The 47,815-nt window shown below is 42.3% G+C and carries 39 protein-coding genes and 2 pseudogenes; 1 reads left to right on the top strand and 40 read right to left on the bottom strand.

All coding sequences use genetic code 11. The annotated features are described in order from the left end of the window. Positions 1 to 1,251: 1,251 nt before the first annotated feature. The 23 genes and pseudogenes from ABEW73_RS33065 to ABEW73_RS32955 form a co-directional block, all read right to left on the bottom strand. Entirely contained in the window at positions 1,252 to 1,521 is a 270-nt protein-coding gene (locus tag ABEW73_RS33065) for a type II toxin-antitoxin system RelE family toxin (RefSeq protein WP_430171338.1), read from the bottom strand. Continuing rightward, complete coding sequence (locus ABEW73_RS33060; RefSeq protein ID WP_430171340.1) at positions 1,505 to 1,729, bottom strand: hypothetical protein; 225 nt, start codon at positions 1,727 to 1,729, stop codon at positions 1,505 to 1,507. Before ABEW73_RS33060 ends, ABEW73_RS33065 begins: the two co-directional genes overlap by 17 nt. A 311-nt stretch (positions 1,730 to 2,040) precedes the next feature. Beyond that, positions 2,041 to 2,709 carry a cysteine hydrolase family protein gene (locus ABEW73_RS33055; protein ID WP_244878904.1) on the bottom strand — a complete coding sequence of 223 codons (669 nt, stop codon included), beginning with the start codon at positions 2,707 to 2,709 and terminating at the stop codon, positions 2,041 to 2,043. 222 nt (positions 2,710 to 2,931) lie between these two features. Then, positions 2,932 to 3,960 (bottom strand): CHAT domain-containing protein, encoded by a 1,029-nt coding sequence (locus tag ABEW73_RS33050; RefSeq protein WP_430171342.1) that lies wholly within the window; start codon positions 3,958 to 3,960, stop codon positions 2,932 to 2,934. A gap of 242 nt (positions 3,961 to 4,202) precedes the next feature. After that, a complete protein-coding gene (locus tag ABEW73_RS33045) occupies positions 4,203 to 4,817 on the bottom strand; it encodes a hypothetical protein (RefSeq protein WP_430171344.1) in 615 nt (204 codons plus the stop codon). A gap of 87 nt (positions 4,818 to 4,904) precedes the next feature. Continuing rightward, positions 4,905 to 5,666 carry a hypothetical protein gene (locus ABEW73_RS33040; protein ID WP_430171346.1) on the bottom strand — a complete coding sequence of 254 codons (762 nt, stop codon included), beginning with the start codon at positions 5,664 to 5,666 and terminating at the stop codon, positions 4,905 to 4,907. A 216-nt stretch (positions 5,667 to 5,882) separates the two neighbouring features. After that, a complete protein-coding gene (locus ABEW73_RS33035; RefSeq protein WP_430171409.1) occupies positions 5,883 to 6,053 on the bottom strand; it encodes a tyrosine-type recombinase/integrase in 171 nt (56 codons plus the stop codon). Between the two features lie 328 nt (positions 6,054 to 6,381). Further along, positions 6,382 to 6,770: pseudogene (locus tag ABEW73_RS33030) on the bottom strand (NUDIX domain-containing protein). Positions 6,771 to 7,190: 420 nt separating this feature from the next. Next, positions 7,191 to 7,709 carry a hypothetical protein gene (locus tag ABEW73_RS33025; RefSeq protein WP_430171348.1) on the bottom strand — a complete coding sequence of 173 codons (519 nt, stop codon included), beginning with the start codon at positions 7,707 to 7,709 and terminating at the stop codon, positions 7,191 to 7,193. Between the two features lie 325 nt (positions 7,710 to 8,034). Further along, positions 8,035 to 9,585, bottom strand: a complete 1,551-nt coding sequence (locus ABEW73_RS33020; RefSeq protein ID WP_430171350.1) for a hydantoinase/oxoprolinase family protein — start codon at positions 9,583 to 9,585, stop codon at positions 8,035 to 8,037. Beyond that, positions 9,578 to 10,681, bottom strand: coding sequence for a DUF917 domain-containing protein (locus tag ABEW73_RS33015; RefSeq protein WP_430171352.1), 1,104 nt, complete (start codon positions 10,679 to 10,681; stop codon positions 9,578 to 9,580). Before ABEW73_RS33015 ends, ABEW73_RS33020 begins: the two co-directional genes overlap by 8 nt. Before the next feature lie 3 nt (positions 10,682 to 10,684). Further along, the gene (locus ABEW73_RS33010) at positions 10,685 to 11,947 is read right to left on the bottom strand and encodes a cytosine permease (RefSeq protein ID WP_430171353.1); all 1,263 of its coding nucleotides are present in this window, start codon (positions 11,945 to 11,947) and stop codon (positions 10,685 to 10,687) included. A gap of 130 nt (positions 11,948 to 12,077) precedes the next feature. Further along, the gene (locus ABEW73_RS33005; protein WP_430171355.1) at positions 12,078 to 13,607 is read right to left on the bottom strand and encodes a PucR family transcriptional regulator; all 1,530 of its coding nucleotides are present in this window, start codon (positions 13,605 to 13,607) and stop codon (positions 12,078 to 12,080) included. A gap of 442 nt (positions 13,608 to 14,049) precedes the next feature. Beyond that, complete coding sequence (locus ABEW73_RS33000; protein ID WP_430171357.1) at positions 14,050 to 14,475, bottom strand: NUDIX hydrolase; 426 nt, start codon at positions 14,473 to 14,475, stop codon at positions 14,050 to 14,052. A 969-nt stretch (positions 14,476 to 15,444) separates the two neighbouring features. Continuing rightward, positions 15,445 to 15,606 (bottom strand): hypothetical protein, encoded by a 162-nt coding sequence (locus ABEW73_RS32995; protein WP_430171359.1) that lies wholly within the window; start codon positions 15,604 to 15,606, stop codon positions 15,445 to 15,447. Between the two features lie 117 nt (positions 15,607 to 15,723). Next, the gene (locus ABEW73_RS32990) at positions 15,724 to 16,560 is read right to left on the bottom strand and encodes a carbohydrate ABC transporter permease (protein ID WP_430171361.1); all 837 of its coding nucleotides are present in this window, start codon (positions 16,558 to 16,560) and stop codon (positions 15,724 to 15,726) included. 17 nt (positions 16,561 to 16,577) lie between these two features. After that, positions 16,578 to 17,513, bottom strand: a complete 936-nt coding sequence (locus ABEW73_RS32985; RefSeq protein WP_430171363.1) for a carbohydrate ABC transporter permease — start codon at positions 17,511 to 17,513, stop codon at positions 16,578 to 16,580. Between the two features lie 73 nt (positions 17,514 to 17,586). Further along, a complete protein-coding gene (locus ABEW73_RS32980; RefSeq protein WP_430171365.1) occupies positions 17,587 to 18,759 on the bottom strand; it encodes an ABC transporter substrate-binding protein in 1,173 nt (390 codons plus the stop codon). A gap of 564 nt (positions 18,760 to 19,323) precedes the next feature. Continuing rightward, on the bottom strand, positions 19,324 to 19,767 hold the full coding sequence (locus ABEW73_RS32975; protein ID WP_430206427.1) for a tyrosine-type recombinase/integrase: 444 nt from the start codon (positions 19,765 to 19,767) through the stop codon (positions 19,324 to 19,326). Positions 19,768 to 19,954: 187 nt separating this feature from the next. Further along, positions 19,955 to 20,056, bottom strand: coding sequence for an IS66 family insertion sequence element accessory protein TnpB (tnpB, locus tag ABEW73_RS32970; protein WP_430171369.1), 102 nt, complete (start codon positions 20,054 to 20,056; stop codon positions 19,955 to 19,957). Further along, complete coding sequence (gene tnpA / locus ABEW73_RS32965) at positions 20,050 to 20,361, bottom strand: IS66 family insertion sequence element accessory protein TnpA (RefSeq protein ID WP_430171371.1); 312 nt, start codon at positions 20,359 to 20,361, stop codon at positions 20,050 to 20,052. Before tnpA ends, tnpB begins: the two co-directional genes overlap by 7 nt. Before the next feature lie 118 nt (positions 20,362 to 20,479). Beyond that, on the bottom strand, positions 20,480 to 20,710 hold the full coding sequence (locus ABEW73_RS32960) for a hypothetical protein (RefSeq protein WP_430171373.1): 231 nt from the start codon (positions 20,708 to 20,710) through the stop codon (positions 20,480 to 20,482). A gap of 169 nt (positions 20,711 to 20,879) precedes the next feature. Then, positions 20,880 to 22,004 (bottom strand): GntR family transcriptional regulator, encoded by a 1,125-nt coding sequence (locus ABEW73_RS32955; protein WP_430171375.1) that lies wholly within the window; start codon positions 22,002 to 22,004, stop codon positions 20,880 to 20,882. Positions 22,005 to 22,112: 108 nt separating this feature from the next. Here ABEW73_RS32955 and ABEW73_RS32950 point away from each other — a divergent pair. Further along, positions 22,113 to 22,226 (top strand): annotated as a pseudogene (locus ABEW73_RS32950) (transposase); the annotation flags it as partial. A 258-nt stretch (positions 22,227 to 22,484) separates the two neighbouring features. Here the strand turns inward: ABEW73_RS32950 and ABEW73_RS32945 are convergent. From ABEW73_RS32945 to ABEW73_RS32865, 17 genes are all read right to left on the bottom strand, one after another. Next, positions 22,485 to 23,066: an O-methyltransferase gene (locus ABEW73_RS32945; RefSeq protein ID WP_430171377.1), complete on the bottom strand. Its 582-nt coding sequence runs from the start codon at positions 23,064 to 23,066 to the stop codon at positions 22,485 to 22,487. 317 nt (positions 23,067 to 23,383) lie between these two features. Then, a complete protein-coding gene (locus tag ABEW73_RS32940) occupies positions 23,384 to 23,941 on the bottom strand; it encodes a class I SAM-dependent methyltransferase (RefSeq protein WP_430171379.1) in 558 nt (185 codons plus the stop codon). A gap of 400 nt (positions 23,942 to 24,341) precedes the next feature. Continuing rightward, on the bottom strand, positions 24,342 to 24,965 hold the full coding sequence (locus ABEW73_RS32935; RefSeq protein WP_430171381.1) for a DUF3885 domain-containing protein: 624 nt from the start codon (positions 24,963 to 24,965) through the stop codon (positions 24,342 to 24,344). Positions 24,966 to 25,127: 162 nt separating this feature from the next. Beyond that, complete coding sequence (locus tag ABEW73_RS32930) at positions 25,128 to 26,021, bottom strand: phosphotransferase (protein WP_430171383.1); 894 nt, start codon at positions 26,019 to 26,021, stop codon at positions 25,128 to 25,130. A gap of 607 nt (positions 26,022 to 26,628) precedes the next feature. Next, positions 26,629 to 27,336: a metallophosphoesterase family protein gene (locus ABEW73_RS32925; protein WP_430171385.1), complete on the bottom strand. Its 708-nt coding sequence runs from the start codon at positions 27,334 to 27,336 to the stop codon at positions 26,629 to 26,631. Positions 27,337 to 27,580: 244 nt separating this feature from the next. Next, positions 27,581 to 28,177: a chloramphenicol phosphotransferase CPT family protein gene (locus tag ABEW73_RS32920; RefSeq protein ID WP_430171411.1), complete on the bottom strand. Its 597-nt coding sequence runs from the start codon at positions 28,175 to 28,177 to the stop codon at positions 27,581 to 27,583. Between the two features lie 620 nt (positions 28,178 to 28,797). Continuing rightward, complete coding sequence (locus ABEW73_RS32915; RefSeq protein WP_430171387.1) at positions 28,798 to 29,373, bottom strand: dihydrofolate reductase family protein; 576 nt, start codon at positions 29,371 to 29,373, stop codon at positions 28,798 to 28,800. 495 nt (positions 29,374 to 29,868) lie between these two features. Further along, a complete protein-coding gene (locus tag ABEW73_RS32910; protein WP_430171389.1) occupies positions 29,869 to 34,458 on the bottom strand; it encodes a hypothetical protein in 4,590 nt (1,529 codons plus the stop codon). 261 nt (positions 34,459 to 34,719) lie between these two features. Next, on the bottom strand, positions 34,720 to 35,928 hold the full coding sequence (locus tag ABEW73_RS32905) for a GDSL-type esterase/lipase family protein (protein WP_430171391.1): 1,209 nt from the start codon (positions 35,926 to 35,928) through the stop codon (positions 34,720 to 34,722). 17 nt (positions 35,929 to 35,945) lie between these two features. Continuing rightward, positions 35,946 to 38,162, bottom strand: a complete 2,217-nt coding sequence (locus ABEW73_RS32900; protein WP_430171393.1) for an FAD-dependent oxidoreductase — start codon at positions 38,160 to 38,162, stop codon at positions 35,946 to 35,948. Between the two features lie 99 nt (positions 38,163 to 38,261). Continuing rightward, the gene (locus ABEW73_RS32895; RefSeq protein ID WP_430171395.1) at positions 38,262 to 39,884 is read right to left on the bottom strand and encodes a response regulator; all 1,623 of its coding nucleotides are present in this window, start codon (positions 39,882 to 39,884) and stop codon (positions 38,262 to 38,264) included. Beyond that, entirely contained in the window at positions 39,884 to 41,623 is a 1,740-nt protein-coding gene (locus ABEW73_RS32890; protein ID WP_430171397.1) for a sensor histidine kinase, read from the bottom strand. Before ABEW73_RS32890 ends, ABEW73_RS32895 begins: the two co-directional genes overlap by 1 nt. Positions 41,624 to 41,713: 90 nt before the next feature. Next, positions 41,714 to 43,300, bottom strand: coding sequence for an extracellular solute-binding protein (locus ABEW73_RS32885; RefSeq protein WP_430171399.1), 1,587 nt, complete (start codon positions 43,298 to 43,300; stop codon positions 41,714 to 41,716). 66 nt (positions 43,301 to 43,366) lie between these two features. Then, entirely contained in the window at positions 43,367 to 44,236 is an 870-nt protein-coding gene (locus tag ABEW73_RS32880; protein WP_430171401.1) for a carbohydrate ABC transporter permease, read from the bottom strand. A 13-nt stretch (positions 44,237 to 44,249) separates the two neighbouring features. Beyond that, on the bottom strand, positions 44,250 to 45,197 hold the full coding sequence (locus ABEW73_RS32875; RefSeq protein ID WP_430171403.1) for an ABC transporter permease: 948 nt from the start codon (positions 45,195 to 45,197) through the stop codon (positions 44,250 to 44,252). A gap of 860 nt (positions 45,198 to 46,057) precedes the next feature. Then, positions 46,058 to 46,660 (bottom strand): phosphotransferase, encoded by a 603-nt coding sequence (locus tag ABEW73_RS32870; protein ID WP_430171405.1) that lies wholly within the window; start codon positions 46,658 to 46,660, stop codon positions 46,058 to 46,060. A 200-nt stretch (positions 46,661 to 46,860) separates the two neighbouring features. Next, positions 46,861 to 47,451, bottom strand: a complete 591-nt coding sequence (locus ABEW73_RS32865; protein ID WP_430171407.1) for a GNAT family N-acetyltransferase — start codon at positions 47,449 to 47,451, stop codon at positions 46,861 to 46,863. Positions 47,452 to 47,815 lie beyond the last annotated feature (364 nt).

Below are 47,815 nucleotides of genomic sequence, written 5' to 3'. Positions count from 1 at the left end.
AGATAGAAAAGTAAAAAGCAGCTCATTCCTCGTCAGAGGATAGGCTGCTTTTGCTCATTTCCACTAAGCATAACTGCCCTTTAGGTTAATTATCAATTAATTTCTTGCGCTGATTTCCTATAACGTTCTTGCATTCACGAAGCCGAGAGGCTTAAGTTGCCAAGTAGGTCAAGCGGAAGCGACCGATCTGCCCGGTCCGTCAGGACTTAGCCTCGCAGGTTTGTCTGCTCTGGTTTACTTCTTCGAAATCCTTCGGGCAGACCAAGGGCTCACTTCTCGGATTTACTCCACTGCTTGCCCACCGCGTTGAATGCTCTGTTATAGGATGTCAGCGCCTTCTTCGAGATGCTGTCACAATACTCTAATCTTAATCCTTAATATAGCTGTAAAAATCACTTCTACTTAATCCAATATCTTTTGATATTGTTGGTATGTGGTTTTCCAAAATGTCCAGAATTTCTTTGAACGTAGTATCTACGTCATCGCTTGTGTTTAATATTCTATACTCATTCGGAAGCTTTTTTCTTGATCTTATTAATGCATTTGTCTTGATAGACGTATCCCAATCACAATGTAGATTTCCATTATCTCTATTAAGTATTCTCTGTTTAATAACTTCATCGTTATCACAATACAGAGTCAGAATAACATAACAAGACCCTTGAAAAACTTTCGGAATATCCAACAATCTTACGTCATCCAAATCTGTAATGATTATATTCTTAAATCCATGCCGATTATAATTCTTTGTTACCAGAATGAGATTCTCGAGAGATAGTTGCTCTTCTTGTCGTTGAGAAATATTAACTGATGGTGCAAGCTTACGAAACTCTGGGATCCAACCAAATTCAAAATATGGCGACTGAAAATGTTCATGTAGCTTCTTTGATAGGGTAGTTTTTCCATTCCCAGGTGACCCGTGCAGAATGATATAATCAATATTAATTTCTCTTCCCTTCTTTCAATGTTAATTGAGAGTATATGATAGTCTTAATTTCCATTGCGCTGATTTCCTATAACGTTCCCGCATTTCTGACGTCCAAGCGGCTTAAGGCACAAAGTGCCGGGTCGTCAGACTTAGCCGATTGGATGTGTCGCCAGATTCTACTTCTCTGGCTTACTTCTGGGCGACCAAGGAGCATCAGCGACGAAGCAGAAATGTTATGTTATAAGATGTTGGCGGCTTCTTGAACATCTCACATAATCTTTTCAAATAAAAAGAGCCCCAACTTTATTGCTAGGGCTCTGATGTCATTTATATATGTCTCCTCGAGGTCCTATACGAACTACAAAAATGATCAATTCATGATTAAGAACCTCATAGATTATTCGATAATTTCCGACCCGTAATCTATAGATTATCCCTTCTTTACCTTTCATTTTCCTTGTATTCGGATTGTTAAATGGGTCATTAGATAACTCTTCAAGGGATATAAAGATTCTTCTTGCGGTAACTCGATCTATTTTCCTCAGGTTCTTTTCAGCTTCACTTGAAAATGTGACTTTATATTTCAAGTTCACGTTTTAGGTCCTCCAAGGATTTAGTCTGACCATTTTGAAATTCAATGCGTCCTTGTTCTATGGCCTGAATATCTTCAGGTGTCAAACTGTCATCGTCTTCATCAATCTGTTTTTCAAGTAACCATGATAAAAAGCTCTTTGCGACAACCTTATTTTTCTCGTTTAAATTACCTAATATGTTTTCCAATTCATCATTCGGGACACTCATCAACTGTACCCCCTTTTATTTAATCATTCTTTATTATACCCCAATATACAAGGATGCTCCAGCATAGCTTTTTCACTACATCGATGTATTAAGCCTTCATATATTTCGCTCTTACGCCAATTTCTTATAACGTTCTTGTGTTCACGACGTCCCACCGACTTAAGGCGACGATGTCGCCGGGCGCGATGCGCTTAGTCGGTGCGGATGTGTCCGGCTGATTATACTTCCTCGCTACTGAAATGCCTCTTCGTATTCTCTTCTTACTTCGTGCCGGACCGAGGCAACTTGTCTGCCGAAGCGTGAATATGTTGTTATATGCTGTTGGGGCCTTCCTCGAATTTGCTTGCTAGTTGTGTTATGAGTTCCTCTGTTCTAAATACTTTAACCCCAATACTCTGGATCTCATGAATTCCCTTATCATAAACTCCTGATATTGCATCCTCGACCATGACCACCTTGAAGTCTCTTTCACTTGCTTGATATATACTTGTTCTTGGGCAATTCGGAAAATTACATCCGATAAAAATCAGAGTGTCGATATTCTTATTCCTCAAAAACTCTTCTAACTGGGTTTGATAGAATGCACCCCATCTTGGTTTATACATGACCCATTCATTATCTCCAATAATTTGTATAGAGCCTTCAATCAGTCCTTCATAGTTAAGCTTTTCTGCATTCTTCGGCTTAATTGTTTCGACTAAGTCTGCTCCAACCGATCCTGGTGTTACAATCTGAACACCTGTTTCTATCAGTTCTCTTCGGCAGACATCTACATTCGATCCATCTTCCTTATATATCCGAATCACATGCAAAATTGGGATTTGTCGATTTCTACAAGCATCCAGTATTAGCTTCATTTGAGGTATTACGTTTAATGTTCCGGTTATTTCAGCAACAGCTCCTGGTAGGCTAAAATCATTCTGAGTATCAATTGTAATAACCGCACATTTATTGAAGTTTGGTTGTGTGTACTTACTCATCATCGATCACCCTTCAAAATAGTATTTGCCCCAATTGCAAATAACGTTCCCGTATTCACGACGCCTGGCGAATGCCAGGTGTGTCCGGCTGCTTCTGCTTCCCTGAAATCCTTCCATGCCGGACCCAGGGGTATGCCCGATGCGTGAATATATTGTTATAGGATGTCAGCGCTTTTAAATGTTTGTACTCTAATTCTTGTATAGAATCTAATTTTCAAAATACTACGGCTTTACAATAATTATTTCATTCGGATTCAATCCTTCTCTGACATAAAGCTCAGGAGTATCTTTTTCATCAATTCCCTCTAACATGAGCATGGCTTTTGCTTGTTGAAATGCCACTTTCAATGACTTCCCAAAGCCAATTGCAGAGTAAAACTGTGCGGCAAAAATTCTTGCTGCATCGTCACCGATTGAAGTATTCATACCTATAGCTGCATCAACATGTTCTACTACTGCTTTAGCTTGCCCGAATGAAAAACAAGTATTAAAAAATACTAGTCGTATAGTATCAGATAAACTCATCATTACTTGAACAATCGCTTCTTTCGAAACAAGTTTAGCTCGACCTTGCGGATCTTGAAAAACAATCTCATCATTATCTGAACCATGCCCACTGAAGTGTATGACTGTAGGTCGTTCTTCATTTATAGATTGTAAAACGTCTTGTGTCCTGACTGCCCATTTGGTCACAAAAGATACAGAATCTCTATAATCTGATTTCCTTATCATTTCATTAATTTCTCTAGCCTCCTCACCTAATCTTAATTGCCCTTCATCAATTGGATTTGAAGCCATGAAAAGCACGGTTATTCTCTCTGGGATATCTTGCAATTGTGTGATAGCTTCCTGAGTCTGGATATGCAAATCATTATGTGTTACCAAGGTTTGATCTATACGTTTCATTTGCTTTTCTGCCTCCTTCATTTTCGATTTTTCCTCACGTTCTCTTGTTTTGCTGAGCTTGCTTTCCTCATCCGCGATTTCCTTAGACTTTTTTGCAATCTTACTATCCAGTTCTACTATCTTCTTTTCAAATCCAGCTAATGCTTTCTCTGCACGCCCTAATTCTGCTGCCTTGGATTTTAATGTTAATGAAGATTTTGTACGTGTCATAATTTGTTTTAAAGAAATTGTTTTTTTAGATTGATTGTTCATTTTCTTTAATTCATTCACTCTATCCGACTGTAATTTTGCTAATTCTCTTTTCTTACGTGAGATATTGTTCACATGCAAAGTAATATTTGTCATATTTAATTTCTCCGTTCCCTTTACTTAAAAGTGTTCTGGCTGATTTCCTATAACGTTCCCGTATTCACGACGCCGAGAGGCTTAAGGTCGCACAGCGACCGGGTCCGACAGGACTTAGCCTCGCAGGTGTGTCCGCCTGATCCCGCTTCCCCGAGCTCCATCTGGCGGACCGAGGGGCCGCAGGCCCAGAAGCGTGAATGCATTGTTATACGAATCCCCTTCTTCCTTGAATAAACTACATTTCATTCCTTAATCACTTGTGTATCTATTATTTGCTTCATTAATTTAAATGAGAATTTGACACCTTCCATTTCGGTTAAAATATCTTTCAAATAAATCTTTGAATTCTCTGTATACTGATCCGGGAACCTAATGCTTAAATATGTCATCTTCTTTTTTTCTGCTTCCCAGAATCTATACTTCACTTCAGTACGACCAGAATATCTCTTAAGAAAACGATCAATTGATTGTCCTTCTTTAACCCAATTACATAGTGTCTTACTTACCCATACTTCATCCCAATTTTTGTAGAAAGGAAAATGAGCAAAAAGATTTCTTACAAACTTAAATAGCTCACTACCAATCTCAGCTTCCATAGGAGGTCTTCGTTTTTTTATCTCTCCAATTACCCATTTAATTGGTTCATAATTTAATAATTCAGCGTAGATTGTAAATCCATCTTTGACTTTTGAAAAACGATAATAAGCATCTTTCTCCCAAAATGCATCTTCAAATATTTCATCAAAGATATCATAAAAACTGTTGTACGCTAGATTTAAGAATTCAAGTTCTGCCCTATTAGGTTTTAATTGTTCTTCAATATTTTCATGTCCTTTTTTGGGTTTAAGGGGTTTCATATAACGTACCTGTATTCACGACTCAGCATATGCTGAGTGTCCTGCGATACAGGACCAAGGGTGTATGCCCGCAGCGTGAATATTATGTTATACGAAGGCCGAGTTTTGTTGTATTAGATCAATCTTCTTCTCACTGGTAATTAGTTCTTGTTTTGAAATATTGTTTATTATTGTTTTTTCTAATCTCCCCTCCTTTTTCAGGACAGTAAATGTAATGGATTGAGTATATAAGTTATCTAAAATATCGTAATATTCTAATATGACTTGCTGATTGTTACTCAAAAATGATTGACTATGCATATAGCTAATGGTTATTACCATTATTCCATCTTTTTCTAAAGACTTAGTTTCTTCATGGAATGGCGTCAACAATTCAGCTTGAAAACTTTTCAAACCTATAACTTTTAAGGATATGATTGGTCCTAGACCAATATTTTTAATGTTTAATATTATATCATCTTGATAAGTGTGCTCTTCTAATCGATGGTCATCAAACATAACAGCTAAGTACCTAATTGCCCCCTTAGAATCCCCAGAAATTTCATTTATGTAAGGCCTAACGCTCAATCTTCGCTCTTCTTCTATCTTAATTTTCTCATTATTAAGTTGATACCTTGTAAGGTCATTAGCTTCCTTTTGGGCCGTTAATTGGCCTCTAACACCTTTCATACTCATGTAAATACTAAAATAGGTTATTAATCCACCAATAATGGTGCCGTAGAATCCGATCCAATCATTTGATATAGTAATATCCACTACGTTTATAGACACAATCAATCCAACGATAAAAGGAGATAAAAGAATACCAATCCAGATCTTTCGAAGAAGCTTTTCTTGTTTCTCGTCCATTAATCTCATCCCTCAATTTTCAAATGTGTTGTATCGTTTTGTTTTGTTTTTTTAGGGGTTTCGTATAACGTCTTATCTACGAACTCCATGAATACTACCATATTACGTGTATTCCCGTACTTCGTAAACACTCCTTTCGTCAGGATATTAACGAACTCTCCTTCCATAATACCCCGATTTCAATACTCCAGCGGGCTATAATCCGCCTAGCGTCCTTCATAGACCATAAGTATAACACCCTGTTGTTCGGCTGCGTTGGTACCCGAGTAACTTTTGTATATACCTTAGATCCGTACCTCCTTCCAGCAAATGCATCGTTAAAGAATATCTCACCACGTGAATGCTCACCTTTTTCGCCACATTGGACCGGTTTACCGCATGTCCGATAAGATCGTAAAGGCGATCTTACGGTCGTTGCAGGTTAACTATCCATATCTCTTATATAAATTTCGGCGTACTGTTGCATTAATTGATATAATCATGTGAGTAAGTAAGCCAATTAAAACAACATACCCGCCCCTCAAGCAACTCATTCCTACAAAAAAGACCCGCAGATCACATTTGTGACACCTGCAGGTCTCCGGTCTCCGAAGCTTTTTATTGTAGCCGTTTATCTCAAAACATTTATCTTTTGATATTACGGATGTTGAGACAGATCTCCCGTGAATATAGAACTTTTCGCATTGGACTATTTAAAAGCATATAATTCCTTTTATCATTTCAACTGTTCAAGAGCGTACTCCGTTGTAATTGTAATATTATCTGGTATGTCATCAATAGGAAACCATTGCACTTCCTGTAAAGCATGAGGCTCTCTATTCTGTACGCTACCATTAATAATGTGAGCTACGAAAGTAGGAGCGACCCAATGAACATTTTCCGAATGAACAATATGATTTGTAACACATAATAGTCGTTCAATCTCAATGTCAATCCCAAGTTCTTCTTTAATCTCACGGATCACAGCATATTCTACTGTTTCCATATATTCAACTTTTCCCCAGGCAAACTCCAGTATCCAGCTGCAGGTGATTTTTTACGCAACACAAGTATAATACGGCTATTCTCGTCTAGTATAACTGCCCCTACTCCGACTTTTGGCATTTTTTCTATTTCCATTTTTGATCCTCCTAGTTATTCTTACAGCAATCCAGTGCTATTCCTTCCAGTTCTTTAACAAACGCATCTTTACCGACCATATAAGCTTCATAGTCCTTCCGTAATTGTTTTCTGCCTTACAAACTTTTTAGGTAAGCGGTCTTAGCAATATAAAAATCAAAAAATTCTTCACATAATGCTGACTTGTTTAAAACTGTTCTATTGCATCCAACCTCATATTTTACAGTCGCCATCCGTCATCCGTATCCGATCTCACTCTCATCCCACCCATAAAGGGGATGCTGACGCACTATAGTAGGCTTTCATGTTCGGAATATCCTGAAATTTGGATTGTACTAGTTATTGTTTCTTAATCGATACGGAAAACAGGACCTTTTGGATAAAACGGTAGTTCATTTAGAGTAGTTACGGTATGTCCAGAATTACTTTCGTGTGAGGTAGATAATTCACAGTAATTGTTAGATCCTCAAAAGAATCAAGCGGTATTAGAGAATAATAGAATTCTCCATCAATATAAGCATAGTATGGGTAACCCCATGACTTACCTGTCATTTCAACAGTGACATTGTTCGTTAAATGACCTGTCACTTCGGCATAGTTACCTGTAAGCACAGCGGGTAGGTCTAACCAAGTGGGAACTGCAACATAGAAACAGAAAATAGGTATGCCAATAAATAAAACTAACATGAAAACATAAGAACATCCAATTCCGAGACCATGTTTCACATTGCCGAAAAACGTCCGTTTGATAACCTTTTTCATACTCTTTTTTCGTTGATTTATTTTTCGAGTTTTCCAAGTTCTCCATACAATTTTATAGAGGAAAATCCACAAAATAAAACTTCCGAGTGAGGTGAATAACAATAAACTTAGCCAGTACACGACCACTTCATTTCCATCCCTTCTAAGGTTAAGCTCAACCATCAGTAGCCGCTTTCTGGAAATCCCTGCACTGGATTACCGTCTCATTTAGGGTTCTTACGGTTAACTTAATACACATTTATCATAACTATATTATCTTCCAAGTTAATATTGTTCAATTAAAAGTGAAATCTCTTTTCCACTCATCACATTGCACCTTATAGATAAGAAAAACGTCTATCGACGTACCTTCAAAGAAGACAGACCGCGTTTAGCGGAAGTTTTTCTTGCGAGATCAGGAAGCAGAAGCTCTGAAACTTATACTTTCTGATCTCTTAACAAAAAAAAGCCTCACACAAGTTGTATAAACTCATGTGAAGCCTCTCTTCTACTTCATGTTTCCTACGACTTTCACTCTCAGTCTCGTTGCATTTCCCGGATGATAAGCCAGCGGGGTTTCTTCCACTTCCACGAGCTCCACCGTAGCCGGGTCAGCGCCAGCCAGCACCGCCTGCTTCACCGCTTTTTCTTGTGCATCTCTTAATGAATCCTCACGGGGCTCTGTAGAATAGATATAAATTTGTTCATATTGTCCGCTGATTTGAGCTATACATGCGCCAATGGCGTTGGCTACGCCCCCGTTCTCAGGCTTAATCATATGGGATACCCCGCGAATCGTGTCCGGTATAACGACACTGCCGCCGCCTACCAAAACAAGCTCAACGTCTCCCGACGATGTCTTCATTTTATCAATGGCCTGCTCAATGATGGTTGCAATTTCAGCTTGGACATTTTTAGCGAAGTCTTCATCCAGATGCGCTACCAAGCTCTTATCCCCGAGATCCGCGAGACCCAGCCGAACGGCAATGTCTGTTGTAGTCAGCGTATGACCGCCAAAGACCAGCGCTTCCTGTCCGATCTTGTATCCTACGCTGTCAGGGCCAACCGTAATCTTGCCGTTCTCCGAGCGCACGATGCTTCCGCCGCCCAACCCGACAGAGATAATATCCGGCATGCGGAAATTCGTGCGGATATCGCCAACCTCGACCGCAACCGAGGATTCTCTCGGAAAGCCGTCCTGCAAAACCCCGATGTCCGATGTCGTCCCTCCCACGTCGAGAACCATCGTATCTTTGATCTTCGCCAAATAAGAGGCACCGCGTATGCTGTTCGTCGGCCCACATGCAATGGTTAGGATCGGAAATTGCTTAGCGTAATCTATCGACATTAGGGTACCGTCATTCTGGCATAAAAACACCGCTGCGTCTGTGATGCCTTCTTCTTCTAGCGCCTGCACAAATCCTTGGGTTGTCGTTTCAATCACCTTGCATAAAGCTGCGTTGAGTATGGTCGCATTTTCCCTCTCGATCAAACCGACCGAACCAATCAGGGAAGAGCAGGAAACAGGGAATCCCGGTCCATATACTTGATGGATGAGATCGCGAACCTGGAGCTCCTGATCATTTTTAATGGATGAAAACACACCAATGACTGCGATGGACTCGACACTGCTCCCCCATTCCTCTAAAAGGGCTGTAATTTCAGCTTCATCGACTTCTCCAAGCACTTGGCCGTCATATTCATATCCGCCATGAACGAGAGCATATTTACCCGACAGCTTCTGAACCATATCCTGAGGCCAGGACGTGTACGGAGCAACGGAAGCCGTTGCCGGGTAACCCAGACGAATGACGCCGACTTGGGCCAGCTTTTTACGCTCAACAATCGCATTTGTGCACTGTGTTGTACCTAACATGGCATGCGTGATTTGGGTTTTATCCATATTCGATCCCTGCAGCAAATTCCGGAGCGAGGTTTCAATCCCCGTTTTAATATCCAGACTTGTTGGGGATTTAACCGCATGAATCAAATGATGATTCTCATCCAATATGATGGCATCTGTATTGGTGCCGCCTACATCGATCCCGATTCTATACATTCTCAGCCACCGCCTTTTTCACCAGTTCCTCAATAGCAACATAATCGTAATCATATCCGAAGTATCTTGGTCCTACAGTCTGGACTCCCTTTTCCGTTCTCCACTTTTCATGAGCGGGGAGTCCAACAACCCGTACGCGTTTACCATATTTCAGGCTCTCTGTGGTTACAGGCGACAAGGTTTCGTAATCAACCAGACAGATCAAATCGGGGGTCATCGCTACCACTTGACCATTCTTTTCAGCGATCAGGTTTTCATTTTGAAAATGCACCTTCATCTCTCCGCCTTTAAACGCCTCGATTCCTTCGAGATGCATTTGGCCGAGGTTAAATCCTCCCTTGGTTTCCCGGATGACATCCACGATTTTACCTTGGAAAAGTTCATAGCCTGACACAAGTTTTAACAGTTCTTGAAGCTTATCGCCCGCGTCCCGATTCTTCGATGTAATGATGTCTCCAATCTGTTCGGAGAGGGTCACAATATGATGAACGCCGCTTTGCTTTATTTGAGCACCCGTTGCCGGGTACAGGCTTACTAAAGCACTGGCGCCCATTTCAACCGTGGCCACTCTGGCGAGCCGTTCCGTCCATTTATTATCAATGGTCTCAAAGATGCCGATGTTCCCTTTTTCATCCGAAATCGCCATCGGTGTCGCCGGAATGCCGTCCAGGTTAAACGTCACCATTTGAAGCTCCGGGAACGCCCGCCCCATACCGTCACAGTCGATCAGAGGCAAGCCCAGTTGCGCCGCAACGACGATGGGAATCATGGAATTGACGCCTCCCGCTTCCATCGGAAACGTGCCGGCGATCTGATCTTTTCCCAAGTAGTTCGCTAATTTTTGAAAAACCTTAACAAACTCGTCCCCTTTAGGGAATTTCTCCACTAATACGGAAGGCGCCCCCATCATCGCGGCCGGAATGAAAAAGTCCTCATCCTGAATCTCATCGACTGAGAACAGTTTTACAGGTCCAAACTTCTCAATGGCCGAGAGAGCCATCAATTTTCCGATGTAAGGGTCTCCGCCTCCGCCGGTTCCTAAGAATGCTGCGCCGACGGCGATGTTTTCAACAGCTGCTTTATCTAAATATCTCATTCACTATTCCTCCAATATGACTGTTTTCCGAGCCGATAAACGATATCCTGCATAATACATTACGAAAGAAATGACAATCCCGATTAACGGCTGATTCGGTACCTGCGGCAGGCTTGGGAACAGGGATAACACAACAGGGGTACTAGCAATAACAGCGCCTAATAGCCAGGAAACGACGCCCAGTGCATTCACGCCTTCGACCTCATGCCAGCGGCTCCTATCCCCTTTGCCAAGCATCCAGTAAGATGCGATCATCACGCCTGCAACCGGCGGAATCATGGCCGACAAGATAGACATAATCGGCGTAAAATAGTTCAGTATACCGACGACGGCCAATACGGTCCCAATGGTTCCCGCGATGCCGACGGCCCATTTCTCTTTTTCCTTCGATACGTTGAACACGTTAATGAGAGCAAAACCGCCTGAAATAGCGTTCACGAGGTTCGTCTTCCACGTAGCCAGGATCAAAACCACGCCGCCAACAAACGGAGTCGTGATGCTCAAAAAGGTTGCTGTAATATCGCTGGCTTGGTAAGCAATCGTCAGGACAGATCCTGCACCGATCATCAGCAAGCCTGCCGGAACAATCCCGAATAGAGCGGCTTTTAGGACATCGGATCGTTTTCTTGAAAATTGCGAATAATCTCCTGCGATGACTGCACCCAGGGCAAATGAACCCAGCGTTATCGCCAGCCCGTCCGTAAAATTCATAGCACCCTCAGGCTTATAATGCTGAATGATCTGCAGGGAGTCACCGGTCAAAGCTTTGATAAGACCAAATATGCTGATTCCCACCAATAAAGGGACGGCAATATAGCTGATGACGCGCAGCACTTTAACGCCATAGATCGCCGATACCACCATCACAAGACCGCAGATAAGAGAAGCCAGCGGAACCGGGACACTCATTCCACCTACGGCTAACAAATTGGCCAAGGCCGCTCCGCACACATTCGCCTGAATTCCGAACCATCCAAGGCACGCAATGGCAAGGATGATCGAAAGAATCGCCCGAGACCCTTTTTTGCCAAACACCTGACCTGCAACCTGAACCGTCGGCCTTCCTAAATCCGTGCTTTGAATACCCTGCAAAATCATGAGCAGCACAATAATGGAGTAACCTGCTAACGTGACAAGCAATGCCTTCGTTAGTCCCATGCCTGCAATAAGCGCATTTCCTACCAACAAACTCGGGATGCTGATGACCGCGCCAGCCCAGATGATCCCGAGACTGAACCAGGATTGATGCTCTTTAACGGCTTTCATATGATCCCCCCAATCCTGTTCGTTCGAATATTGTTTTCTTATTGTAAAAGATGAAGTAGGTCAGCGTCTTTTTCAGAAAACAAAAAAAAATCCGATGTTTTTGTCTTATTGGACAAAACATCGGAACTTTTTAGTTATGGATGAGACGGTAGACCATGCAGGCGGTATATACATCGTACGATTCCGAATTGATGGTCACATCATATCCTATGAGCTCGCAAATTTTTTTAATGCGATATTTCACCGTATTTTTGTGGACGAACAACAGCTTGCTGCAGTCATCCATATTCCCCTTCGCATCCAGAAGAAAAGTCATCAGGGTTTTCAATGCTTCTGCGTCGTCCATAATTGGCTCCATGATAGACAAGCATTCTTCAGTGATCTCTTCCCCTTGTTTGCTGAGGTCTATGGCCCGTTTCATGGATCGGACTTCAGCAGCGGTGAATAGTTTGCGGTTATGATAGATGCGGTGAACCTCTTTAGAGACTCCGTTGACGAGCTGGTACATTCGGCGTACGTCCTGTGTGTTCCGCATTCTCGGAGAATATACAATGCTTGATATTTCAGTGATGAGACTCGTGGTTTCGATATATTCCGCTGCGATTTCAAACTCATTGTATTTATAGGAACAATTCCCTAGCAACACGACAACGCAGTGATCGATCGTTTGAATGACCGCAGTTTTATAATATTGCGAGAGATGCGCTTTTAAGTCTTCCCTTATCCTTCTTTCCTCCGACAAATCCCGAATGTAAACGAGCCACATCATTTGGATGGCGGAAACGTCAATATAGAGCAAACTGGCCAATCTGCGCATTTTTTCGCTTTCATCATTCACGATGGCTTTAACCAAAGCGTATTCGCTGACCTCGTTATGCTTATCTCCCCACAAATTGATGGCCACCTGCACCACCTCGCTGATTTGGTCCATCGTCTTCGGAGGCAGCTTCGTATTCTCTTTAATGAGAAACAGGTAGAGGATCTCCCCGTTTTTTTGATGAACACGTTTGTATTCAACAAAGCAGGACGAATCCAGCTCTCCTTCTCCCATTCTGCCGTTCAAAATGGAAGGCGCCATGGACCGGATTAGATTCGCAACATCGAGCGATGAATTGCGCGGCCACATGACACGATTGATGATATCCAGGTTGCTGTTTGTCAGAACGATGTTCGCTTTCATCCGGTCCGACAGCAGTTTAAGGGTAATTTCCACACTCCGCAAATGTTCCGGCAGCAGCGAGACCTTTTCCAGTGATTCATTCACGAAATGCTCATTCACATTCTGATTGCTTACGATTGCCTCCATGACTTCATAAATGACTTCATTATACCTAAGCGAGTAATCGTTTCTCGGCATGCAAATGATAATAAAATTCAGAGATTCGGCCAGCTCGAGCACTTCATCGGCTATATCTGGCATGATAATGCCAACATAGTACAAAATCAATCCCACTTCACCAAGGTCATGCAAATATTGAACCGTTTTGCATTGCTGTTCCACGCTGTCCTTAATGGAATAAAAAGAGCTAATGACCAGCTCTTCGGCATACCACTCTTCTTGAACGGTTTGAATAATTTGCGAGAAGAAATTGACATCCGCCACCTCTAAAACAGATAAGGAGGACACGGTCTGATGAAGCCTGCTTGTTCCAGTGACCACCTGAGCTCCTCTAAATGAAGGCAGCTGCAGTAAATCTTTAACGGTTACCCCAATTCAACCACCACTTTTTTGTTCGATTCAAGCTGCTCGCATAACGCAGCAGCCTAAGATAGGCTTCATTAGTATTAGTATAACCCTCGTTATGAGAAACAACCAAGTAAGGCATTTGCCAACTATGAAATTTATTGCATACACGAGGCGACCCGACCTTAGATAGCACTTATCTAAGGTCGGGTCATGTGTTAACTGTATATTCGTCTATGCCTGAACTTTTGACAACCAGTGGCGAATGCCCCGGGTCCGACGGACTTAGCCAGTTCTGGGTTGTCCGGTTGGTCCCATTCCCCCGAAATCCCTCTTTCCGGACCGAGAGCCGAATAGCTCTATGCGGAAAATGGTGTTATCTGAAGGACATGTCCTCCTCGATTTACTTACAATTCCTTTAAACTTTTCCTTCATTAAAATACTTGACTTCAAACTCGTTTTTTGCAATATTTTTTAATCCTTCTTGATAATAAGGCATAAATTCATCTGCTCTATCAATATCTACCCATTCAACATGACTAATTTCGGTTGGTCTAGTTATCTCTTGTTGTCCGCCTATTATTTCAGCTCTAAAAGTAATAAACACTACGTGTTCATCATGTTTTGTTAATATTGCTTCATTGATAGCCACTACACCATGAACTTTAATATCATATCCTGTTTCTTCTTTTGCTTCGCGGATGGCAGCCGCATCTAAGGTCTCGTTTTCTTCAACGCCTCCGCCTGGTAGTGACCAAGTACCGTTTTTATGATTCTTCACCATGAGGATTTTTGTTTTGTCTTTATCTATAATCAAAGAATACGCAACGTCTATTCGTTTCATATGATCTTCCTTTTCTATGTTTTTTAAGTTTCACATGTCTTTCAGATAACGATCCGTATTCACGACGCCTGGCGAATGCCAGGTGTGTCCGGCTGCTTCTGCTTCCCTGAAATCCTTCCATGCTGGACCGAGTGCGTGTGCCCGATGCTTGAATATATTGTTTCAGGATATCAGTGCTTTTAAATGTTTGTTATCTAATTCTTGTATAGAATCTAATCTTCAAATCAAGCAGCTCCTATTCTTCAATCTGTACGTAGTCTTCATCTTTAATAGATAATTCATCCAGAAGGAGATCCTCGTAGAAATAGCCTGTTAAAACCAAGCTATGATGCTCGCATAACGCAGTAGCCTAAGATAGGCTTCATTAATATTAGTATAACCCTCGTTATGATAAGTAACCAAGTAAGTTCCTTTGCCAACTATGAATTTTTTTGCATACTCAGGCTGGTCCACTAAGATGCTGAGTCAAAAATCGACTCGTACCAATATTCATCCCCTGTTAAGGATTTCTTATAACGCACCCGCATTCACGACGTCCCACCGACTTAAGGCGACGAAGTGGCAGCCGCGATGCGGTTAGTCAGTGCGGGGTTGTTCGCCATTGCAATTTGACCGCCTGCAGGCATGTTCCACCATTTTAAGGCCGACATGTGTGTAAATCTCGGTTGTCTTCAGGCTTGAGTAGCCAAGGAACTCCTGAATCTCCTTACTATTGTTTGTAATTCTACCTCTTGGTTTAATTAAATAACACTTAGTAAAGCAAGTGTCAGATTGGAATTCTCCTTGAGTTTGAGTCACATTATTGAAAACCTATTTTTCGTAATTAGTTTACAATTGTATCAAATCCACAAACTACCGTTCCATCTGCCTGGGAGCCTCATGATTATGTAGAATGCATTGGTACGCAAAAAGGCAGCTTCTGCTTTACACATCGCTGCCTTTTTGCTTATTAACTTTTTTCCAACAGACCTATCGATCGTTATCTACATAAAAATTGCGGTCGTCGATTTGGATATACTGCGAATTCGGCTTTCCACCTTTTCCCGGATGGATGAAGAATACGAACCGCTCAGTTTTGCCGTCCGCAAATTTGACCGTAATCGTATTTCCGGAAATGCTGTATGTTCCCACGCCGCTTACGCTCCACACCCTTACATTTAATCAAATTCAGCATCCCATCTCTGCCTTGGTCCGTCCTAACATCCCTGGGGTTCCGCATCAGTGGAGCTTAATTCATACAAATGATGTTCAACCTTTTATACCGCTAAATGTAATGCCGCTAATAAACGTCTTTTGAAGAAAAAAGAACAAAACAATAATAGGTAATGTCATCAAGGTGGATACGGCCATTAATAGACCCCATTCAGATCCCTTTTGACTCTGAAATTGCTGCAATCCGAGCGAAACCGTGTAAGATGGTTCATTGGTTAAATAGAGCAAGGGGCCCATGAAATCAGTCCAGCTCCCCATAAATTGAAACAATGCTACGGCCAAAACGGCGGATTTGGCTAGTGGAAACATGATCTGTAAATATATTCGGAACTCACTAGCGCCGTCTAAGCGGGCCGCTTCGCGCAGGGCATCAGGCAGTCCCATGAAAAACTGCCGCAATAGAAAAATGTAAATGGGCACTCCAAAAAATTGGGGTACAATCAGTGGAAGAGATGTTCCTACCCAACCTAATTTAGTAAACAACAGGAATAGAGGAATCATCGTCACCTGTCCGGGAATCATCATAACAGCGAGGGTAACAAAGAAAAGTATACCTCTCCCACGGTACTCTAACTTGGCAAAACTATATGCAACCAAGGGACAGGATATGATCACACCAAGCGTACTAACGATGGTTATAATCGCCGTGTTTTTCAGATATGTCCAGAAAGGGATATACTCAACGGCACGGGAATAATTACTCCACAGAATTGGATGCGGGATCCACTCTGGTGGGAATGTAAAGATTTGTGTGAGTGGTTTAAGAGAAGTCGAAAGCAGCCAAATGAACGGAATAATGAAAAATGCAGAAGCAACAATTAGACATAAATAGGCTAACGCACGATTGATTCTTTTGATAGCGATAGGATTCATCCCTTACTTCCTCCTCCTTATTTCCCTTGATAATGAACCCAGCGTTTAGAAGTAATAAAAATAATACCGGTTAATGCCATAACTATAATAAATAAGATCCAAGCCATTGCGGAGGCATAACCCATTTTGAAATACCTGAATCCGTTCTCATATAAATACATGACGTAAAAAGTCATGGAATTTGCAGGAGTTCCTTGCCCTTTGGTCAACGTATAGGGAAGAGTAAACTGTTGGAATGCACCGATCATTCCCATGACAAGGTTGTAGAAAATAACGGGAGTGAGCAAAGGCAGGGTTACCTTTCTCGTTTTCTGAAACCAGTTAGCTCCATCGATTTGCGCCGCTTCATAGTACTCATCAGGGATGTCTCCTAATCCAGCAAGGTAGATGACGACGGCTTGCCCAATACCCCAAAGCGACATCAAGATGAGTGAAGGCTTGGACCAAGCTTCACCACCAAGCCAAGGAGGCCCATCGATACCGAAATGCGCTAACATCCCATTTACCAATCCGAAGTTTGGATGTAACAGCCACATCCACAGAACAGCCAAAGCCACTTGTGGCACCAGAGTAGGTAGGAAAAAGATCGTTCTGAATACAGCCATCCCTTTGACCTTCATATTCAGCATCATAGCGAGTGCCACACCAATAAATATACTTAATGGAACAAAAAATACGGTAAAATAAATCGTGTTGTATATGGATTTCCAAAACAAAGGATCATGGAAAAGATCTCTATAATTATTCATTCCGACAAATTCACCAGGCTGCAGAATGCTGTAAGTCGTGAAGCTGAAGTAGATGGACATTAGCATCGGAATTGCATAAAAGCATAGCAGCCCTATAGCCCAAGGTGAAGCAAACAGCCACCCAATTACGTTAGTTCTGCGGAGTGCTCGTTTCCTTGCCGATGGAATTGCGTTTACTTGAACTGAATCGGCCAGTTTCGCCATGTGCATTCTCCTTCCAATTGTCATTCATTAATAGGCAAGGAGAGAAAGGTTCGCTCCCTGCCTACCGAGCACCCTATTTGTCGTATTTTTCTAAAGCCTTATTCACAGTCTCTGTTACTCTATCCAGGTTCTCTTTCGGAGTACCGTTACCGCGGGTAGCCTTTTCCGTTGCGGAAGCTAACTCATTCCACAGCAGTTGTCCTTCAGGAATAACTGGGCGGTTATGTGAATTGGGTAAAATATTGATAAATTCTTTCATAATCGGATCGTCCTTGTAACCGTATTTGTCGTTAACCGAATCGATAATCGAAATTTGAGAGTCAGCGTTTAATAACGTTTGCCCCTCTTCTTTCCCTAAGAATTCGAGGAATTTCCAAGCAGCAGCGACGTTCTTGGCGCCTTTAGGGATAATAGCGGACCCTCCTCCCGACCATGTCGTAAAATTAGTACCTGTTGGGGTCGGTATTGGTGCAACACCGTAATTTAAATCCGGCTTAAATTTTTCGATACCCTTCACCGTAAAGTTTCCACTTATCTTCATGCTGATTTGACCGGAAATGAACGGATCCATTTCCTCCGAGCCAGCTGCGCTTGTGAATCCGGCAATATCCTCGACATTGTATTTTTTGCCGAAGTCGGTCATCCATTGCAGCGCTTCAACGACTTTAGGATCATTTGCGGTAATTTTGCCGGTGGCAGCGTCCTGGAATTCTCCTCCAAATGCCCATCCCCAAGTATACAGCCAGCCTTGCGAATACCATGGGATGAACCCGATCCGTTTGAAACGTTTACCTTCCTTGATGGTCAACTTTTCGGCGGCCGCTTCAAGCTCGGCGATTGTTTGTGGTGGTTTGTTGGGATCCAGCCCTACTTCTTTGAAATGATCCTTATTGTAAAATAGCAGGCGAGAGTCCGTATCCATCGGCATTGCATAAAGCTTTCCTTGATAACTAGACTCCTCCCAAGCAAATGGGTAATACATTTCCTTTCGAATTCCGGATTCTGCTGCCATCGAGGATAAGTCAGTCAGAGAACCTTGCGCAGCCCAAGTACCGACCTTAAACCGGTCGAAAAGTGCAACGTCAGGAGGATTGCCGCCTGCGACTGCAGTCAGCAGCTTCTGATCGGATCCCTCGCTGGATTCTGTATAAACCAATTTCATTTTGATGGTAGGGTTTTTCTCCTCAAATGCCTTCACGACTTTATTCATATTATCTAAATCAATTGAGGTAAGACCATGCCACATCGTAACCGTTGTAATCCCCTCTCCCGCCTGATCGCTGGAGCCTCCCTTCGTTGAGCAAGCGGTTACAAGTAATAACAAAGCCAGAAAATAAACAAGAATTGGAAATGCGAATTTTTTGGATCTCCTCATTCAAAGTCCCCCTTAGTTAAATTAATTAGATACCTTGGATCCCTATAAAACTCACTTCATTTTTCTGATTCACATTTACATGTAGATAATAGAAACATAGCCAAATTTAGATATATGTAAGCGCTAACATTATTGGTGATATGAGCTATTAAAAACAGAAAATGATGAACGAAGTGAATTTGTTATAAGGAATTTACTGGTTATACTAAGTATGTTAATATACCATTGTGTAATGTGTCAATTGCAATATTACGACATAAAAATTCATGATGCATAAAAAAATAAAGTGCCAAAAAACCCCTGGGGACTCCTCGACACATTGAACAAGCGATATAATAGTTGTACCCGACATCTCATAGGACGAGGAAAACTGTGAAAACCGGTAGAGCAGGTCTTCTTCGAGGAGATATTTGTATCCCAAGGAACGTTTATGCCTCACGAATTTCTGAATGATTTCAGCAGCATAGCATAATCTCTTTTCCCTTTAGGACTTGAGCGATCCACATCTTCCAATACTCGATGAACATCATCTTTACAAAATGCCGACGGGATACGAGCGTCTCTCCGGTATCTTATGTTAGGGACTTTGTCGGCAAAATCCTCATCCAGAGTGCCTGTTTCATGTAAGTAACGAAGGAAAACGCGAAGCGCTGAAAGAGAATTGTGGCCGGTTGCGGATGAATAGCCAGCAAGAATGTTGGTGTAATCCAGAATGGATGATACCGTTATTTGGGAGAGGTCTAAAACACCATGTCTCTCTAGGAACAACAGAAATTTGCCAATGTATTTTTCATACGATTTCAGTGTACTTTTAGAAATATGAAACTGTTTGCGATATTCCTGAAACTGCTTGAGTACGCCGGAGTGATACGATAACAATGACAAAGACGAGGTTGTGTATTTGGGGAAAATAACGCCGTGAAGATGATAGAGTCATTCAGGACTTGAATGGATCTGGCTTTCACTTTATTTTCGTTTGTTAATGCCTTGAACACTGTGATCTGATAAGTGGCTTCCAGAAAATCCAACCCGATTTTGGTGTTGTAAGCGGCAATGGAGCGTTCCTTCATGTAGTCTGGACGATCGCCGCCAGGCCGTCGATGGATTTGCGCATGTCCGTGGAACCACAGGCCAGATAGACCTGCGAAGCAGCAGCTAGATTCAGCATAGGGTCTCTAGTGCAGCTACCACATCGCGAAGCAGTTGCGGTTCAAAACCCGGGCGCACGGCAATGCGTGCAGAACCAACTTTCACCCACAAGGAGGCGCTTTCCGCCTCCGGGGCTGTGACGGCCACGGCACGGAAGGTCGTAGAAGTTGCCGCCGGGGAATGCTGTCTTTGGGCTTTGGACAGCCAATATTTTAACTGATGCACCGTCAGGTTCTGCTCGGCACACCAGGCCTTCATCGTTTGCCCGCTTTCCTGATAGGCCGCAATGCGGTTCTCCCATATTTCCTGTAAAGTCTCTTCCATTCATATGTCCATCCTCTCCATGTATGATGGACTCATTGTGACAGGCTTTGTTTCTTATGAACAGGTGTGCTGGGTTTTACGCTTACGATAATTACGTAAAAATTAAAGGAAACCACAGTTATCCAAAGTGATTATGAAACCACCAAACAATAAGAATCATACTCACTATTCCCCAAGCTGTGGTACTCACTATCCACCAAACTATGGATTTAGCTTTTCTTGAACTTTCCTCATCTTCAATATTTGTTTTTATAAAAGCGAGCTTACTTTCCATACTTTTTTTCATAGAAACGAGAACAACAAATCCAATTATGAAGAAACCAATAGTTATCCAAAGTAATGAGTCCACCTTTTATACCTCCTCTCTTTTGCTTCCTCGCTGAAATAAATGATTAACCCCTGGCAATACTGGAAAATGAGAGACCAGTATAGAGGGGGTATTTTCATATGATTGCAAGACAAAAACCACGAATTACGAACATTTGACCTTGCTTTTGTTGAACTGCAGTTGTATTACCCTATCCGTTATTTTTCACGATCATACGATGTTCAATGATGTTCAGCTCGGGAACTGCTGTTCCATGCAACTGAGAGATTAGCATATCCACGGCTAATTCACCCATCTGCTTCTCATCCTGCTCAATATGAGTGAAGATGGGTTGACCTAGGTGATCGTTCAGGGAGTCGAAACAAACAATCTCGTATTCCTCCAGAGATTTCCCCATCGAGTTGATGACCTGAGCCAGCATGGTAGCTATTAGAAATTCCGACGCGACAAACGCCTTTACATCAGGGTGTTGTTTCAAAAAATGCTTTACTGTTTCTTTATCACTTTCAATCGCTGTTCCATTTATGTTCATGGGAAGGGTGCCCTTCAAGTTTGTCAATAAATAATCTTTGTTCAAGTTCATTCCTTCTTGGGTGAAAGCAAACGTATATCCGAGCAGCCTTTCCTCCAATGTTGAAGTGTTCTCTTCCGGCGGAGATAAAAAGGCAATTTTTTTATGACCTTTGTTAATCAGATGGCGTGTAAGATCCATGGCTGCTCTCTTATTGTCTGTGAAAACCGAACAAACCGGAATTCCTTTTAGATATCTATCGACCAAAACAATTGGAAACCGATCCAATACAAGACGAAGCAGCTCCGAATTATAGTGTTGACCATGAATGGGGGTCACGATTAATCCTTTGATGCCTAAACGAATAAATAAGTCGATCGCGCGTTTTTCCTCATCCCGATCCCCGCAAGTTCGCTTGATAATGAGTTGATAATTGTGCTCAGCACTCCGTTTTTCCATCGATCTAAGAAGTTGTAGGCCAAACTCGTCAGAAAAATTCGGTATAATAAACCCGATCAACCGCTTATCATCCTCAGAAGCCAAGGTCGTTCTAACCTCTGAATAGTGCTTCGGTTCTTGTTCTCCAATTATACCATCGGCCACATAAGAGCCTTTTCCTTGTATTCGTTTGATAACCCCAGAATCCGCCAATTTCTCCAGAGCTTTTTTAGATGTAATACGACTGACACCAAATTTTTCAGCCAACTCTTTTTCAGAAGAGACTCGATCTCCTTCTTTTAATCGGCCTTCTTTAATCTCTTGTACAATATAGATATATATCTGCTCGTATAAATGCAATTCCACAAAACCACCCTGACATCATAATATTAATATACTAAGTATATTACACGAGAAATAATTCGCAAACTTAATCATCGATAATATCATCTTTCATGAGAATAACGTGGAAATAACACTGTCTTAATCAAACGGAAAAGATCTCGTTATCATGGGGACTTAACCAACTCCCTTATGGAGATGGTGATCAACGGGGTCTCCACTCGCAAAGTTACTCAGATTACCGAATTTCATTATATGCTCCACTATAGACCCATTCGTACGCTTCTCGAATAGTATCAAACTGTCTATCCTCATCAAACCAAGTAATTGATTCTTCATAAAGCGCGGAACGCCGGGTCCAACGGACTTAGCCTCGCACGGTTGTCCGCCTGAATCAGTTTCCTGAAAATGCCTCGAGCGGACCAAGGGTCAGCTTACTGACACATCGCGTAAATGCATTGTTATAAGAAGTTCTTGCCATCTATGAATACACTGTCAAAATCCTTAGACACTTAGTCTTGACGCAATAATCACAGCTTCCCTAGGGTTCAAAAATAATTCCGATGCAGCAAGTTTAGGATGATTCAACCAATAATTTCTTATCTTATCTGGTTTCCCCTTCCAATCATCTGGCCAATATTCTTCTGGAGTCAGGTCATCAAGTATTAACAAGCCTCCTATTGACATGCTTTCAAATAATAATTCTGCATTATCCTGTTTCGCATCTTTGACATCTGCAAATATTAAATCAAAGGGTCCCCTTTTCAATGCATCCTTCCAGTCACCGCATAAAAACTCGACATTCTTCCTACCCAATATCTCTATAGCACTTTTCACTTTACTCTGGTCGATGTCTACAGTAACTAATTTGGCATCCTTTGACATTGCAGAAATTATCCAAGCTGTACTTACTCCGAATCCTGTACCAATCTCAAGTATATTCTTCTTTTCCTGTCCCGCCAGAGTATATAGAAGTCTTCCAAAATCATCAGTGCAAGATTTAGTAAATCCAGCTTTCTTAGCAAAATCTTTGCTCAGGGTAACAAATGTAGGTTTAAACGTATTGGATCGATATGTTGTCGTCATCTTGGCTCTCCTTTCAAATAGCAGGTATTTCTAATAACGTTCCAGCATTCACGACGTCCCCCAGAGGTGGATGTGTCCCGCCCCCCGCTTCCTTGTTTATTCTTCCGGGACCAAGGGGTAGCAAAGCTGGCCCGATGCGTTGCCTTAAGTGACCAACGTAAGTGACCGCGACGAGGTTAGGTAGTGTAGGGTTGTCCGCTGTCTTCACTTCCCAGAAATACTTCTTGAGGACTGAGGAGTCATCAGGCTCCATAACGTGAAATTGTTATAAGATGTCATATACGTTCTTCGAATCTAGTAACCTTCCCAATTTATTTCTAGGTTTTATTTCTTATTATTAAAGGTTTTTTTGCATCAATAATAATAGACACCATTCCTAGTTTTTCAATAGAATTCCTTGTATCAAATCGAAACGATCTACCTATTCTACCATCCATTTCATTCCAATAGCTGAAATGAAAATCCCCGTTTTCATCACAATATTCCAACAACGATACTTCAAACCCCGCGATTTCAAATACTGATACGAGGGTTTTTGCATCATAAACTATCTTGTGAGACGCTGCGGGATGATCCGCTGGTCCAGGACCACCGACTTGAACCATCTGTTGATACCAATCATTACGGAAATTCTTATCGGGAACTGCACAACGAATATACCCACCAGGCTTTAAAAATTGATAACAATGCTTCGCAGCCATAATTCCATCTTCAAACGTTAAGTGTTCCCATACGTGTTCAGCCAAGAGCGCATCAATACTCTCAGGCTCACATAATTTGTTCCAACTTTCTAAAGATAGTAAGTTCAACTCATCTTCCTGCGTACTGAGCCAACCATCAAATTTTGTTTGCCCTGCTCCAATGACTACTTTCATATAGTCCACCATCCAATTTTGAATTGACTAACATCACTTAGAAAGTATTCTTGAGGTTTAAATCATTTCTTTTACTGTTACTTTATTCCCGTTGAACTTCTTCTTTTGAATTTGCTTAAAACAATGTTTGCATATGATTTCTTATAACGTTTGTGTATCTACGAACCCGAGAGGCTTAAGGGAGCAAAGTGACGAGTCCGACGGACTTAACCATCTACTTCTATTATCATTTAACAACACCTTCAATTTACTTAGTAATTCCTGTAGATATATAAGTCCGTAGGTCCGAGTCGTCAGACTTAGCCGATTGAAGGTGTCGCCTGAATCCGGATCTCTGTTATCCCTCTTGGCGACCAAGGAGAGTCAGCGACGCAGCAGGAATGTTTTGTTAGACGATGAATCACTCATCCTTGAACAATCTATTGAAATAATCTCTCCAATAATTCACTATCCAATCATTATATTTCACATATAGGTGTCTTAATTGTTCTTTAGTTTTTGAATAAATAATACAACCTCTATCATCATACATGTTAAATACAATGTCCTTGTCCTTATTAATAAAAAAGACACTTTGACCTATGGAGGGCTCTCTTCCTTGCTCGTAATGACTAATCCCTTCAAGAATTTTCCTATATGGAAATGAAGAAACAAGCCCATTTAAGATCTTGACTTGATATTCTTGCTTTATTTCAATTGTATTTCCTTCTTCATCTTCGTCTTCATCTAAATCAAATAATGTTTCCTCTTCTATTGTCCTTCCATTTAGTAACTCGTAGAGATATTCAGGTGTTGTATTCCCAAACATAGCATCTTCTATAATTCCCCAATCTTTGATATAAACAAAAATAGAATCATTTTGGTCAAAAACCTCTTCAAATATAGTTACAACTCTTTTATTCACTTGTTTAATTCTTCGATTTGAACCATTTCGAAATGGTTCCCCAAGTTCAAATCTTATATGTATGTCACTACCCAAATTCGGGAAATTATCATTAAGGTATTTTATAATTTCTTTTTTCATTTGATCCCCTGTACTTTTTTGTTTTTACTCTTCTAGTGATCTTTCGGCCTAACGTTTCTGTATTCACGACACCCAGCGCATGCTGGGTGTCTCCGGCTGCCTCTGCTTCCCCGAAGTACCTCTGCTGGACCAAGGGCGTACGTCCGATGCGTGAATATGATGTTAAATGATGCCAATGCCCTCATCGAGCTGCCCACACAATTGCTTCCATTCTTCCCATGCTTTTAGATAGCCGGGCAAATCACTTGGATGATGCTTAACACAAAGACCTATCCGGCAATATAGTTGTATCATTACTTCTTCAATCAACCTAAATTTATCTATTTCACCTTGTTCAAGAAGATCCGCAGCAGCATACAAGGTATCAACATTAATATCATCTGGCGAAGAACAAAATGCATATAGAAAGTCATATGTTAATGGTCCTACCATCGGTGATGGATCAATTACACCGATTAACGTCGATTGGTCAAATACAAAATTATGAACGCCTGTATCACCGTGCAATAAGAACTTATCTCCCTGCTTCATACGATTATCAAAAAGTTTTTCTACTTTGGATTGAACATAATTATAGTCCTCAACCGACAGCAAGTCCCCTATATTGACCCTAGCTTCTTCAATACCTATTAAATTAAACTCTTTCCATGTCTCTTGTGAATATTCTATTAAGCCCGGAATGCCCGAGTCTTTATAACGAACATATTTATTGAATAAATCTTTAATTAATAGGGTTAGCCAATGTTTCTTGGATCCACGATTAAAATGTGTTGTACCCTCTATAAATGTGTAGGCAAAATACGATCTATCACTTGCTGTAAAAAGGACATTGGGTAAAAGCGTTGAGTTCTTATAGGTATTAAAAAAATACTCCCCCGATTGGATCTGGTGCGGATGATCATATTTCAAAATATATGTATTTCCTTTTTGAGATTCCAGCTTTAAAACAAGGCCGGAAGTTGTTCCAGATAATCTTTGGATTCCTATAATTTCATCGTCAATATGATGGAATCGAAAAAGCTCATTGATTTCTTTAAAGGAAGTGTCAAGCATCATTAATTTTCTCCTTATGCACTTATTGAAATTGTCTTTGCAATGGTTTCATTTAACGTTTGGCTTCCTGACGTTCAAGCGGCTTAAGGACCGTAGGTCCGGGTCGTCAGACTTAGCCGGTTGAATGTGGCGCCTGAATCCGGATCTCTGTTATCCCTCTTGGCTACCAAGGAGAGTTAGCGACGATGGTAAATCTGGTGTTATGTGATGGCGCCCTGAAGTATTAAGGTTCTAATAACTTCCTCTCTATTGTTTATCAAAACCTTTAACCACTTATTGAAATTATCCATGCTTCCATACCCTTAACCAGTATGTCTTGATTTACCATTAATACAATCACTCTTTCAATTTTTTTAAGTCTTCGACTATTTCACATAACGTTTCCCATATTCACGAATACTCACAGACTTAAATAGCTCCTATCTTAGCCAGTACAGGGTTGTCTGCTGGATTCTCCTCTATGCTATTACACCTTGAGATCAGGGGCTTCCGCGTAATACTGAAATGCCTCACCGAATTACATCAAGCTACTGCCGGACCGAGGGGCGACAGAGTCGTCCCGATACGTGAATATAGTGTTAGGTGATGTTCCCTACATCCTGTACTAATCTCAAGAACTCTTAACCTGTGCCGTTGTATATATTCCATTTTGAAAGATTAAACCATTTAATTGCATTCCATATGCGCATCCACCATCTATTCCTATCTTGTCCTCACTGAACCATATATCGGGTACTCCATGTATATCAATTGTCCTGGTATGCCCAAAAATAACTTTCTTGTTTATTTCAAAATTTGATCTAATGAATTCGTCCTTTATATACATAAAATCCCGTTCCGGTTGCTTCTTCCAATCTGTATAGTTTGGATTCAATCCAGCATGAACATAAATGTGGTTATTGTCTTCATGGTATAGAGGTAAGCTACCTAAAAAATCAAGATGATGCTTAAAATGAGTTCTAATAGTTTCTATCGCCTTATTCAATTGTTCTTCATTGATTTCAGTATTTATATCACAATAACTTTGTATAGTTTGAATGCCACCGTGTTCTATGAACTTGGACCTAACATTACTACTTTCGGTATAAATTAGATCAAACAATCGTTGGTCATGATTTCCACGTAACGCAATTACATTATGATTCCCCATCAGATCAATAACTCTTTCAACTACCTCTTTACTGTTTGGCCCTTTATCAACATAATCACCCAGTAAAATAAGTTGATCATTATTCGGATCGTAATAGATTTGAGATAACAATTGATTTAACTGATTTATGCAGCCATGAATATCACTGATCATTATAGTTCGCTTCATAGAATCTCCTGTAATTAAAATGGTTTAGGGGGATTTCACCTAACGTTCTTGTGTTCACCACGTCGAAAGGCATAAGGTGCGATCTGGAGAGGCGTAGACCTCCAACCAATCCGGCTGCCCAGAGTGCAGTTAGCCTTGCAGATGTGTCCGCCTGATTCCGCTTCTTCGAAAACCCTTGGGCAGAACGAGGGGCAATGCGATAGCCCTTATTCGTGAATATGTTGTTATCTGATGGATTCGCCTTCTATGAAACACGAATATCTCTTTTACTTAATTTCTTAAATGCCGAGTAATCCTTATCGGACTTAATAAAACTTAATATCTTTTCGGCACATTCTGTTGGATTCAAGTCTTCAGTATTTACTTCAAGGTCATATTCATTAAAGCAATATACTTTATTGAACTGGGAATTTGCTAGTCCAATCTCTCGATCTCCTCTTATTTGCTCTCTTCTTATGAGTTCTTCTTTCGAGCATAGTACACCTACAAATAATGTAGGATGATCAAAAAATACATCAAGATAATCATTAAACCGCTTGTCATTGTCGATTACGGTATCGACGATTACATTCAAACCCATTTCTGAAAACAGTTTAATTGTTGCATAATACACTGAGATTATGGGATCAAAAAGTATTTGTCCGACAACTTGATTATCCACTTCTCTTGTAGGTTCAATGTCTGGAAATTTATTATCGATAAAATCATTGTAATTATAAAAAAAATCATCTATGGATAAATGATGAAAAAGAATCTCTTTCTGATTGATCAGTTCCATAGAAATACTAGTCTTTCCTGAGCTTGAAGTTCCATTCATCAACACAATGAGTCCTTGCTTCAAACGAATCACCCTCACCTTTAAGATTTGCGCATCCTTCAACTAACGTTCCCGTATTCACGACGCGAGCCAGCCTTAGATAGCTCCTATCTTAGGCTGGCTCGTGTGTCGTCCGAGTTATCTTCCATGATTATACATCGGACGACCAAGGGGTGTAAGCCCCGTTCACGAACCCGAGAGGCTTAAGGCGCGTAGCGCCGGGTCGAAGACTTAGCCTCGCATGGTTGTCTGCTGAATCCGCTTTCTCGGAAATCCTCTGCAGACCAAAGCCGAACGACCCGCAGCTTGAACACGGTGTTATAGAATCTCAGCGCCTTCTTCGACTCACAAATTCCCCGTTAGTTGAACAACATGACAAATCTTATCGTATTCAAAAAATCATCAATTTTAAGAGTGATATCATGGTATGACTTATTTTGGTTCCACGATCCCTCGGTAATTTGTAGCTTGTACTCCATGAGATTCTTTTGCCATATCGACATGTGATGGTCTTCAATGATTAACTATTTACCTCTTTAACTCTAAATAATTGTTATAGAATGTCAGCATCTTCTTTGAAATATCTTCATCAGTTTTCTTTAAACTATCGTTACCCGTTTGCGTAATCTACTTTAAGTGACAGGTCATCTTGTCGTCTGGTAAACGAGACCTATGGCTCCAGAATCAAAGGTCTTGTTTTCGATGAGTTTAAGATTGATCTTCTCCTTGAGACCTTGGAATAACGGCAACCCGCTGCCGATCAGGACGGGAGAAACAGTAATTTTATACTCATCTATTAAATCAAGCTGCATTAGGTAGTGCGCGAACCTAGGACTGCCGAGGATGACCATATCCTTGCCTGGTTGCTGTTTGAGGTTCTTGATCTCTTCCTCGACATTTTCTTTCACCAGTCTGGAATTGTTCCATTCGACTTTCTCCAGCGTCGTGGAAAAAACAACTTTGGCTGTCTTTTCGATCCACTCGGCATGATTCCGTTCATGCTGCGAAGCTGATGGGTTCGAAGGCACAGATGGCCAGTAACTGTGCATCATCTGATAAGTCCCACGTCCCCAAATGACAGTGTCGGCAATACTCAGAATTTCTTTCGCGTGTTTCTCCAAATCAGCATCGTAGGAAACCCAGCCAATGTCCATTTCACCGTTCGGCCCTTCTACAAAACCGTCAAGCGATGCGTGCAGAAATAAAACGAGTTTTCTCATTTTCAGTTCTCCTTTGTTCATGAGGGATATCTACATTATACATTAACTACCTTTTAGCATAATTCAACTTGGGTTGTTTCTTATAGATTGCTAATCCTAAATAAAATATTCTACTAATCCACAAAAAAATACTTCCATTATATTCTGCAAACAAACGCGGTCGGATGCTCCGGCATTTGTTCCAAAAACGCGCTGTCTTCTTACATCATCGTTTTACAAGCATTTTGCATAGTTCAATACTAAATTCCAAGAAATAAAGAAGCCGAATGGATCGTTCTCATCCACTCGGCTCTTAGGGTTATTTTACAATAATTTGTATAATATCACGTACCGTTGTTCCACTTCCATTCATATACTCACCGCGATATTGATAAATGCCAGGAGATCTCCCAGAAATTTGTGTAATGGCCGATTGAGCACTTGGTATAGTTCCCACCATGATCCCAGTTGTCACTAGACAACACAGGTTTGCCGGGATTCACCTCAACACCCCTATTATTCAGAAAGTGTCGGTTTACCTGGCGCCTCATTTGCAAGCAGCTCCGGACTAACGGAATGTCGTTCGAACTTAACTGCATCAGCCCTCGTATAGATCATATCGGCAGGAAGGGTTGGCGGATCTACCGTTGTCGGAGTCTCCCTGGTTAAACGAACATACTCGCTGCCGTCTCCTGTAAAGTCGAACGTTCCTAGATTAACCCAACCCGATGAGCCGACCGTTGCATCGATATACGTCACCTCGGTACCCGTCTTATGCTTCACTTCCACTTTGACATGATTATCGTTTGCCGTCGTATGGACGAGCTTGAAGATGGAGACCGTGTATTTCCCCTCTGGAAACTGGCCTTTCCACGTTGCTGATGATCCTTGAACTGTAGTGTAACGCGACTTAACCCCAATTTTATATCCAGCTAGATTGCTTTGGTTCCAAGACCCTTCTGTCGTGTATAACCCCGTTGTATTTGTACTGTCGACGATAACCGTTAGGTCCTTGATCGGTATGGTCAACGAAGGAGTTGTTAACGTCACTCCGTCAATCGTTACCGTGGCCCATACCTCAATGTGATCGGTTGCCCCATCGAGATTTAGAAGGGTTAACTTACCGCTACTATCCACTTCAGCCAGATCCGTACGGTCAACGAAATACTGCACATTGGCCTGTGTCAGATCACCGATCAAACCGTTATCCAAATAGCCGGTTACACTCAGTTGTGCGGTTTGAGTCATCTGCAGCTCGTTCCGATCGGACAGGATCACCGCAGATTCCCATTGCGGTATCCTGTTCGGGTCCACCCACATCATCGCATCGGCAACTACCCTTGACTTGTTGGCCTTATTGGTTAGTTCCACGTAGCCGCTATCGCCTGCAGCAAAAGGATAGTCACCTAGGTGTACCCAAGTACCATTCGCCGTTGTCTCATCAACGGTAACCGTCTCGGAGCCCCCGCTATAATAAACGGTAAATGAGGCATTCGTTGCCCAATTTTCAGTCGCAGCCGTTATTTGCGGAAGCTTGTAATACACACTGTAAGTAACACTTTCCGGCAGTTCTGGCCGCCATTTCATTTTGCTAGTCGCTGTGCCGGCTGTCGATTTGGCATACACATAGTTATCATAGTAATAGTCGTTAGCCGTCGTATCCCTTATCCAAACACCTTCTGTCTCCGCCTCCGTATTATCCACAATGATCGATGAACCATCCTGCCCATCGGGTTGGACTGGAATTTGCGTTACCTGATCGGGCAGATAGAGTGTCCGCTTGCGGGTCTGTTTCCCTTCCGATTCCACATAATACGAGACGGTTTGGGATAAATCGTCCACCCGTATCGACCATTCAATCGGATATATCGTATCTGGGATGGTCGTGTATGTAGCCCCGCCATCCAAGGAATAATGGATTGTTGCTGGTTTTGTCGTTTTTGCCTGCACATAAGCATCATAAACCGTTTCGTCGGGCTTAACGATCAGCATGCCTTTAACCGCATCGATTGGACTGTGGATATCGAAGAAATAGCTTGCATCCGATGTATCCGCAGTTCTGACCTGGTGCAGCGGCACATCAATGTTGAGTCCTTCTACAATGATAGCGGTGATTCCCTTGCTTGAAACCGTGGCTTGAATGATTCCGCCACTCATAACCGCTTGTTCGGGTGTGCCATTGTCGCGGATGATCGTTACGGTATAATCTTGTGCCGGGTTGAACCCAATGATCTGTTCATTCAATTCGATCGGAGTCTGAACTTCTTCAGACGATGCGTTGCTTAGCCCGATGTAGAATTTATCCCCGCTCTCTCCCGTTATCCAGTTCAATTGAGGGTGGTTGGTCTGAATAATCCCCTTGGGCATCCAAAGCCAAACGTCGGAATTACCATAAAAATGACCTGGTTTATTCCCATAGAGGTGATATTTGAACCATAAAAAATTCGTTTCGAATACAGAAGGAAATGAAATACTCCCGTTCGATTTCAATGATTGTTCGCTGATCAAATAATCCATCGTTTGCCCGAGCTGCCCCGGTATATGGTGATAATAGATGGATGTAGCCCCGCTTGGGCCTTCCAGAGGAAAATCCGGTTCAAGTTGGCTAACGGCGAAGCCTTTATAGTAATAACCTGGATAACTGGAATATCGACCAATAACCGCATTATGGGCAATATCCTGCAGCAGTTTATCACCTGTATAGAGCGACAACCTCAGCATAAATGGAGCTTCCTGGGCATTCATCCGATAATAACCGGTTGTACTTCCTGCTTCAAACGTCAATCCGCTCGGTGAAACAAGCCAACGATCCGCTTGTACGCCTCCGGCTACATCTTCTGGGAGCTTGATCCTAGGATATGGGTATTTACCGCTTTCCGGCCAATGGAACGACTCCGCGTAATTATATGTCTCCGGCTGCGGAATCGTAACGGTTCCTTCAGGAACTGGACGAGCAACGAACATGGTTGCATACCGTTTGGCTTCCTTATAAGCGGCATTCAAGTATTTGGGATCCTGAGTTTCCTCGTAAAGCTCCAAGATCTCCATCCATAGTTTGCTATAATAATAAATGAACTCATTTTTACTCACGTTGACGGATGCAGGCGTATCAATATGCTGCATGATATAGCTATCGGCTGCATCCTTGGCAGCTTGCAAATACTGCGCATCTCCCGTCATACGATACATCATCAGGGGCTGAATGACAGGACCCCGGTCTTTCTGGTCAGGATCACGCACGAGATACTCTTCCTGTGCCATCGCCTCAATTCCTGCCGAAGTGCCCATCATCTGATTAACTGCAGCTACACTTGAAACATCGAACGGCAGAGTAGCCATTTTCCATAACGAAGGCACGCCGTATACGTTCTTCTGCGTCGGCGACCATCCGATACCATTTCGCGATACGCCATACTGGATGGACGGTAATGCTCTCGTATCGTAAAGCTGGTCATCCCCGGTCAAAAAGTAAGCTCCCAGAAGAACCGCATTCGAGCTTGTTCGAACGCTATCCTCGTTTTCGATATCAATAAAGCCCTTGGCACGGCTCCACCACCCGCTGGGTGACGGGACATAATCAACAGAGTCGTCCCCTTGCGGCTCTATCTTAAGCACATCGATCATATTGAACATCGCGTCCGTAAGCGATTGATTGGATACATTTTCCCGGTATGCCGAATAACCGTACTCATTGCGAAGAATATCCGCGTAGGACTCATAAAGTTTGCTGTGTTGAGCGATTAGCCCTATATGAAATTGGTAGGTGCTCTCTGCGGTCATTTGCGAATAAGTCCCCAGTTGAGGGGCATACAGGATCGGCTGCACGCTGCCTTCGTTGTTGACAAGGCTCATGCCCAGCCGTTGTTTCGTAACGCCTCCCGTCGGTTCAAATTCAACCGGAAGCTCTTCCGATGGTACAAATACCCCATACGTCAAAGGATTCCCCGCACTGTCATTCTTCTCAACCAGACTCATTGGAGCACTCAGCTCCCTCAAGCTTGTTGATTCCACTGTACCTACCATTTTTGCGTGCGACCTGAATCCACTTAATACTTCATTGATGTCGGAGATTACCTCTGTAGTGAAGGACTGATATCCAATCACATAATTGCCATCTCGCCGAGGTGTAAAGGCGAAGGAAACATCAGGTTTGTCCTCTGTCATAGACCAGTTCACTTCAAAATCGTAATCACTGCCATGCGAAGAATCGGTCAATACCGCCGTGTGGCTGTCGGGAAAATGAATTCCGTCGAATGTAATCCAGCGTTTGTTCATCGTATCGTAGTAATTGGTTAGGCTCCCCGCATTCCCATCCAATAAAACCCATTGCTCCTCAAGTCTTTCCGCCACATTATTTATCGGCACCCAGTTTCCCGTGTCCGTGTTCTTGTAGAACATGTCACGAACGATGGATTTGCCCCCATCCCATGCTGCCTCATAGAAGGTCGCCTTATAGTTTTCATTTTCGATGCTGCCTTTTTCCGTGAAACTGAGATTCGCTAATGTGCGGCTCCGCAGCGGAGGCAATGGTGGTGCTTGCTGCCGGATATTTCCTTCGAACTTGACCGCATCAGCCCGAGTAATAATCTTGCCCGTCGTAGGTTGCGTTCGAGTCAGCCTGACAAATTCGGTATCATCACCACTAAACTCATACTCCCCCAAGTCTACCCATCCGACCGATGGACCCGACGAAGGTCTAAGATCCATAAACATGACATCTGTAACCCCGTTGTGAACAATCTCAATCTTCACATTACTATCTGCTTTATCCGCCCAATCCAGCTTATAGAACGATATTCTCGCCGTTCCTGCTTCCAAGCGTGGATTCCAAGTGATGCTTCTGCCTACAGCATCGGTGTATTTGGAACTGGAGTTATTGTATCCCTTCACTCCTGTACTTGTGGTCCAATAAGGAGCCGAATATCCATTGTTCTCGTTACCTGGATCAGGTGTCACAACATCATTGATCGTGATGCTCCCGTCATCAATGATAATCGTCTGATAAGGTAAGGTCTCCGCATAAGCGGCCCTTATTCCGATCAGGCTGAAAGGAACTACTATCGTCAACATGAAAACGATGAAGAAAAACAGCCTCCTTTTGACCATACAACTCACAGCCTCCCTTAAATTGATAACGCTTTCAAAATAATAATGCCCTCCTTTGTTCGAAGATCGTAAAGAAGCAATTAGCCTTATCCTTCTGGCTAATCCTGCTCCGTCGTTTTTATCTTAGCATGTCACATCACCGTGAAATTTCTTTCATTTTAAGAATTTCTTATACGATTTTAAGTAAAAAAAAACCTACATCCGAATTGATCGCTCCATTGCAGTCAGATCGAATGTAGGTCTTTCAAGTAGAAGAATCAACTATAATGGCGGCTGCACCAATAGTAACTTACCAAGCTGAATAACCGTTTGATCATACCAAGCTGGATGCTGCCGAACATGCTCCATACTTCGTTCATTTCCGCCTGCCTCAAACACGGCTGCTTTGTCTGTCTTCTCGTGATCGACTTCGAAGCGAACCGTATGTTTCCCATTCGGTAGCTCCGGCAAGAAAACATACTGATTTCGATTATGATCGTTATAGGGTGTGAATCGATCGATAAGAAAGGGTTCCCCGCCATCCACCGACACCTTCAATCTGCCAGAATCCGGCCCCCCGATATCGAATAACCCAAGGTGGGTTCCCTCAAACTGCACCGTGATAGCCTCTCCGGGATCGACGGCTCGCCATAGACCGGGGAACAACCAATCGTACTCGCGCATTAAAGCAAAATTATCGGGGGTCATGTAAGACCATCCTGCCGAAAAAAGAGTAAGGCTATCCAGCGGCAGCATGGTCGCATACTCCCAAGGATTGGCCGGGACCAAAGGGTCCTGCGGCAAGTGATGCTCGACCTTTCCCACGCGATCTCGAAGGTTGCTCATTTTCTCAAACGACCGGGTGATTGTATCCGTGTAAATCTGGTGTCCTTCAGGAATAGTCGGATGGATCGAATCATGCGTAAAAATAACGGCTCCGGGAATGGACACGTCTGCCTTTGAGGTGAAAATAAGCTTTCCATCCGAAACCAATTGACTGACCGCAACGCCCAGATGAATGGAAGGAATGCCGTAATAGTCGGCGACTTCCTCCTGCATAAGAGCTCCCTTCTGATATTCGCCAGATTGAAATAGGGCCACATCCCGCTCCTTCAGCGTATAAACGAACAGGATATCGGTAAACCGGCTGCGCTTACGGATCTGACGGACAATTCCTTCAATCCTCGCCTTGGATTCGGGAACTCCGCCATCGTTGCCAACAAATTCAACAAACACGAGGTCAGGCTGATGACGCAGTACATCTGTCTCCAAGCGGGCGCAGCCGAGGTCCGATCCTGTCCCATCAATGCCTGCATTCACAGAGCGGATCTCCGCATTGGGATATTGCCCTCGCAGCCAATCCGCCGTCATGACCCTGTATCCTTCAGAACGCGTATTACTGCCGCCGAAATAGACGAGTGTCACGGTTTTACCATTTTCCAACTTATGAATGACATTAGGGAGCCCTCTTCGAGGGAAAAATTCCTTCATCGCGACTTCACCCGACCTCACTTAGCGTTTTTAGGAGCAAAAAATTTTACAGCAAACACTTCATAATAAGGTGAACCATGCGTTGCACAGAAATCAAACCGGATTCGGGTTACCCCTTTTGCATGCACTTGATGTTTATTCAACGAAAGATAATTCCCACGGATAATAATCTGACTCTCGGTTCCGTCTTCTAAGGTTAAGGTCACATCATAATCCTGGATAAGTGGCTCAATCGGATCGTCAAAATGCTCCAAATTCAACTGTGAATTAAAAACAAGATGGATTTCGTCTACATTTTTGGGGCTTGCAAAACCAAATTCCAACCATTCCTGTCCTTCCGTACGTTCAGAAATCCAGCTGTTTGGCAGACCATAAGGTCTGGAGAAGCCGTTGACGACATTCTCAGGATGATACATATTTTGAGATGGCAATAGGTCTTTGAAGCAAATGCTCTTATTAAGCTTCTTCAACCTGGAAGGCACTTCTGGCCTATAATCGAAGCTGACCGCTCCTGTCAACTTCTCTTCATTGCCGTGTACGGCAAGGCTCGCCGGGCCTTCCAAAACGATGTAGATTTTGTCATCAGCCGGTTTCTCGCAGCCCAGGTCCAGCGTAATCCAGTCATCGTGACCCGCTGAAATAAGCAAGTGATAGTCTTTCAGCTCGCTGGTGGGAATATAGTTTTCCTTCTGCTCCCCGCCAAACAGCTTCACATGCAAAGTTTCCGAATGCTCGGACCTGTTTTTAATTTTGATTCGCACGCTTTCAGCCACCGATGTCTGAATCGGCAAGACCAAACATAACGCTTTCTCCAAGGAGATCTCTTCGGTTGGCCCAGGATTATCATAGCTGCGCTGAGATGAGGCACGAATAGTTAATCCGTCACCGAAATAAGGATCTACCTCCTCTTGAAGCCCTACAATAGTTTGCCCGTCTCGAAGCAGCTGCGTTTGCAGCTCACCCATGTGGTCTTTGACTATGGACGAGGGGTCTGTCTCATATTTCAAGCATAACGCAGCAGCCGTTCCTACCGCCTGCCCCATACAACCGCAGGTTGCCATTACCCTTGTAGAACCGAAAGCCACATGGGTAGCGCTTATATTACGGCCAGCGAACATCAGATTAGGAATGTTGCGTGAAAATAAGCTGCGGAAAGGGATATTATACAATCCGGGCACGAAATTCCACGCTGTAGCCGGCCCCTCATCGTAGATGCCTTTGTTCGCGTGCAGATCCATATACCAGCCTCCGACGGATACCGCATCTTCGAAATGTGGCTTTACTATGAGATCGTTCTGAGACAGCATGTGCTCCCCGATAAACCGCCTCGACTCCCGCTTTCCCGGAATTGGGCATACATAATCCAAGATGAGATTGTCCACATCATCAAACTCGCCGCTATTTTTGATATAATCCCAAATCCCGTACACCAATTTTCGCAGTTCCAATGCGATGTCTTCATTATTCTTGATAATATCCATATGTCCGCCGTATTCCAGCCACCATAATCCGCCAAGCCCGTTGATTTTCCTCGGAAAAGACCGATGGTTTAAGCCTTTTCTGATACTATCGAAAAAGGCCAACTTCGTAATGTCATACGCAAATCCTGGTCTTTTGTAAGAAACGGGATAGTTTACGTCACGGGCTTGAAACAGAATCGTATCACCCATGGTGTAATGATCCGCTACTTCTGGAGCCAACTCCTCGTTGTATTCATGCTTCGCCTCTCTTCCCCATCGGAAGTGAGCCCCTGCTTGGTATCCAACAATTCCATCGCCGGAGCAATCGATATAGGTTGGACTTTCAAAACTAAATTTTCTTTCGGAAGCCAATTGAAGGCCCTCCACCCATTTAATTCTGCCGTTCTCCATGCCCGTTTCATGCACGCATGTATTCAGGAATAGAGAAATGTTAGGCTCATCATAAACCATGTCGAGCAAGACCGTATCCGAAAGCGAAAGCATAAGCTTCTTGTTGTATAACGGATTATAATGAAAGATCTTCAGCTTGAGTTCTTCCACCAACCCGCCCTCGCGTGCATAATAGGATGGACTGTTTCCGAGATATGCCGACCCATTGATATGAACCCTGACCTCGCTGCTCGCATTTCCCCCAAGAACCGGCCGATCATTAATAAGTGAAACCCGAAGCCCTTGGCGTGCGGCAGCAATGGCAGCACATATCCCGGCAATACCTCCGCCTACGACGGTTACATCTGCTTTTATAAGCTCCATTTTGATAACCTCCATGATTAGATGCTTCTATCATGGTAATGTTTTTGGCCTTCTTTTTTTTACATGATTTCGCGAAAAAATCATACATTTTTTGCATCCTTATTTGGATTTGTACCGTGTCATTTTTATCCGATATTGTTTAGGTGTATCGCCCGTATATTCTTTAAATAGTTTGCAAAAGTAACCTTCATTGAAGATGCCTACTTCCTCGCACAATTCCAATAAAGAATAATCCCGGACATTTAGCAGCTCGAGAGCTAATTGGATTTTTTTTCGGTTGATGTAACTGATCACGCCTTCGTTCATTGTTTTTTTGAATAAACTGCTAAAATACGATGGTGCTAAATTCACTTCCTCGGCAATCGCCTCGAGCGTTAAACGCTGTTTCAGGTTTTTCTCTATAAAATGCATAGCACTCATGATTTCTGCACGATGTAAAAGTTGGCCCGCTTGTACGTATTCGAAGGTGAAGTCGCCAATATAGGCAAGCTGCTCCTGAAAAGCCATAAATTCCATGGGGAATTCTGCTGCTTCCGTGTACAGCTTGTTCCCCGATTTAAACTTCTTGGTAATGTCCCTGTACAAATCTCTAATCATCGGCGCCATGATGGATTTGTGGATTTTATGATCCGTAACGAATTGGTTCAGATCGGCGAGTGCATTATCCAGGTCTTCCTTGGAAATCTTCCTTTTCACCCCTATCAGAAAATCAGCCAGCTTCTGCTGAAAGTCTGCTTTTTTGTCATTATGGTATTGGAACCGATGCATGGGTGTTTTTACGACTTTCTCTGTATGATAATAGAAATCCTCACTCACATTTTTAGCTTCCGTGTACGCTTGTTTGATCGATTCCCAACCTCGATGTGGACCTCCAAAAGCGACAGATACCCTTTGATTCAAATATTGATGCAAATGAGAGACAATTTGCCCTCCCAAGGATTGGCAAGCATATTCCGTTTCCATATCACTGCGGTTATTTTCCCAGGATAGAAAGCCAATAAAACGATTATCGGACAGATCGGCTGCTACGCCGCTGCCACCATTCATCACCGTCTCTTCGATTACATTCGTAATCGCATATTTCAAGATGTTTTGATCAGCGGCAGCGTATTCGTTTCGGAAACTTTCATACGTATTCATTTCCACGATGAAGCAGCAGTAGTTGGCCTGAAAGAAATGGAATTGCATGCGATTGGCAAAATCCGATGCCCGATGAGAAGGAATTTCACCTCTGATCAGTTCGTTAAAAAATTGCTTGCGGACTCTATATTTATTTTCAAGTACGGAAACGTTTAACGATTGAAATTCCGCTTCTTTTTTCTTAAACTCATTCAAAATTCCGGCTGCCTTATCTAAAGCTCGATTCAAATCCGCTTCCCTTAGCGGAACCTTTACAATGTATTCCAATACGTTGGCTTGAATCGCTCGCTGGGCGTATTCAAAGGATGAATAGGCGGTCAGAAGTATGTACTGGGTATGGGGGAGCTCCGGCTTTAACTGCTCAATCATGGAGATTCCATCCATTCGTGGCATAACAATATCGGATATTACAATATCCGGCTTACGTTTTAAAATCTCCTCGATCCCATTCAGCCCATTATTCGCTTTTCCCACGAGAACAAATCGCTTATCCCTATGGGAGAGCTCGTTAAAAAACAATTCCAATCTTTGAATGATTAAATCTTCATCGTCAACAATGAAGCAGGTAAAGTCTCTCACCATTATGCATCTCCTCTTAGCAAGTCTGCCGGGAATAAAGCAAGTACGCGGGTTATTTCCTTAGGTATGCTAATGATTTGGAGCCCGAATTGTTCTCCGTAGTGAAGTCTTATTCGGCCATGGATATTATTTAATCCAATTCTTTTCCTTTTTATTTCCACGTCACTCGGTTCTGAAATGAAAATATGCTTTATTTGATCGGCTGGAATTCCCTCGCCTTGATCAACGACTTCTATGATGACGATGCCGTCCTCCCTGTACGCATGAATCGTAATCGGGCCTTCGATACCCCCTCCGTTATAACCATGGAAGATACTATTCTCCACAAGAGGCTGCAGCAGCATTCGAAAAACAGGGAAATCCATTAACCCTGCTTCGATATGTTCAATCAAGTGGAAGTTTCGGTTATACCGGATGTTCTGGATCTCGATATAATCCGCTACATTGTGTAGTTCCTGACGTAGGGAAACTTTCTCTGAAGCGTCATCTACCCCGTATTCCAATAATGAAATGAGCGACCCGATCACCACATCTACTTTCTCTATTTGTCCAAGACGTATAACATTGCTGATCGAACCAAGCGTGTTATACAGAAAATGAGGGTTGATTTGAGACTGCAGCACTTGAATCTCCAGCTTCCGCTCAAGCTCATTATGAAGCTCCGCTCGCCGAATCAGTTCCACAATTTGCTGCAGCATACGATCGAAGGCTCGGGAGAGATCACCAAACTCATCGTTTCGATTAATCGTTATTGTCGTCGTGAGGTTACCTTGCTCCACCCGTTTCATTTTTGTTTTGAGCGCATATAGCGGATTCCTTATATATTTGGCAATAAAAAAAGAAATGAACAAACTTAAGAGAAGACCTGCGACTAGAAGCTCGATATAATAAGTTTCCAATCTGGACAAAGCGGCTTTCAAGCGTGATTCATCGTTGATCGAGATGATGGTCCAATTGAATTTCTCCGTCGGTTTTTTCAGAAGAGAGACCGGAATGCCATCCTTGGTATGCACTTGAAGGTTTGTTTCTGTCGTATCCAGAATTTGTTCCGCTGACGTTTCCCCGATTGAAAACGTATGATCTTGAATATTCACTAGTCCTTTGTTCTCAGAAAATCCGGCAATGATTTGACCGGATGAGGTGATCAGAGCCAGATTCATTTGTTCTTGTTTATTAATCTTGAACAAGGTTTCTTCAATGGCATTTAGATCCAAATCTACCGCAATGGCCATAGGAAACGGAGCGCCGTTCAGATATCGAACCATCGTAACGGTCCAGCCGGAATACTTGGATTTGTAAGGATCACTAACAAAGGTAGTCCTTCTGTTCTTGTCAGCCGCATTAAACAACGGTTCTCTTTCCGATAAGGGTTCATCGAATATTCGGGTAGGTGTGCTTCCGCCTAGAATGGATAAATCGCTTTTGATCAAATAAATATTACTGACGTAATTACTGTTAAGTTCATATAGCTCTCTTAATTGCTTTTTAATCACTTCCGTATTGTCGATATTGGCTTTCACGGATGTTTCGACTGAGAAGAGAATCGTCTGGAAGGAGGAAAAATTAACAGTGAAGTACTGGTCTACTTTGTCAAGAATTTGGTTGGTGTAATAAATGTCATTGGTTCTTATTTCCTTTTGGACATAGCGATAAGACAATTGGCTTATCAAGATGATGCAGCTTAATACAAATGCAAACACGATCAAAAATAATTTTAAAGGCAAGCTGATTCTTCTTCGCATCGATCATCTTCCTTTTAATTCCGTAGTAAACTAAGAATAGCATATGACAATAAAGAGAGGGGCTACGAATAGCCACTCTCTTCGTATATTTTATTTAATCAGGCCGGCTTCTTTAAATTGCTTGATTGCTGAATCCTTATATTTCTGCATGTCAAACTTCGTATCCAACGTTTGGAGGAAATTGTCCCAGTTGGAAAGAGGCTCTTTGCCCGTCATAAATTTAACTAAGCTTTCATTAATGAAACGTTGGCGGTCAGCATCCAAGGTATCGCTGGGGTCTGGGGTCAATAAATTTCCGGGCAACGTTGGCCCCACATATTGCTGATTGTTCTTGAATGCTTCTGCCGTCTTAGGATTCTGGAAGCTGAAGTACTCGGCATCATCACCACGGCGAGGCATTCTGTAATGATCGACCCAAAGGTACTTTTCCTTCATTTCCTTCGATAATTCGGAGGTTTTATTTTTGATCTTGCCGTCCACCACATCCCAATGAATCCCTTTAATTCCGTATGCAAAATTCGGATATGCTTCTTCGTCTGTAAAGAGATAATTCAGCATGGACAAGATCCGAATGATTTTGTCCTTATCCGCTTTCGCGGATATGGCCCATGAATTGCCTTGGAACGATTTTCTCTCTACAATTTGATCACCGTAAGGACCTTTCATCGGAGGAATGACAATCCATTCCGGCACCTCGCCACTAATTTCTTTCATTTTCTGCTGATAATCCGGTTCCAGCCTACGGGCATCTCTGATCATGAAGCCAACTTTACCTTTAAATAACTTTTGGTCCAACAATTCAGGCGAGTTCATCGTCACCCAGTCTGGGTCTACCACTTTTGCTGCCATCATTTTATTAATGTACACAAGCGCCTCTTTCATTTTGGGATCGATAAATAGGAATACCGGTTCATTATCTTTCACTTCAATGGCCGAAGGAGGATTGACGCCAAACATCCACATCAAGCTATCAAAGCCGTAGGTTTGCAGATTGCCTTCTTTATTCATACCGCCTATGAATCCGTACGTATCATTTTTGCCATTACCGTCCGGGTCTTTCTCTGTAAAGGCTTTCATAACTTCGAACAGCTCATCAGGTGTCGTTGGCACTTCCATGTTCAGCTTTTTCAGCCAATCGTTGCGGATGAAGAAGCTTCGACTGATACCGTTTACATTATCATAGCCTGGAACTCCAATGGTTTTTCCTTGATAGGACATCGCCTCCCAGGAGTCGTCGCTAAAACGTTTCTGCAATTCAGGGAATTGATCCAGATACGGTGTCAAATCCGCAAGAACACCTTGGTCATAATATTGTGCGAGATCAGCACGGCTCTTTAAGAAGATCAAATCTGGAATATCTCCCCCTGCAATGAGCGTATTCAGTTTGGTTGTTGCTTGCCCAGCTTGAGGAATCATCATATCCAAGTCGATGTTCATCTCTTTTTCTAACATTTGGCGTTGAATATCTTCATCACGTGGAGGGATCGGAGCAGCAGCATTGAAAGTACCTTGGTTAAACATTGAAATTTTCATTTTGGTTTCAAATTGGCTGGACTGACCTTGCGAATGACTCGAAGCTGGGGTTATAACTTCACCATTTCCCCCACATCCTGACAATACCGTTCCTAAACCAACTATTGCCGACAGAATAGCAAATGAAATCTTTTTACGCTGCATATTGACCTCTCCTTTTGCTTATATATTATCACGGTTTCCCCGTAATAACTTAGGTTGGAACACCTTTTAACCTTTAACTGATCCCAAAAGCACACCTTTGGTAAAATGCTTCTGCATGAACGGATAAACCATCAAAATCGGAACCGTAGTCACGACAACAGCGGCCATTTGCACAGCGAATGTGCTAACTGCTCCGGAATTGGCAATCGAATCAGCGCTTTGTGTTGCGACGTTAAGCAGAATGTTGCGCAAGACAACTTGAAGTGGCATGAAATTGGAATCATTGATATAAACAATAGCATCGAAATAACTGTTCCAATGGCCGACGGCGTAAAACAAGGAAATGGTGGCAAGGACGGGCAAAGACAGGGGTAAAATGATCCGCCATAACGACTGAAGCTCACTTGCACCGTCAACCCTCGCTGATTCCTCGATTTCGCCAGGCAATTGCTCGAAAAAGCCTTTAATAATCACCAGATTAAATGCACTAATGAGATTTGGAATAATCAATACCCACGGACTGTCTAGCAATCCCAGAGAGCGGATTAGTAAATAAGTCGGAATTAACCCCCCACTGAACATCATGGTAAACACAATAAATAGTAAAAACGGACTGCGTCCTGGCAAATATTTTTTGGATAACGGGTACGCTGCAATTACTGTAAAAAACACATTTAACGCAGTGCCTACAATCGTTCGAAACAATGTAATTTTATACGCCTGCCCGATACCATGAGAGATGAATACCTCTTTATAGGCTATAAAGGTAAAGGATTCTGGTATAATAACAATTCCTCTTCTTAACACTTCCGATTCTGGCGTCACTGAGACAGCAACCACATATAGAAAGGGTAATAAGCAAAGTAAGGATACAAATATAAGAATCAAATAAACGACGGCTTGCCAGACTTTTTCCCCGATTGTCAAATGGATCATTTTAATAACCACCTCACCAAATTTGCCCATCGAATTTTTTGGCGAGCTTATTCGCTGCCAACACTAAAATAAATCCGATGACAGCTTTAAACAATCCTACAGCAGTAGCCAAGCCAATCTTAAGACGCTCCAACCCTTCACGGTATACCCATGTGTCGATAATGTCGATCTTCTCCTGGTTAAAGCTGTTGGCAAACATGAATATTTGGTCAAAGCCAGCATCCAGAATATGGCTTAATTTAAGGATCAGCATCAGAATAATGACTCCTCGAATGCCGGGTAAAGTGATATGCCAGAGCTGTCTCCATTTGGAAGCACCATCCATTCGAGCCGCTTCATATAAGCTTGGATCGATTCCTGCTAATGCTGCAAGGTACAATATCGCTCCCCATCCAATATCCTTCCATATTTCAGATAAGATGATCAGCAGTCTGCCCCAAGCAGGTTCCGTTAGGAATGAGATGGGTTCGACACCAATTTCCTTCAAAATCATGTTAAAGAGACCATCCCCTGGTGCTAATAATGCCACCAAGATTCCATAAACAATGACCCATGACAGAAAATGAGGCAAATAAGTGATCGTTTGTACGATTTTCTTAAACCCTTGGCTATAAACTTCATTGAGGAGTAAAGCGAGTACGATGGGAGCGGAGAAACCGAACAATAGCTTATACAGCGATATGATAATCGTATTTCCCATGATGTCCCAGAAATAAACGCCGTTCATAAAATCCGTAAAATTTTTCAATCCCACCCATGGGCTATCCCATAGTCCCAAAGCTAGGTTATAGTTTTTAAAAGCAATCATGATTCCCGCCATAGGAATGTATTTGAATACGGCAAAATAAATTAAGGCCGGTAATAAGAGAGCATACATCACTTTATACTTTTGTATCGTCCTTATCCATGGCTTCCGCTTTTTGGAGAGGGGAATGGCGTCCGCTGCCAATTTCGCTTGCATTTCATCACCTCGTCTTTGTTTGTATTTGTATATTAGCACCCCCCTATCGGATAAATTTCTGAAATTTCAAGAATTTCTTACAAGATATTAAGTAAGTTCCATGGTTTCATCAAATCCCCTAGAACATATGTAGCGTTAGTTGTTATATAAATCATGCAATAAAACAACAAATAAAGTTAAAAGTACGATTATCCTAAAAATAAAAACGCCGCCTTATAGGCGGCAAAACTTCAATTTGTGCCATACATCTGTTCGCATCAGATCAGAGGCGTCCTTAAAGTCAGCTTCGTTGGAAAATGAAGGGAGATCATCGTTATGTTGCTCCAGGATCGAATGTAGTTTCATGATCTCCATACCTTTGGGAACTAAAGGAAATTGGCGTAAGAGAGAATTTGTGAAGGTTAATACTTCTATGTAGTATCAAAATCGTATTCACGGACCCTCACTGGCTTAAGGCAGCGCTAGCTGCCGGGTCCGACGGACTTAGCCAGTGCAGGGTTGTCTGCTGATTCTGCTTTCTCAAAAAACCTCAGCAGACCAAGGGCCGGAAGGACAGACGCGTGGATAGGTGTTATAAGATTTCACTACCCTCTTCGAGTTGCTCTCAAATTAAGTCTTCGTTCAAGTATTTATTATTCATTATTATGATCCTTACCCTTTTAATGGTTTCTTTTCCTTTGGGCAAATCAGCAATTCTATTAAGTAATATCCATCTGAGACAAGCTATTGCCTCAAATAATTCTAGTTCATCTACTGTATATTGAAAATTTGAGATGAATGAAGAATGATATATAGTTCCATATTTCAGACCAACATATATCCTGATTAACACAATTGACCACGCTATATCATACCTTGGATCACCTAATTGTCCCATTCGTCCAATCAATTATCGTATACTTTCCTTCGCACTCCAAAATATTACCTAAATTGAAATCACCATGAATAAGTGTATCCTGCTTCATATCACTAAGATCAACTAGGTGGTTAAGTAACATATGAATATCTTTATGTTCCTCAATACTTGGATAAAAGTAGTTAATAAATTCATATTTCATAATATTTGAACCACTCAATTTTGCCAGTGGAATCTTATGAATATCAGATAGTATCTTTGCAATGTTGATAAGTTTAGACTGATTTACTTTCATAACCGGTGATCCATCATAACTAGTTAACAGTACCTGATTAGCATCTTTATCCAAGCCCCAGCCCAAAGGCTGTGATACTGACAACCCCTGGTTAAACAAAGCCTTCAATAACATATATTGACACTCAACATTTGGTTTTGAAGATTTATTCCATACTTTAAGCACAAAACTTGATTCATCAAAACATATTTTTGTCACTTCTGCTTCAAGTCCTGATTCTAAAGGGACCACGGTTAGTGAATTGCTAAACTCTAATAGTGAATCGACTACTAGGCTTTTATCTCTCCAATTAATATCGCTTATTGTATTCATGTTTTATATCTCCTTTCGCGGGGATTTCTTATAACGTTCACGTATTCATGACGTCGATCCTCCTTAGTTATCTCCTATCTTAGAGGGATCGATGTGTCCGGCTGACTTCCCTTCCTCGCCTGAGAACACTTCCCTGAATTCTCATCTCCTACTTCGGCTGGACCAAGGCGCGAATGCGCCGCAGTGTGAATACGGTGTTATCAGATAGCTGGGCCTTCTTCGAGTTCCCTTACAAAATCGTCTTTAATTATTGAATACAATTTCACATCCTGAAATGCACCCTTTGCCAAGATATGCCTTCTCAATATCCCCTCAAATCGCATCCCAGTCTTCTCCATTACTCTGGCGGATCCTATATTATCCGGATGGCATCTTGCTTCAATTCGAACTAATCCTAATTCATTGAATCCAAACTCTAAAATCCTTTTAATTACCTCGGTCATGTATCCTTGATTCCAATATTCATTTGACAATACATAACCAAGCTCTGCTCTTTTATTTCGATTATCCCAACTTACAAAACTACAACTACCAATTAGTTTCTTTGCTTGTTTGTGCTCAATTCCCCAAGGTCCTACTTTCTGTGTGTCATAACGGTTTAATACAAATTCAATAAACGCTATTGTATCATCAAGTGACTGATGAGTGTCCCAAACGGTATATCTCGATACCATTGGAAATCTACAATAACTATACATATCATCCTGATCCGAGTAACTTATCTTTCTTAATCTTGTTCGTTCAGTTTCAAGAACAGGGAACTCCTGAAAATGTTCTTCAATTTGCGTCATTGCAGCCACCCCCAGATAATATTTAGTGCCTAACTTTCAGATAACGTTTCTTGTATTCACGAACCCGAGAACCTTAAGCCCTAACGGGGCGGCCGCAACGCGGATAGGTTCGCAGGGTTGTCCGCCAACGCTTCTCTGTACCTCTGAATTCGCTCCGCAGTGAATCCCTTCGCTCTTTGGCGGACCAAGGGGCAAACGCCCCGCTGTGGGAATATGGTGTTATGTGATGTCTGTCTCATCTTCGAAAAACTTTCAAAAATTATAAGTACTTCTTAAAGGCTTTACTCGAATCACCGTCATAACCCAACTTTGTATAGAACTCGTGTGCTTGCTTCCTCGAAGCTCCGCTGGTTAAAAAGACCTT

Source organism: Paenibacillus lautus, assembly GCF_050482385.1.
Lineage (GTDB): Bacteria > Bacillota > Bacilli > Paenibacillales > Paenibacillaceae > Paenibacillus_AQ > Paenibacillus_AQ lautus_B.
This window is presented reverse-complemented; position numbering and strand designations above follow the sequence as displayed.

Coding starts and splice junctions, on each gene's coding strand:
- ABEW73_RS32870 (WP_430171405.1), bottom strand. CDS start 46,660: ATGAATACAATAAGCGATATTAATTGGAGAGATAAAAGCCTAGTAGTC.
- ABEW73_RS32865 (WP_430171407.1), bottom strand. CDS start 47,451: ATGACGCAAATTGAAGAACATTTTCAGGAGTTCCCTGTTCTTGAAACT.
- ABEW73_RS32875 (WP_430171403.1), bottom strand. CDS start 45,197: ATGCAAGCGAAATTGGCAGCGGACGCCATTCCCCTCTCCAAAAAGCGG.
- ABEW73_RS32885 (WP_430171399.1), bottom strand. CDS start 43,300: ATGCAGCGTAAAAAGATTTCATTTGCTATTCTGTCGGCAATAGTTGGT.
- tnpB (WP_430171369.1), bottom strand. CDS start 20,056: ATGCTGAATCTAGCTGCTGCTTCGCAGGTCTATCTGGCCTGTGGTTCC.
- ABEW73_RS32890 (WP_430171397.1), bottom strand. CDS start 41,623: ATGCGAAGAAGAATCAGCTTGCCTTTAAAATTATTTTTGATCGTGTTT.
- ABEW73_RS33000 (WP_430171357.1), bottom strand. CDS start 14,475: ATGAAACGAATAGACGTTGCGTATTCTTTGATTATAGATAAAGACAAA.
- ABEW73_RS33055 (WP_244878904.1), bottom strand. CDS start 2,709: ATGAGTAAGTACACACAACCAAACTTCAATAAATGTGCGGTTATTACA.
- ABEW73_RS32930 (WP_430171383.1), bottom strand. CDS start 26,021: ATGATGCTTGACACTTCCTTTAAAGAAATCAATGAGCTTTTTCGATTC.
- ABEW73_RS32915 (WP_430171387.1), bottom strand. CDS start 29,373: ATGAGAAAACTCGTTTTATTTCTGCACGCATCGCTTGACGGTTTTGTA.
- ABEW73_RS32905 (WP_430171391.1), bottom strand. CDS start 35,928: ATGAAGGAATTTTTCCCTCGAAGAGGGCTCCCTAATGTCATTCATAAG.
- ABEW73_RS32980 (WP_430171365.1), bottom strand. CDS start 18,759: ATGTGGCATGGTCTTACCTCAATTGATTTAGATAATATGAATAAAGTC.
- ABEW73_RS32880 (WP_430171401.1), bottom strand. CDS start 44,236: ATGATCCATTTGACAATCGGGGAAAAAGTCTGGCAAGCCGTCGTTTAT.
- ABEW73_RS33015 (WP_430171352.1), bottom strand. CDS start 10,681: ATGAGATATTTAGATAAAGCAGCTGTTGAAAACATCGCCGTCGGCGCA.
- ABEW73_RS33045 (WP_430171344.1), bottom strand. CDS start 4,817: ATGAAACCCCTTAAACCCAAAAAAGGACATGAAAATATTGAAGAACAA.
- ABEW73_RS33025 (WP_430171348.1), bottom strand. CDS start 7,709: ATGGTTGAGCTTAACCTTAGAAGGGATGGAAATGAAGTGGTCGTGTAC.
- ABEW73_RS33060 (WP_430171340.1), bottom strand. CDS start 1,729: ATGAGTGTCCCGAATGATGAATTGGAAAACATATTAGGTAATTTAAAC.
- tnpA (WP_430171371.1), bottom strand. CDS start 20,361: ATGGAAGAGACTTTACAGGAAATATGGGAGAACCGCATTGCGGCCTAT.
- ABEW73_RS32910 (WP_430171389.1), bottom strand. CDS start 34,458: ATGGTCAAAAGGAGGCTGTTTTTCTTCATCGTTTTCATGTTGACGATA.
- ABEW73_RS33040 (WP_430171346.1), bottom strand. CDS start 5,666: ATGGACGAGAAACAAGAAAAGCTTCTTCGAAAGATCTGGATTGGTATT.
- ABEW73_RS32935 (WP_430171381.1), bottom strand. CDS start 24,965: ATGAAAAAAGAAATTATAAAATACCTTAATGATAATTTCCCGAATTTG.
- ABEW73_RS32985 (WP_430171363.1), bottom strand. CDS start 17,513: ATGGCGAAACTGGCCGATTCAGTTCAAGTAAACGCAATTCCATCGGCA.
- ABEW73_RS33020 (WP_430171350.1), bottom strand. CDS start 9,585: ATGTATAGAATCGGGATCGATGTAGGCGGCACCAATACAGATGCCATC.
- ABEW73_RS32940 (WP_430171379.1), bottom strand. CDS start 23,941: ATGAAAGTAGTCATTGGAGCAGGGCAAACAAAATTTGATGGTTGGCTC.
- ABEW73_RS32895 (WP_430171395.1), bottom strand. CDS start 39,884: ATGGTGAGAGACTTTACCTGCTTCATTGTTGACGATGAAGATTTAATC.
- ABEW73_RS32990 (WP_430171361.1), bottom strand. CDS start 16,560: ATGAATCCTATCGCTATCAAAAGAATCAATCGTGCGTTAGCCTATTTA.
- ABEW73_RS33010 (WP_430171353.1), bottom strand. CDS start 11,947: ATGAAAGCCGTTAAAGAGCATCAATCCTGGTTCAGTCTCGGGATCATC.
- ABEW73_RS33050 (WP_430171342.1), bottom strand. CDS start 3,960: ATGACAAATATTACTTTGCATGTGAACAATATCTCACGTAAGAAAAGA.
- ABEW73_RS32900 (WP_430171393.1), bottom strand. CDS start 38,162: ATGGAGCTTATAAAAGCAGATGTAACCGTCGTAGGCGGAGGTATTGCC.
- ABEW73_RS32945 (WP_430171377.1), bottom strand. CDS start 23,066: ATGACGACAACATATCGATCCAATACGTTTAAACCTACATTTGTTACC.
- ABEW73_RS32925 (WP_430171385.1), bottom strand. CDS start 27,336: ATGAAGCGAACTATAATGATCAGTGATATTCATGGCTGCATAAATCAG.